A 57671-nucleotide genomic window follows, 5' to 3' on the forward strand; every position below is an offset into this window, starting at 1 on the left:
CATCCTGGGGCTGGAGTAGGTCCCAAGGGTTGGGCTGTTCGCCCATTAAAGCGGCACGCGAGCTGGGTTCAGAACGTCGTGAGACAGTTCGGTCTCTATCCGCTATGAGCGCTTAGAGCATTGCAGGGAGCTGACCCTAGTACGAGAGGACCGGGTTGGACGAACCGCTGGTGGAGGAGTTGTGGGGCGTCCTGCAGGCTCCGTAGCTATGTTCGGAAGCAAGAACCGCTGAAAGCATCTAAGTGGGAAATGCGCCCTAAGATGAGTGCTCTCACCGCTATAGGCGGGTAAGACTCCCGGAAGATTACCGGGGCAAGCGGCCAGGACTGGACGCGTGGCGACACGTGCAGGTTACTGGTGCGCAGAGTCGAGGGCTTCCCTGCCCACTGTTCTGCGGTGGGCCTGGCAGTGATCAGCAATCAGAATGTATGATTTGGTACGACGCGGCGTGGAGCAGTGGCAGCTCGTCGGGCTCATAACCCGAAGGTCGCAGGTTCGAATCCTGCCGCCGCTACCAATCTGTGTGTGGCTTGCGCGTTGGAACCACCCCGTCCCATCCCGAACCGGGTCGTGAAACATCGCAGCGCCGATCCTACTGGCGGGGCACCCGCTGGGAACCTAGGTCCATGCACAGTACAACTAACCAAGCGCCCGCCCCACAACGTGGGGCGGGCGCTTGGTGTTTCTAACGATGATCCTTCACCCACGCGCATGCGCTCGCATCGGCGACCGTTACTGCTGGAGCGGCTGCCCAGTGTAGGGGTCGTAGCGTGGCACCTCGGCGGCCGGCTCCTGCGGCATGATCACCCAGAGGATGAGGTAGAGCGGCAGGATCGCGCCGTGGGTGATGAAGAAGAGCAGCACGAAGACCAGGCGGGCGATGGTGGCGTCTACGCCAAAGTATTGGGCTAGGCCGGCGGCCACGCCGGCGAACATCTTGTTGCTGCGCGAGCGCTGGAGCTTGGTGTTCATTGGGCTGTGTCCTTGTATCTACAGCGGGCCTCGGTCGCCCGCGTTGTTGTCCGTGCTGCCCACTATGACGCTGGATGATGGCCAGGTGTTGCATGAGTGATGTGTACTAAACTCACCTAATGTAGTATACTGGGCCTGCTTCGGCATTAGCACCTACACCGACCTGCCGGCCGCCCAGGTTGATGCGGCAATCCAGTTTATACAAGCGCAGTACCGGTCGCTGACGGGACAGGAGCTGCCCGCCGTGGAGCAGGCCGAACTGGAGGGACTCGATGGATGATCGCTCGGCTGCGCTGATCCACGATCTTGGGCGGCGCCTCTTCCAGGCCAGGGTGGCGGCCAGATTGACCGTGCGCGAGGTGGCCCAAGCGATCGGGATCGACCACTCGATGATCGTGCGCTACGAGAACGCGCAGTCCATCCCGCCGCTAAATCGGCTGATCGCGCTGGCCGACCTCTATCGCAACACCCCGGCGGCCCTGCTCGCTAGCACTGATGCCGCCGCACCGCTGATCGCCGCGATCGACCAGGCCGACGCGCGAACGCTCGCGCTGCTAGCGCAGGCCATGAGCGCTGCGCATGACGGATAGCGCTGTGATAAGCGCGAGGCGGATGATTATTGTAACCATTGCACGTAGCGAAAATACCCGCCCTGCAGCCTCCCCGTGCATCCTAACGCCAAGACATGAGCAGTAGGTATCGAATCCGCCGCATGAAAACCTTGACAGCCCCGCCCCGCCAAGCTACTATAGTCGCTATAGAAACAGATGATCGCCGGGGGTGTCCCCGACGATCATCATGAGGTATCGCTCGTATCTGATCGATCCGCGCCCCCCAGGGCGCTCGCCTAACTGGAATATCGCGCGCAGACGGATTGCTTCCGAACGCCGAGGACATGCACTAGGCCCCCGACCCCACAAGCCTGCAAGCAAGTGGTCGAGAGCCATTACAAGTCCAACGCGTTTGACGAAGCCAGCTTTTCGCTGTCTCCATTCTGACTATATCCTAGCAGCCGTGCTCAATTCTGTCAAGAGTTTTTTGAGCAGTGGAGAGAAGGTTTTTATCCTTTTTCTCTCCTCGGCCGCGTGACAGGGCCACTATGACTACTCCAGTCCAGCTCACCGGCATCCCGCCGCTCCACCTGGCCAGCCGCGCCAAGCAGGAGTACGCCGGCGCATGCCCCTTCTGCGGCGGCGACCACCGCAGCGACCGCTTCCGGGTCTGGCCCGCTCAGAACCGCTACTGGTGCCGCCAGTGCAACGCCAGCGGCTGGCTCGACGCCCTCGCCGGCGACCGGCCCCAGCCCAGCCTGCCGCCGCAGCCCAAACGAGCGCCGCAGCGGGCCACCCCGTCGGCCAACCCGGCCCACGTCGCCCGCTACCGCGAGCTGTACGCCGCCGTAGCGCTCTGGGCGTATACCAAGCTCTGGGAAGCGCACAACCCCGAGCCGCTGGACTACCTGCGCCAGCGTGGCCTCGCCGACACGACGATCGGCGCCGCCCTGCTCGGCATCACCCTGCGCGACCCCGATGCCCTGCCCGACTTTCTGCGCCGCGAGCACCCCGAGCTGCTGGCCTACGCCGAGGCTGCCGGCGTACTCACCCGCTCCAACGGCGTCCTCCAGGCCCACCCCAACCTGCGCGGAGCCATCCTGCTGCCCTACATGGCCGATGGCCAGATCGTCGACCTGCGCACCCGATCCTTCCCCGGCAAAGGCTACCGCTCGCTGCCCGGCGGCTACAGCGAGCGCGGAGCCACCGCACCCTTCGGATGGGACAGCCTCGACGGCAGCGACACCGTGATCATCACCGAGGGCGAGCTGAAGGCCCTGGCGGTCAACCAGGCCTACCGCGCCGACCACCTCAGCGCGCCGGCCATCGCCCACCCCGGCCTGAGCTACTGGCGGCCCGAGTGGGGCGCTCAGCTGCGGGCGCGCGGCGTCACCACCGTCATCTTGGCCTACGACAGCCAGCCCCGACCGACCAAGGACGGCCACACCCAGCTGGCCCCCGAGGAGATCTATAGTATCCGCCACGGCCTGCGCATGGCCGAGGACGGCCTGCAGGTGCGCGTGCTGCGCCTGCCCCTGGCCGCCGACGCCGACAAGGCCGACCTGGACGCCTTCCTGCTCACCCACCGCCCGATCGAGCTGGAGCGGCTGCTCAGCGCCGCGCCCAGCCTCGCCGACTACCACGCCAGCCTGCCGCGCACCCTGCTGCGCACCGCCAAGCTGCCCGAGGCCTGCGCCTACCCGCGCCACCGCGCCCGACCGCGCCCGATCGCCGCAGCGCCGATGCTAGACGCCCCGGCGGCCACCACCCTCGCCGAGGCCCGCGACTCCATCCCCCAGCAGGTCCACGACCACGCCGCCGCCGGCAGCGGCTTCCTGGTGCTCGCCCACCCGCCCGGCGTCGGCAAGGGCCACGGCACCACCGCTGGCCTGAAGCTATGGCTACGCGAAGACCCCGAGGCCGGGCGGATCGGCTGGACCGCCCCACGCAAGGATCAGCTGCACGACCAGCAGGGGCTAAACCTCATCGCCCTGCACGGGCGCAACCCCGGCAACTGCCAGCGGCACCGCGAGGCCAGTACCCTCAGCGCCAAAGGCTATGGGGTGCATGAGACCCTCTGCCTGCGCCGCTGCCCCTTTGTCAGCCACTGCGCCTACCTGCGCCAGTTTAGAGAGGAAAATGACCACTTCGCCCCTCAACCGATGCTCCAGGCCCTCGGCTGGTGGGAGCAGAACGGCATCATGGTGCTCGACGAGTTCGACCCGGCCCAGCTCACCCGCATCGTCACCCTCGACAGCCGCGACCTGGCCGCCATGAGCGCTGGGGCGAATGAGTCGAGCGCCCAGGCCATCCTGCGCTGGCTGAGCGGCCTGCTGATCGACAGCGGCGGGCGTGCCCTGCGCGGCAGCACCCTGCTCAGCGCGCTCGATGCCGCCGCCAGCCGCGAGGGCCAGCCGTTCGCCGCCACCCTCCGGCGCGCCATCGCCGCCCTGCCCCCCGCAGAAGACCAGGCCATGCTCCCCGGGCTGCCCACCGGCGCGACCCTGGCCGACTACCAGGCGCTGCCGCCGGCCCACCTGCCGACCCTGCTGAACCAGCTGGATCACGAGGCCCGCATCCTGCTGATGGGACGCACCTTCACCAGCCGGCTAGAGCTACGGGACGGCACGCTGACCATGCTGCTCCGCCACGAGCAGCTGATCGCCCAGCTGGCCCGCCCCGAGCAGCCCAAGGTGCTGCTCGACGCCACCCTCACCCCCGGCCTGCTGGAAGCGATCTTCCCCCACACCCCGATCCAGACCGTCCAGCCGCACATCCCCATCCCCGGCACCGTGCGCCAGGTGATCCGCAGCGACTGGGCCAAGACCACGCTGCGCGGCGACCGCACGACGGCCTGGCACGACGCGGTGGCCGCCCAGATCCGCCCCGGCCGGCGCACGCTGGTGGTCTGCACCCTGGACTGTGAGGACGAGCTGCGCCAGGCGCTGCAGGCGCGCGGGCACACCGGCGTGGAGCTCGGCCACTTCGGCGGGCTGCGCGGCTCCAACCAGTACGCCGGGGCCGACGTGATCGTCGCCCAGGCCTACCACCCCAACCTGGAGGGCATCCTGCGCGAGGGCCGGGCGCTCTTCGCAGATGACCGAACCCCGCTCGATGAGCGCATGATCATCGCCGAGCGCACCCTGCGGGCGACCGACGGCACCAGCTGGGCGGTGGAGGTGACGACCTTTGCTGACCCCCGCCTGGCCGCCCTGCTAGAGCGGCGGCGCGAGGCCGAGCTGACCCAGTGCGCGCTGCGCGGGCGGCCCTTCGACCACCCAGAGAGCCAGATCACGCTCATGTTCAGCATGCCACTGCCCGGCCTGCCGCCAACCACCATCAGCGCCCCAGAGCCAGGGCCGACCAGCGGCGGCGGGCGACGGCAGGCCAGCATCCAGCAGCTGATCGCCGCCGGACAGCAGCTGATCGCCGCCGGACAACAGCGGATCACCGTCGACCAGCTGGCCAAGGCAGCTGAGGTCAGCGTCGTCACCGTGCGCGTTCACTGGCAGACGGTGGCGGACGCGCTCGATATGCAAACCACGCAGGAGACCATGACCACGCCGGGAAGACGCAGCTACCAGCGGGCCGTGCTGACCATATCGGGTACACCAGATTCCGCAGCACCAACCGGAAAAAGCACAGATCAGGCAGATAATAAGGATCTTATTACGAGCCTGATCTGTGCTCCTGAGCCAGTATCAGCGATGATTGCCACTGATAGCGCTAGCGATGGTGCTGTGTCCATGCGTGAATCTGGCGCATCTGTGAGCGATCCTGGTCATCGTCGCTCTGATGATCGCTACTTTCCGCCGCCAGCCCAGGGAGGTGGGCCTCCCCCCCTCCCACTGCTGCTGCTCTCAGGAGCCGACGCACCGCTCGGGTCGGGCGTCGGGGTCGCCCGCATCCACGGCGGCCCCCCGCCGCCCTGCTCAGTACCGCGCGGATTTGCCACATTCGGAGCCGTCGCCTCAAGCGAGCGAATATACGTGACGATAGCGCCGATCTCCACGCTGGTCAGCCGGTCGCCGAAGGCCGGCATGGCCGAGCCGGGGCGCTGGCCGCCCTGGACAATCGCCAGCGTGATCGCCGCGTCATCTTTGCGGCTGAGGAACTGCTGGCTGTTGATCGCCGGCCCGATCCCGCCGGAGCCCGCCTCGCCGTGGCATGAGGTGCAGGTGGAGGTGAATAGTCGCTCGCCGAGGGCTAGCACCGCCTGCGCGTCGCCCAGGTCGATCTGCACGGGCACGGGCGCGGTAAGGGCGACCCCCGCCGCTGAGATCTCGTCCCAGTGCTGGAGAAATGCTACGACCGAGGTGATCTGGTCTGGGTCGAGGGTCTTGCCCCAGGGGGCCATCATCGTGCCGGGCACGCCCTCGGTGATCGTGCGCGCCAGGGTTTCGGCATCCTTAGCCCTCAGTTCGGGCGTGTTCAGGGCCACGCCGAGGGATGATCCACCGCCGCTCACGCCGTGGCAGGCGGTGCAGTTCTCGGCGAAGATAGTGAATCCGGCGCTCCATGTGGCCCCTTCGGGGCCGAGGGCGTTGATGACATCGATCTGGCCTGGCTCGACCGCCGGGGCCGCCAGGGTGGCCGGGATCAGCCCGCGCTGCGCGGCGAGCTCACGCACCTGCGGCCAGTCCACGTAGCGCACCAGGGCCACCAGCTGGTCGATCTGGTAGTCGTTGAGCATGCCGCCTTCATCGCTGTGCCAGCCGACCATCGCCGTACCGTAGCGCCCGCGGGCGATCGTCTTAAAGAGCGTGTCGTAGTCCATCGTGCGCAGCCCATCGCTCGCGAGGGGCGGGGTCGCGCCGATGCCCTCACCCGCCGCGCCGTGGCATGTGGCGCAGTACTCCACATAGATCGCCGACGCGTCGCCCAGCGCGTCGGTGCGCAGATCCTCTTGGGCCAGGGCCATGCGCTGACCCTCGCGGGATCCGTAGATCGCCAGGGCGATGATCATCACGAGCAGGGCGACAAACCCCGCCCCAAGGTAGCGTCTCATAATCGGTGCCCCCAACGGAATTGCAGATTGCAGATTGCTTCAAATCTGCAATCTGCAATTAAACATAGACCAGCTGCTCGGGCGCGAAGCTGTCGCGCTGCTGGGCCTTTGCGGTGTCCACCATCAGCGCGCCGTCGCTCACCGTGATCGGGTAGGTGTCGAGGGCACGCGGGGCCGGCGGGTTCTGCACATCGCCGATCAGGTCGAAGTGCGACCCGTGACAGGGGCAGGCGAACTGCCCGTCGGCGGCGTGCCAGCTGACCGCGCAGCCCAGGTGGGTGCAGCGACGTGAGACGGCCAGGAAGCCGCCGTCGGCCGCGCGGGCCAGGAAGAAGCGCCCGTCGGGGAACTCCGTCACCGAGCCGGGCGGGAAGCTCTCGGCCGGGCCGACCGCGACCACCCCGCCGAACTCACCATCGACCCGGCGCGGGGCGAGGAACTGGAGGGCCATGCCTCCCGTCTGCAGCAGGCCGATGAGCCCGAGCGCGCCCGCCCCCAGCGCTAGGAAGTCACGCCGGCTGACTGCCTCATTCTGCTTCGGTTGTGGTGTATTTTTCGCCAAAGCCTACCTCACCTCTTTGCCAACACAGATTGCAGATTGCAGATTGCCGGAGTCCGGCAATCTGCAATCTACAATCTACAATCTGCAATCAGAACGGCCACACCAGCGCCATGTTCGGCCCGCGGAACCAGATCCCCACCGCCGTGAGCACGACGAGCGCGACCATCACAAAGCTGAACAGGCCGACGAGCGCCTCGCTGTGGCGGGCGCGCAGCCCGCGCCGCAGCCCCGCGTAGATCCCCGCGAGCCCGCCCAGGGTGAGCAGCAGCGGCAGCAGCCCGTTCGATATCAGGGTCGAGGTGGGCGCCAGCAGGGCCGGCAGATCTAGCCAGAGCTCGTCGACCAGCACCAGCAGCGGCGTCAGCACGATGGCGAGAGCGGCACCAAGCAACCCGGCCATACGACCGGTGGGCGAGCGGAAGTAGACCCCCTCATCGGACGAGTCGCGGTCCCAGAGGGGCAGGACGGCCAGGCCGAGCAGGCCGATCGCAGCCAGGGCCAGGGCGGCGAGCGGGTGCATGTGCAGCAGCAGCTCCTGCACGCCGAGAAAGTACCAGGCTGCCTTGGCCGGGTTCGGCGGGTGCGCCGCGTTGGCCAGCGCCTCCAGCGGCGCAGGCACGGCCATGGCAAAGATCAGCAGCCCGGCCAGCGTGATCAGCGCCACGCCCAGCTCGGCGGTGACAAGGTGCGGGATAGTGGTCAGCCTGACCACCTGCTCGCTCTGGGGCGGGATGGTCACGCCACCGTCCTTGCGGACGCGCCAGAAGTGGTAGGAGAGGCCAAAGATCAGCACCACTGGCAGCAGGGCGACGTGTAGGGCGTAGAAGTTGCGCAGGGCGGACTGGCCCACCTCCGGGCCGCCGAGCAGAAAGTCGCTGACCATTTGGCCCACCAGGGGCACGTAGGTCAGCAGGCCGGTGCCGACGGTGATTGCCCAGAAGGCCAGCTGGTCCCAGGGCAGCAGGTAGCCGGTGAAGTTAAAGGTCAGCACCAGCACGAGCATGCCCAGGCCGACCACCCAGTTCATACGGCGCTCGCCGCGGAACCCGCCGGCGGCGAAGACCCGGACCATGTGCAGCACGACGGTGATCATGAGCAGGTTGCCGGCCCAGTGGTGGATGCCGCGCAGCAGCGACCCGAAGGGGATGACTGTCTCCATGGCCTGCACGGCCGGGTAGGCCCGCTCGATGCTGGCGTCGTAGCGGAACATCAGCAGCACGCCGGTGATGATCAGCAGCACCGACAGCAGCGCCGAGATGCCGCCAAGCCCCCAGGTGCGGCTGAAGCGCAGGGCGGGCGCCGGGACGCGGGTGGGGTGCAGGTGCAGGACGATGTTGTTGGCCACCGCCCGCATGCGGCTACGATCCTCGGGCGGCGGGGCGCTGCGGTAGCGCAGGCGGTCGATCATCGCGTTGAGCCAGGACATCGGGGGTTCCTTGATTGCAGATTGCAGATTGCAGATTGTAGATTGTAGGCAGCGAACAAATCTGCAATCTGCAATCTACAATCTGCAATGGGTTCAGGAGCAGCGCTGGAAGGCCGTCAGGTGCTTGTCGAGTGAGGCCGCCTGAAGCTGCTCGTACACTCGCACGATGTCGGCGCGGTCGGTGCTGACGAAGAGCCGCGTGTACAGGTCGGCGTTGACGATCTCGGCGTCCACGCCGGCCGCGCAGGCCTCGCTGACGCTGGTGAAGCTGGGTGCCTGCCCGACCCAGGGGTTCTCTGCGGGCAGCGGCAGTCCGTAGACGTTGAACAGCGTCTCCAGGCTGCTGATGTGGCCTGCCTCGGACTCGATGATGCTGGCGAAGGGCCGCACATCGCCGAAGTCGCTGATCACCTGGTCGTACACGGCCCAGGCGTGGTACTCGTCGTTGAGCGCGAGCAGCAGGCCGTTAATCTCGTCCGCGCTGAGCGGGCCGCTGTACTGGCTCATGTCTGTCTCACAGATCAGGCAGGGCGTCTCGGGCAGGTTGGATGGTGCGATCACCACTGGGGCCGTTGGCGGGCCGCCCTGGCCCTGGTTACCCTGGCCCTGGTTACCCTGGCCCTGGTTACCCTGGCCCTGGTTACCCTGGCCCTGGTTACCCTGGCCCTGGGTGCCCTGGCCCTGGGTGCCCTGGCCCTGCGCGCTCTGGTTTGTGTTGCCCTGGGTGCCCTGGCCCTGGGTGCCTTGGCCCTGCGCGCTCTGGTTTGTGTTGCCCTGGGTGCCCTGGCCCTGGGTGCCTTGGCCCTGCGCGCTCTGGTTTGTGTTGCCCTGGGTGCCCTGGCTCTGGGTGCCTTGGCCCTGGGTGCCCTGGCCCATGCCCGCCCCAGCGGGGGCGCTCTGCTGGCTGGCGGCGGCTACCGGGGCTACTGGTGCTGCGCTCGTCGTCGTGCTGGCGGGGGCGGCGCAGGCACTAAGGGCCAGGCCCAGCGCCAGAGAAGAAATAATTATTGCGCGTCGCATAGCGATCTCCTTAATGGGTCTTCGTGTGTCGTGAGTGATTGTCCACTCTCACAGTACCAGCCGATGGTGGAGATCCTATGGAGCCCCGGTGGAGGTGTGCGCCAGCTCGCCCGCGCCACGCTCGCGGCGAATAACCTGTAACCTGTCCACCGTGGCCAGCATCACATAGCTAGCGCATAGCATCAGCATGCGCATGTTGTGTTGGCACAAGGAGGTGTCCATGGCTCGAGTCGTGATCATCGGCGCAGGGTTCGCCGGTCATACCGCTGCCCTCTACCTGGGATCGAAGATCGGGCGAGAGCACACGGTCACCGTTGTCAATCGCTACGACTACTTCGGCTTCGTGCCCTCGTGGGTCTGGGTTGGTGTTGGGACGATGGCCCCGGGGAAGACCACTATTCCGCTCAGGCCGGTGTATGACCGGATGCATGTTGGCTTTGTCCACGGCTCTGTCACCGAGGTACACCCGGACGACCGCTATGTGATGGTGAGCCGCCAGAGCGGCGGCGGCCCCGAGCGGCTCGACTATGACTACCTGCTGATCGCCACTGGCCCGAAGCTGAACTTTGCCGCTACGCCGGGGCTCGGCCCGTCTGCGGGCCACACCACCTCGATCTGCACCCTCGACCACGCTATTGAAGCCCGCGATCGCTACCTAGAGCACGTGCGCCGGCTGGAGAAGGGCGAGCGGCAGCGCTTTGTGATCGGCACCGGCCACCCCGGCGCCACCTGCCAGGGTGCCGCCCTGGAGTACATCTCCAATATTCACAAGGATCTGGTCAAGCGTCGTCTGCGCGACCGGGTCGATCTGGTGTACCTCTCGAACGAGCCCGCCCTCGGCGACTTCGGCGTGGGCGGGCTGCGCGCTCGCTTCAAGGGGAAGCTCACCACGAGCGAGGAGTTTATCGGCGCGGTCTACAAGGAGTACGGGATCACGTCGCTCGTCCAGCGCGGCGTGCATAAGGTCGACGATACGCAGATCCACTGGGAGGACTACGCCGGCAACTATGGCGAGACCAGCTACGACTTCGCCATGCTCATCCCGCAATTCACGGGCCAGTCGATCAAGTACATCGGCAAGGGTGGCGAGGATGTCGCCGACAAGGTCGTCACTCCGGCCGGGCTGGTGAAGGTGGATGCGATCTATGGGCTGGACTACCCGACCCTACGGGGCAACCCAGAGGCCTGGCCCGCCACCTATCAGAACCCGAGCTACCCGAGCATCTTCGCGGCGGGGATCGCCTTCGCGCCGCCCGGGCCAATCTCGACCCCCCACGTCACCAAGAATGGCACCTCGATCAGCGCCGCCCCGCCGCGCACCGGCATGATCGCTGGCGTGATCGGTCGCATCACCGCCTTCAACATCGCCGACCTGGTGACGAGCGGGGCGATGCATCACCGCGAGCGCATGACTGAGATGTTCGCCGCATGTGTGGCCTCAATGGGCGACTCGCTCTGGGACGGCGAGGCGGCGACGATCTTCATGCACCCGGTGGTCCCCGACTATCGCCGATTCCCCCACAGTGACGGGCGCGACCCCTCCATCACCCATATGGAGCTGGGCACGAGCGGCGCATGGATGAAGCGCATGGTCCACGAGACCTTCATGCACAAGTTTAGGGCTCGCCCAGGCTGGACGATTATCCCCGAGTAGCGAGAAAGAGGCGCACCAATGCAGATCACTGAGAAAGATCGTTTCTGGATGGGATTCAAGCCCTTCCAGCTCTGGCGGTTCATCGTGCTCAACCTGAAGATCCTCAAGGCGGTGAACCACAGCAAGCGGGCATGATGCCGCGGGCGGGGGCGCAGATAGAGCCTGGGTGCGATAGGGGCAAATCCCTGGTCGTGCCCAGGCTCTATTTTGGTTGAAATAGTCGATTTACCCAAGAGACAACCAAAATACTGTGTAACTCCTGTCAGATATGGTGCATCTGATGTGCGAAGGGTTTAAGTGACCATTGCACAGAGGAGAGACACTGTATGCTCGGCTTTGCGACACGCTGGTTTGGACTGCGCCAGAATCTGGGGACGCGCTACAACCCGCTCTATTTTCTCGCCGCCCTCGGCAACGGTGGCATGGCCGTCGCCTTCTTCATCTGGCTCAACTTCCTGATTCCGCACCCGAAGACGCCGATCATTACCTTTGATGGGATCGCCGCCTTTATGAGCGGTAGCTCAGCGCTCGCGCAATCGCTCACCATCGTCGCTATGGCGATGATCATCTTCTTTGCCGTGCGACACATCCGGCTCCTGCTCTGGAATCTCCGCGAGTACAGCCACTACAAGCAGACATCTGCCTACCTCTCGCTGCGCGAGACCAACGCGGCCATTGGCCTGATGAGCCTGCCGCTGACTCTGGGGATGACGGTCAATGTGATCTTCGTCCTGGGCGCCGTCTTCGTGCCTGGTCTGTGGAGCATCGTCGAGTACCTCTTCCCGATCTCGCTCACCGCACTCTTCGGCGTTGGCGCCCTGGCCATGTATACCTTTCTCAATATTTTCGGGCGCGCCCTGGCCACCGGCCACTTTGACTGCACGCGCAACAACAACCTCAGCCAGCTGCTGGCCGTGATGACCTTCACCATGGTTGCGGTGGGCCTGGCCGCGCCGGCGGCGATGAGCACGGTGCGGGCCACCATCGCGGTGAGCATCCTCGGCGCGCTGTTCTTCCTCGGCGCTGCGGCGCTGATGGGGATGGTTCTCCTCGTGCTTGGCTTCCGGGGCATGCTCGAGCACGGCCTGTCCGTCGAGGCCGGGTCGAGCCTCTGGACGCTGATCCCGATCCTGACGCTTGCCGGCATCGCCATGGTGCGGATCACCCACGGGCTGCATAGCGGCTTCGAGGCTCACACCGAGCCGGCCAGCATGTTCATGCTGACTGGCGGTATCGTCAGCCTCCAGCTGCTGATCGGCCTAATCGGCTACGCCGTGCTGCGCCAGGTGGGCTACTTTCGCACCTACCTCTGGGGCAAGGGTCGCAGCTCCGGCAGCTTCGCCCTGATCTGTCCGGCAGTGGCCCTGTTCGTCTTCGGGATGTTCTTCGTCCACCTCGGCCTGGTGCAGACGGGCCTGATCGCCAAGTTCTCTCTGGGCTATTTCCTCGCGATCGCACCCTTCGCGGCGGTGCAGCTGCTCGGGATCGTGGCGATGACCCACCTGGAGAGCAAGCTGCTGCGCCCGGCGCACCCCGCCACCGCGCACCAGGAGGATCACGCCCACGAGGAGGCCACCGCCAGCGCAGATATCGCCACCGCGTAGGGACAACCATGTCGTAGAGACGGCGAAGGGACGCAGCACGCTGCGTCCCTTCGCCGTCCCTACGGCACCATCAGCGGCGGCAGGTAGCCGCCCAGCTCAAGCCAGAGCCGGTAGCGGGCCAGGGCGATCAGGAAGGTGATCGCGAGGATCAGGCCGATGGCCGCCGGGTGAGCCAGCTGGCTCATGCGGGTGACTCGCCCGCCCAGGCCGAGGGCCAGGCTAGGGATGAGCATCATTACGACGGCGAGGTTGCCGACCACCCCGACTGTCACCAGCAGGGCCAGGGGCACGGAGAGGAGTGGCGTATCGAGCGCCAGCGCCCCCACGATCAGCGCATCGATGGCCAGCACCACCCCCAGATCGCGCCAGCCGCCCAGCGCCCGCGTGTCATCCTCCACATCGCGGCGCAGGGCCGTGTTCAGCACCAGCAGCACCACTAGAGCCAGCCCGACCCCCGCTCCCATCCCAGTGAGCAGTCGCAGGTCGTTGCGCGGCTCGTAGGCGTGGGACAGCCCCATCTCGGCCAGGGTTGAGTTCAGCCCATCGGCGGCCATCAGCAGGAACATGCCCAGGATGGACAGGCTGACCCGCAGCGGCGGCAGGCGGCCCGCGCGCCAGCGCCCGCGCGCCGCCACCACCCCCAGAGTCGCCAGGTAGCTCAGGTACATGCCGCTGTCTCGCGCGCAGAGCGGCAGCTGGAACCCGCCCGCGACCAGGTTATGGGTCTGGGCGCAGATGCCGTGCAGGGCGAGGTAGAGGGCGCGCTCAAGCGAGACACCCGGCATCAGGGCTGCCCCCAGGGCCAGCCCGATGCCCATACCGAGCAGCGCCGCCGTCCAGCGACGCTCGGCGGGCGTGGCCATGTCGCCCCGGCGGCTGAGTGGCATTTCCATGTGTCTCCTCCGCCTTTCGTATGTCACTGAGATAGGTTGAGCGCAACCAGGAGTTGCAGACATGCATCACCCTCAGTGATGCGCGGTGATAGGATAGGGCAATTCTAAAGATTGTGGAGGACGTCATGTGCCTTGGAGTTCCCGGCGAAATTGTGGAAATCATGCCCAATCCCCTCGGCATGACAATGGGGAAGGCCAGCTTCGGCGGCATCATCAAGGAGGTCTGCCTCGCCTACACTCCCGAGGTGCAGGTCGGCGACTATGTGATCGTCCATGTGGGCTTTGCCATCAGCAAGGTGGATGAGGAAGAGGCACAGAAGACCTTCGCGTACCTGAGGGAGATGGGCGAGCTCGCCGAGCTTGAGGTTACGCAGCCGGAGTAGCACTGACCGAATATTCTCAGACGTCGATCCGCTTACGCTCGTCGCTCCAGTCGCACGCCGTCAGCAGGCCCCAGCCGGTCAGGACGTCCCTGGCTCGGGATAGCACGGCGGGCAGCGTGGCGGCCACGGTCGGGCTCAGCTCCAGGCCGAGGGTCATGTCGGCGGGCTGGACACCGATCAGGTGTAGGTTTGGCGGCAGTCTGCCGCGCATGTTGGCCAGGCCGAGCACCTCCTGGAAGGTGATCTGGTGCTGCGAGAGCTTTACCCCGGCGTAGAGCGGGATCTCGTCGCGGCGCAGCTCGATCAGCGTGCCCGGCGCGCGTCGGCCGTCGGCCGCGTCGAGGATGAGCAGGTGCTCGCACTCCTCGACCATGCTTAGCAGGCCCAGGCCGATCGTGCCGCCGTCGAGCGCCTCGACGCCCGCGGCGGGGCCGAGGTGCGCCTCCAGGGCGCGCACCGCATGGACGCCTAACCCCTCGTCGCGGTTCAGGATGTTGCCCAGCCCGAGGACGATGCTACGGCTCATATCATACGTTTCCTGGAGGGGCGCAGCAGCAGCTACCTATAACTTATGCCACTCGCACTCATCTGGTGCTGCTGCCTGCGCCCTTACGTACATCATACCCCACACACGCTCAACCCCACCGCGACATCGCCCAGATCCTCGCCGCCGGCGTCGGTCAGGTGGATGGCGCAGGCCATGCACGGGTCGAAGGAGTGGATGGTGCGCAGGATCTCCAGCGGCCACTCGGGCTTCGCCATCGGCGTGCCGATCAGCGAGGACTCGTAGGCCCCCAGCTGGCCCTGCGGGTCGCGCGGGGTGGCGTTCCAGGTGGTCGGCACGACCATCTGGTAGTTGGCGGTCTTGCCGTTCTCGATCACGATCCAGTGGCCCAGCGCGCCGCGCGGCGCTTCCATGAAGCCGAAGCCCTTGGCGCTCGCCGGCCAGCTGATCGGCTCCCACTTCTCGCTGTTGAATGTCTTGGTGTCGCCGGCCTTGATCCGCGTCACCAGGTCGTCGTAGGTCGTGCGCAGGGCGTCGCTGAAGACCTTGGTCTCGATCGCGCGGGCGGCGGTGCGGCCCAGGGTCGAGATCAGCGCCGAGGCCGGCGCGTCCAGCGTCTTTAGGGTCAGGTCAACGAGCTCCTTGGTCTGGGCGTGGCCGGTGGCGTACATCGCCAGGACACGGGCCAGCGGGCCGACCTCCATAGGCGTGTTGTTCCAGCGCGGGGCCTTCAGCCACGAGTACTTGCCCTCGACGTTGAGCTGCTCGTAGGGCGCCTCGGGGCCGGTGAAGTTGAAGGTCGTCTCGCCCTGCCATGGGTGTAGGCCGATCTGGTCGCCGCCCTGGTACTGGTACCAGGAGTGGGCGATAAACTCCTGCATCATGCTGGCGTCGTTGGGGTCGGGCTCGATCAGGTTGTTCAGGTCGCCGCCGAGGATGGCCACCCGCGGCACCATGAGCGTTTTCAGGTCGCGGATATCTCCCGATGGGAACTCGCCCCAGGTTAGGAAGTTGCCCAGCCCGCCGCCGATCCCGGCGTAGTCCTTGTAGAAGGGCGCGATCGCCAGCACGTCAGGCAGGTAGACCTGGTCGACAAAGGCCTGGATCTCTTTGATCGAGTCGTCGATGATCGAGAGCCGCTCGGCGTTCAGCGCGGTGTCGCTGTCCAGGTCGATCGGCATGGGCACGCCGCCGACGACGAAGTTCGGGTGCGGGTTCTTGCCGCCGAAGATGATATGGATCTTCGTGGCGCGGGCCTGCCAGTCGAGCGCCTCAAGGTAGTGGGCCACCGCCATCAGGTTCACCTCGGGCGGCAGCTTGTAGGCCGGGTGGCCCCAGTAGGCGTTGGCGAAGATCGAGAGCTGGCCGCTGTCCACCACGGCCTGGATCTTCTTCTGCACATCGGCGAAGTAGCCCGGCGAGCTGTTCGGCCAGGGCGAGATCTTCTGCTGGAGCGCCGAGGTGGCCGCCGGGTCGGCCTTCAGGCAGCTCACCACGTCCACCCAGTCGAGGGCGTGCAGGTGGTAGAAGTGCATCACGTGGTCGTGGACGTACTGCTGGGCGATCATCAGGTTGCGGATGAGGTTGGCCGCCGGCGGGATGACGATGCCGAGGGCGTCCTCGACCGAGCGGATCGATGCGAAGGCGTGGACGGTGGTGCAGACGCCGCAGACGCGCTGGGCGAAGACCCAGGCCTCGCGCGGGTCGCGCCCGTTGATGATCGTCTCGAGCCCGCGCACCATTGTGCCCGACGAGTAGGCGTCGCGCACCATTCCGTCCTCGCCCAGCTCCACCTCGATCCGCAGGTGGCCCTCGATGCGGGTGATCGGGTCGATAACAATTCGTTTGGCCATAGTAGTCTCTTCTCGTTGGGGCGCAGCAGCGCCGCGCTGCTGCGCCCTTACGCCATGATCTCGCTACTCCTCAACCAGCGCCTCGGCGACCAGATGCGACAGGCCGACGGCCTTGACCGGCGAGCCGAAGTGCTGCAGGCTCTCGGTGAACTGGAGCCGACAGTTGGCGCAGGTCATCGCCACCCTGGTCGCGCCGACCTCCTCCATCTGGCGGATCTTCAGCTCGAAGACCTTGTAGCGCAGCGGGTCGGCCTCTTTGATCGCGATCACGCCGCCGCCGCCGCCGCAGCAGACGCTCTCTTCGCGGCAGCGGTCTAGCTCCTTGAAGGATGTGGGGGCCAGCAGCTTGAGGATGTTGCGCGGCTCCTCGATATGGCCGCCGCGGCGCTGGATCTTGCAGGCGTCGTGGAAGGTGATCGTGCCGCCTTCGTCGAAGGCGCCCGGTCGCAGCGTGATCCGCTTCGCCTTGATCAGCTCGTCGATCACCGCCACAATATGTGTCACCTCGCAGGGCATCTCGACCATGTTGGGGGCCGTCCAGCGCAGCAGGTCGTAGGCGTGGCCGCACTCGGTGACGACCAGGCGCTTTACGCCCAGCTCCTTCGCCGAGTCGAGCAGACGAGCCATGAACAGCTTCACCCGGTCGGGGTTGCCCTCGAAGACGCCGAAGTTCACCACCTCGCGGCCGGGCGTGCTGATCGTCCACTTCTCGCCGGCGGCGTTGAGGATCTTGGCGATGGCGACGATGTTCTCGGGGAACTTCATCAGCTCGATGCTGGTGAAGGCCACCATCGTATCGGATCCCTTCACGTCGATCGGGATCTCGACCTCCCACTCGTCGGCGATCCACTCGATCCGGTCAACCCATGCGTCATCGGTCACACCCAGCGGGCTGCCGATCTCCTCCTGCTTGCGCACGGCCTCGACCAGGTCGGCGGGGATGATCTCGGCCTCGGCCATCGCCTCGCGCACATCGTGGATGAGCGGCCCGAGCTGGATGCCCATTGGGCAGACCATCGCGCACTTATTGCAGAGCGTGCATGCCTCGTAGACGATCGGGCTCCAGTGGCTGATATCCTCATCCGTCACTGGCTTATCGAGGCCGAGCATCAGCTTGGCCCGGCCAGTTAGGGTGAAGCGCTGCTCGTAGGCCCGGCGCAGCAGCTCAACCTTCCAGACCGGGGCGAACTCGGGGTTGCCGGTGGCCTCGTAGAAGTGGCATGCCTCGGCGCAGATGCCGCAGCGAGTGCAGGCATCGAGCTGGCTGGCAACCCACGAGCCGGTGGTGTGGATAAAGCTATCTATGGCGGCGCGCGCCGGCGCCGGGGCAATTGTTGTAGTCATAGGGCACCCATCTTCTTCGATAAGGGGACAGGGAACAGCGGATAGGGCACAGGCCGGAATAAGGACACAAACCCTGTTTGAACGAGAGCTAACACCTATCCGCTGTCCCCTGTCCCCTGTCCCCTCGCATCACGGCATCACCGCTCGCTTGCCGGCCTGCGCACCGTGGTAGGTGCGCGAGAAGAAGTAGAACATGAAGTGGCTGATCCGGCTGAACGGGATCCAGATCAGCATCAGGTTGATCGACATCATGTGCATGATGTAGAGGTTCTCGTAGGGCAGCGCGACGATGCCCAGCAGCCGGTGGTGGGTCAGCCCGTAGCCGGTGACCATCGGCAGGAAGACGATCAGCAGATTCAGCCACTCGGAGGGGCCGGAGATCAGGCGTAGCACCGGGTTGGCCAGCCGGTTCACGAAGAGCGCGATCATGGCCACGATCGCCGCCGCCGAGAGAAAGTCGACGATCGGCAGCGCCAGGGTAGGCCAGCCGAAGCCGAGCAGGCTCTTCCAGACCAGCATATGCGCCGTGCCCAGGAAGATCACTACGAACAGCCCGAAGTGGAACATCCCGCCGGCCAGGTAGGTCGTCTGGTTGCCCCTGAAGGTCTTCTTCACCCAGGGGATGAAGGGGAAGATCAGCAGCCCCTTGGCGTAGGTGACCGCCACGCCGCGCAGCTTGCTGCCCTTGTTCGGGACGCGGTCGCGCTTCCAGCCGAGCAGCAGCACGCTCACCAGGCGGTAGGCCATGCCGACGATAAAGATCATCAGCGCGGTGTAGAACAGCGGGCCGCGCGCGAAGACGAGCGTCGCATCGGTGGAACCCATCGTCAACTCCTCTTCTCATCCGACAACCATACGGCGCAGGCCGCATAACACCGGATCAAGAACGAATCAGTGTCCTCACCCACTCAGTGACTCAGTGGTTTCCTCATCGGTGTCGGCGTGCCGCTTCTGGAGGCGGTTCACACCAGCGTTTGCCACGCCGATGACCGCGCCCGCGGCCAGGGCGACCCCGGCGGCGGTGAGGGTGGGCCGGCCGATCGGAGCCGACTGGCCCTGGTAGAAGCCGCCGTTATCCCAGAAGTTTGGCTCGGAGCAGCCGAGGCATGGGTGGCCGGACTGGATGGGGAAGGAGAGTCCGCCGCCCCACTTGATGCCCGCGCAGGCATTGTAGGTGGTCGGTCCCTTGCAGCCGAGCTTGTAGAGGCACCAGCCCTTGCGCGCGCCCTCATCGTCGAAGCTGTTGGCGAACTTGCCCGCCTCGTAGAAGGGCCGGCGCAGGCAGCGGTCGTGCACCGTCGTTCCGTAGAAGGTGATCGGTCGGTTGAGGTCGTCCAGCTCGGGCAGCTTGCCAAAGACGAGGAAGTTCACTAGGGTGCCGGTGAAGGCCTCGGGGATGGCCGGGCAGCCGGGGATGTGGGCAACCGGCTTGTCAGTGATCAGCTGGTAGGCTGGGACGGCGCCGGTGGGGTTGGGCTGGGCCATGGGGATGCCGCCGAAGGCCGCGCAGTTGCCGGTGGCGATCACCGCCGCCGCGCCAGCCGCCGCCTCCTGGAGCAGATCCACTGCGGTGCGCCCGCCGATCGTGCAGTAGTTGCCGTTGGCCCCGGTGGGCACGCTGCCCTCCACCACAAGCAGATACTGGCCGGCGTAGGTCTCCATCATCATGCGCTTGTTCTCATCGGCCTGCACGCCTGAGGCGGCCGAGAGCGTCTCGTGGTAGTCGATCGTGATCTTGTTTAGGACGAGGTCGGTCAGGGTGGGCGAGAGCGAGCGGGTCAGCGCCTCGGTGCAGCCAGTGCAGTCCTGGAAGTTGAGCCACATCACGGGGACGCGCGGCTTACTGGCCAGCGCCTCGGCGACCAGGCGGGTGGGGCTTGTGGGGCGGGTGAGGCCGGCGGCCAGCAGCGGCGACGCCTCGCTTATGCCCAACGTCACCGCCAGCGCGCCGCAGATCTTGAGGAACTGACGCCGCGAGACCCCTTCGCGCTGGAGGTATTGATAGATCGTCTCATCGGCCATGGTGGCCTCCTGAAAAGCACAGGGATCCTGGCCGCCTCACGCTGGGGCAGCCCTTCCTTCCCTCGCTAACTGTCGGCAAGCGTCGCTTGCCGACGGCTAGCAATTAATATTCTCGGCGTCGAGCTTGGCCTGGTAGGCGGCCACGCCGGCGGCACCAGTCACCAGATTATCCTTCTCGGCATCCCAGTTGCTCGGCTGGAGCTCGACGATCCAGCCCTCGCCGTAGGGGTCAGAGACTGGCAGGTTCGGGTCGGCGGCAAGCTTATCGTTTGCCCGCAGGAGCACGCCCGTCGCGGGGGCGGGCACCGGGCCGACGTACTTGCTGCTCTCGACCGTGGCGGCGCTTTTGCCGGCTTTAATCTCCTGGCCGATATTCTTGGCCTTGACGGTGACGGCGGTGAGCTTCCCGCCGGCCAGCTTGCCGGCCACCTGCGTCATCCCGACGCGGATCACGCCGCCGTCCATCGGCTTGGCCCAGACGTGCTTGTCAAGGTTGTAGTAGAGATCCTCAGGGATGTTGCAGCCGCGGATCGTAGGCATATCACAGACTCCTCATCATCACTGAGGCACTGAGCCACTGAGATTTTCCATATTTCAGTGCTTCAGCGCCTCAGTGCCTCAGTGCTTTAGAACGAGATCAGCTTATCCGACTCGGACACCACCTCGAACCCGGCGGCGGCGCTGATCAGATTGCAGCCGGGGATGAGGTCATCGGCGCTCATGCGGTGCATCTCCATCGAGGGGGCGCAGGCGCCAAGCTTCACACCGGCCTGAGTCGCTAGCTGGATAAATGAGGCGACCGACTGACCATCGGGGCCCATGGGGAAGGTGTCCTCGGCCACGCCCTTCTTGAGCAGCAGCGTGCCCATGCCTGTGCAGTACACCGTCACGTCATAGTCCTGTCCGGCGGCCAGAGTGGCCATATAGAAGGGGGTCGCGCAGCGCTCGGGGGCGTTCGGGCCAGATGTCATCACAATTACGAAGCTGTTGCCGTCGCTCATGGGGTCACTCCTCTAATATTTTTCCAGTATGGTCATCTCAGCGATGCGCCGCAGCCTGCCGAGCAGGGTGGCGCGCTCGTGGGCGATAGTCTCGAAGGTGCCGGCCACTCGCGCCAGCCAGCTGGTGATCTGCGCGCGCGCGCGCGGGCTCAGGCTTGGAATGCTGGCGGCGGCCTCGGCGAGGGCTCCCGGGTCGAGGCCATACGAATCGCTCAGCTGGCGCAGCTGAGCGGCTGTATGCGTAGATTCGGGCTGGCCGGCGTGGAACTGGCCGGCGATCAGCAGGGCTACCGTCACGCCCTCAACCCGGATAGGGGCGTGGGCATAGCTTAGCCCAGCGTGACATGTGGAGATCGTGCCGGGCGCTGCCTGCGCTAGAGGGCAGCAAGACTCCTGACACGCCAGCTTGCCCTGGGGGCTTGTCTGGATGAGGGCGCAGAATGCGCAGCTGCCGCTGGGGGTCGTGAGCGGTGTGCCATCCGGGGCGATCGTGATCGCGCCGAGCCCCGCCACCTCGGCGAAGACATCCTGGATGGGCTGGATACAGTGCAGGGGCAGCACATCGGCGGGGCGCAGAGGCAGCTGTGGCTCGGGCGAGCTGGATCCGCTGAGGATGGTACTGACGCTCGCGCGGGAGAAGCGCCACTGCTGGCCCACCTTCACCCCGGTTATCCGGCCGTCCTTGAGCATCCGGTAGACCGTCGTGCGGTCGACCTTCAGGATGTCCTGGACCTCGCGTGCAGTCAATAGGTCATTCATCAGCATTGATAGATGCAATAAGAAATCATAGGTTGCTATAGCGATATCGTCGCATGGGCAGCCTGATAAAACAAGCGTAGAGCGCGCAACTAGAGAGTGAACGAGCCGCTACCAATGTATACCACGAGGCACAAAAAAGCTTCCCCCGCCGCATTGCGGTCTGCATGCGGCTCAGAGTTGCACCTCTCTATAACATTTCGCGTACGCACGTACGCACGTACGCACGTACGCACGTACGCGCGTACGTGCGTACTTAGGTTTTTGCCATGGCAAGTTTTTGAAAATCTGAATATAATGATCCCCCGCAATACCGATAGGGGCACAACTCTATGATCATCACCTGCGCATCGTTTAAGGGTGGCGTTGGGAAGACCACCAGCGCCATTCATGTTGCGACGTACCTCCAGTCGCTCGCCCCCACGATGCTGGTCGATGGCGACCCCAACCGGAGCGCGTCAAGCTGGGCGCGCCATGGGCTGCTCCCCTTCGCCGTGATCGATGAGCGGCAGGCCACCCGCCACGCACGGAGCTATGAGCACATCGTGATCGACACGAAGGCCAGGCCAGATGAGGAAGATCTCAAAGCGTTGGCAGATGGCTGTGACCTGCTAGTCATCCCGACCACACCCGACGCGCTGGCCCTGGATGCGCTGATGCTTACGGTGAAGGCGCTGCGCGTGCTCGGGGCCGACCGCTATCGCGTGCTGATCACGATGGTCCCGCCCAAGCCGAGCCGCGATGGTGAAGATGCACGGGCGCTGCTGGGAGAGGCGGGGCTACCGATCTTTGCGCAAAGCATCCGGCGCCTGGTCGCCTTCCAAAAGGCGGCACTCCAGGGCGTGCCCGTCTCCCAGGTGAGTGACCCTCGCGCGGCGGAGGCGTGGGGCGATTATGAGCGTGTAGGCCAGGAGGTTATGGGATGACAAGCAGACGTCAAAATAAATTCGCTGACCTGATCAGCGCTGTGCGCGATGGCGAAGAGACGCCGGTCGTTGATGCGCCGGCCGTGCCGCCCCAGATAGTCACGGAACCTACTCCCCAGGAAAAAGCAGGCATTGATCCGCCCCACCGCGGGCGCCCGCTGACGGGCAAACGGAGCAACCCTGACTTTGAGCAGGTGACGGCGTACATCCGTCGCGACACTAATATCCAGATAAAGATTGCGCTGCTTCAGGAAGGCAACACCCGCGACTTCAGCGACCTGGTGGAGGATCTGCTTCAGGCGTGGCTCCTCAATCGACAATAGCGTGGGTACGACTTAGGTTTTCACGTACGCAGCATGGCGCGTACGCAGCATGGCGCGTACGCAGCATGGCACGTATGCAGCATGGCGCGTACGCAGCATGGCGCGTACGCAGCATGGCGCGTACGCAGCATGGCGCGTACGCAGCATGGCGCGTACGCAGCATGGCGCGTACGCAGCATGGCACCATGGCGCCATGCTGCGTACGCGCCATGCCGCCCCATGTTCTGAAAGAGAAGATCACAGAGGTCGCGAGCAGAAGGTGCCGCAAGGCTTGCAGAAGAAGATGATATGGAGCAAGGATAGCCGCGTGTGGGGACGTATAATACTTCGGGTAATAGCCATTATTCGACCTCTATCACCCCTCCAGACGATAAACGTCTCCCAGCCCCCAGATCATCCCCCACCCCCTCCAGGTCCATCTCCGTCTCCACCGCTGCGGCCGCCGGGGCCAGGCTGGCCTCCACCGCCTCGACGGCGTCCACCACCAGCTGCGGGCTGTCGCGCCGGTTGTCCACCTTGGCCGTGATCTTCAGCACCGCGTCGTTCTGGAGCAGGTCGCCGCACTTGGCCAGGCTCTTGGGGAAGACCACGATCTCGATCGTGCTGGTCGTGTCCTCCAGCACGCCCACCAGCATGGCGTCGCCCTTCTTGGTGGTGATCCGGCGCACCCCGCCCAGCAGGCCGATGAAGGTCAGCGACTTGCCGATATGCTCCTCGGTGATGTCGCCCAGCAGCGTCACCCCGCGCATATCGACGCCCTCCAGCGACTTGGACACCGGGTCCTCGGAGACGTTCAGGCCGAGCAGCTCCTTCTCCCAGAGCAGCTCCTCCTTGTTCTCGGCCGGGGTGGGCTGGATGATCGGCATGGGGATGCGCGAGACGTTGACGCTAGAGGGACCGCCGACGCTCTCGCCGAACATGTCGAACAGGCTGCCCTGGCCGACCTCCTTGGCCTTCTGGGCCTCGATCCCGGCGGCGAGCGCCTGGTCGAGGATGGCCAGCTTCTGGCGGCGGGTGCCGGGCAGCGCGTCGAGGGCGCCGGCCTTGATCAGGCTCTCGACGACACGCTTGTTCAGGGCGTTGCGGTCGACCCGCGCGCACAGATCCTCCAGCGAGCTGAAGTCGCCGCCCTCCTCGCGGGCCGCGATGATCGCCTCGACCGGCCCCTCGCCCACGTTCTTGATCGCCGCCATGCCGAAGCGGATGGCCCGGTTGAACTTCACGCCGGGGGGGAGGGGCGCCCCCTTGTGGTCGCCCCCGATCGGCTCAATATCGAAGCCCTTCGTCGAGCGGTTCACGCAGGGGCTGAGCACCGCCACGCCCAGGCGCCGGCTCTCCAGCGCGCTCTTGGCCACGTCCTCCGTCACCCCGCCCGAGCCGGTCAGCACGGCGGCCATATACTCGACCGGGTAATTCACCTTGAGCCAGGCCGTCTGGTAGCTGAGCAGCCCGTAGAGCGTGGCGTGGGGCCGGTTGAAGGAGTAGCCGGCGAAGGGCAGGATCAGCTCCCAGAGCTCATCGGCGACCGCCTGGCTGATGCCCTTCTTGCGGCAGCCCTCCTTGAAGATCGCCCCGTTCTCGGCCATCAGCTGCTTGTTCTTCTTGCTGATCGCCTTGATCACGATGTAGGCCTGGCCCAGGGTGTAGTCGGCCACCGTCTGGAGCAGCTGCATGATCTGCTCCTGGTAGACGATCACGCCGTAGGTGTCCTCCAGGATGGGCTTGAGGATGGGGTGCAGGTAGTGGATGCCGCCGGGGTTGTTCTTGCCCTGGATGTAGCTCGGGATCTGCTCAAGCGGGCCGGGCCGGTAGAGCGCCACCATGGCGTAGAGGTCGTCCACGCGGGTCGGCTTGAGCTGCACGAGGTAGCGGGTCATGCCCGCCGACTCCAGCTGGAAGACGTTCTTCGTCTCGCCGCGGCCGAGCGCCTGGAAGGTCTTCACATCATCGGTGGGGATGTCGGTCAGCTCCATCTTCTTGCCGGTGGTGCGCTCGATGTAGCGCATGGCCTCGGCCACCGCCGAGAGGTTGGTCAGGCCGAGGATGTCCATCTTCAGCAGACCCATCTTGGCCAGGGTCGGCCCCTCGAACGAGGCCATGACGCCGTGCTCGTCCTTGGTGGTGTGCTGGAGCGGCACCATCTCCTCAAGCGGCGTGCGCGACACCACCACGCCGCAGGCGTGGGTGCCGACGTTGCGCATGCGCCCCTCGACCTTCTGGGCCCAGTCGATCACCTCGGCCAGGTGCGGCTGCGTCTCGTGGATCTGCTTGAGCTCGGGCACCTTCTCCAGGGCCTGGGCGATCGTGGTGCCCACCGGCAGCGAGGGGATCAGCTTGGCGACCCGGTCCACCTCGGAGAGCTCGACGCCGAGCACGCGGCCCATATCGCGCAGGGCGGCCTTGGCCCCCAGGGTGCCGTAGGTGATGATCTGGGCGACGTTCTCGCGGCCGTACTTCCCGGCGATATAGTCGAGGATCTCGCCGCGCCGCGAGTCGGCGAAGTCGGTGTCGATATCGGGCATCTCCAGGCGCTCGCGCGAGAGGAAGCGCTCGAAGAGCAGCTTGTTCGCCACCGGGTCCACGTCGGTGATGCCCAGGCAGTAGAGCACCAGCGAGGCCCCGGCCGAGCCTCTGGGCAGGCAGGGGATGCCGCGCGAGCGCGCGTACTTCACATAGTCCCAGACGATCAGCATATAGTCGGGGAATCCGGTGGCGTTGATTACGTCAAGCTCGTCATCAAGCCGGGCGATGTAGTTGGCCGGCGGGTTGCCGGCGAACTTCTTCATCAGCCCCTCCTCGCAGACCAGGCGCAGGTAGGATGAGGCGTCGTGGCCGGCGGGGATCTCGAACTGCGGCAGCTGGACGCGGCCGAACTCCAGCTTGAGGTTGCACATGTCGGCGATGCGCCGGGTGTTCTCCATCGGCGCGGTGCCATAGCGCTGGAACTTCTGCCACATCTCCTCGCCAGACATGATGTGGTAGCTGTCGTCCATCATGTAGCCCTTGCCGCAGAACTCCTTGTAGGTCAGGTTCATGCCCATCGACATCACCATGTGCTGCGTCTGCATATCCTCGCGGCGCACAAAGTGGGTGTCGTTGGTGACGACCATGGGGATGCCGAGATCCTGGCCGATCCGCATCAGCTCGTCGTTGATGCCCTCAAGTTCGGGGGTGTTCTCGTGGAGCTGTAGCTCAAGGAAGTAGTTGTCGGGGCCGAGCAGGTCGCGGTAGTAGGCCGCGTGCTCGACGGCCTGCTTGCGCTGCTGGGCCGTCAGGCTCTGGATAACCTCGCCGGCGATGCATGCCGAGGTGACGACCAGGCCCTCGTGGTGCTGCTCCAGCAGCGCGCGGTCGATGCGCGGGCGGGCGAAGACGCCCTTGCCCATGCCGTCGAGGTGCGCGCGGCTGGTCAGCTTCACCAGGTTGCGGTAGCCGACCTCGTTCTTGGCCAGCAGCAGCAGGTGGTAGTAGTTCTTGCCGCCGCGGGTCATCGCGTCAGTGCGCGAGCCGGGGGCCATGTAGGCCTCCATGCCGATGATCGGCTTGATCCCGGCCTTCTTCGCGGCGTCGTAGAACTCCATCGCCCCGTACATCACGCCGTGGTCGGTCAGGGCGATGCTGTCCATCCCCAGCTCGCCGGCCCGCGCCGCGATCGCCTTCGTCGCCGCGTACCCGTCCAGCAGGCTGTACTCCGAGTGGACGTGTAGATGGGTGAAGTCTTTCATAAATGCTTTACACCATGATCGACATCATCAGGCGACAGCCTGATGAAAAGAGCGCGTTATCCACAATACAGATGTCAGAACTTGCGCATCGGGAAGCGATAGATCTACATAACGTGGGGTGAGGTGTGGGCTATCAGAGCCTGCCGAACATTATAGCACAGCCGGGCGGCTATCGGTAGGTGTAAAGCGTACAGATTTCCGCCTACGATGGATTCTCGTAGAAACGCCCCCCTGTGGATAACCGGTTGAATATGTGCAAAACGCATGAATGTACTATACCCCAGGCCTCGTTGTTGCAATACCACGCGCGTGCCCGGCCCGTAAACGGGCGGGCTCTTGTTCGACGAAGGCCGCCTGCGCGGCCTCAGGCAGGCCGCGCAGGCGGCCTTCGCAGACGGGAGCCCGCGGCTTCAGCTGCCGGGCGACGCCGCACCGGCTGATGTTCGCGGTATTGCCTCGTTGTTGTTGAGAATGGGCGCTGAATCTGCCCTTCCCCAACCGGGACATGTAACTTCATGTGCTAGAATCTAGCCCGGTCAACCCATCGTCAAAGGAGACCCGTATGTCCGAGTACCGTACCGAGAAAGACTCGCTGGGCGAGGTCCAGGTGCCCGCCGGCGCGCTCTACGGCGCGCAGACCCAGCGCGCCGTGATCAACTTCCCCGTCAGCGGGATGAAGCCCTACCCCGCCTTCGTCTGGTCGCAGGCCGTGATCAAGCGGGCCGCCGCCGAGGTCAACCGCGACCTGGGGCTGCTCGACGCCAAGCTGGCCGGGGCGATCATGGCCGCCGCCGACGAGGTGATCGCCGGCAAGCACGCCGACCAGTTTGTGGTCGACCCGTTCCAGGCCGGGGCCGGCACCTCGCACAACATGAACGTCAACGAGGTGATCGCCAACCGGGCCAGCCAGATCCTCGGCTTCGCGATCGACGACCCCAAGAAGCCGGTCAGCCCGAACGACCATGTCAACATGGCCCAGAGCACCAACGACACCATCCCCACCGCCATCCGCCTGGGATGCCTCTGGCGCCTGCCCGAGCTGCTGGCCGCCGTGGACGACCTGGCCGACGCCCTGGAGGCCAAGGCCAGCGAGTTCGACGATGTGGTCAAGTCGGGCCGCACCCACCTCCAGGACGCGGTGCCGGTGCGGCTGGGCCAGGAGTTCGGGGCCTACGCCGCCGCCGTGCGCAACGACATGGAGCGGCTCGAGGCGGCCGCCGGCCGCCTGCGCCGGCTCGGCATCGGCGGCACCGCCACCGGCTCGGGCCTGAACGCCCACCCCGAGTACCACCAGCGCATGGTCGATAAGCTCAGCGAGCTGACCGGCCACGAGCTGCGCTCCTCGGGCAACCTCTTCGAGAGCATGCAGAACATGGGCGACGCCGCCGACTTCTCGGCCAGCATGCGCGCCCTCTGCATCACCCTGGTGCGCGTGGCCAACGACTTCCGCATGCTCAGCTCCGGCCCCACCACCGGCCTCGACGAGATCCGCCTGCCCGCCGTGCAGCCCGGCTCCAGCATCATGCCCGGCAAGGTCAACCCGGTGATGGCCGAGATGCTGAACATGGCCTGCTTCCACGCCCAGGGCAACGACTTTACCGTCGCCCTGGCCACCCAGGCCGGCCAGCTTGAGCTGAACGTGATGATGCCGATCATCGCCCACAACCTGTTCGAGATGATGCACGTGCTGATCGGCGCGATCAACGCCTTCACCACCAAGTGTGTCGTCGGCGTGACGGCCAACCGCGAGAAGGCCTTCGGCTGGCTGGCCAAGAACCCCATCCTGGTCACGGCGCTCAACCCGGTGATCGGCTACCTCAACGGCGCCGCCGTGGCCAAGGAGTCGCTGGCCACCGGCAAGAGCATCCGCGAGGTCGTCGTCGAGAAGGGCCTGCTGGAGGGCGACAAGGTCGACGAGCTGCTCGACGTGCGCGCCATGACCGAGGGCGGGATCATGGCCGGCGGCGGCGGCGGGGGATAGGCCTCTCTGACATTGTAAGGGCGCAGCAGCCAGATCGGGTCACGCGCAAAGCGCGTGACCCGATCTGGCTGCTGCGCCCTACGAGGTGTATCTATGCGCCTAGCCATCCTGGCCGACATCCACGGCAACCTGCCCGCCTTCGAGGCCGCCCTGGCCCACGCCCGCGCCCAGGCCCCCGACCAGATCGTGATCGCCGGCGACATCGTCAACGGCTCGCCCGACTCGGCGGCCTGCTGGCGGCTGGCCCGCTCGCTGGGCGTGCCCATGCTGCAGGGCAACCACGAGCGCTACGTCTACAACTACGGCACGCCGCACGCCCAGCCCAGCCTCGACCCCGAGCAGTTCGCGCCGGTGCGCTGGTCGCACGACCAGCTGAGCGCCGCCGAGCGGGCCGAGCTCGCCGCCCTGCCCGGCCACCTGCGCCTGGCCGAGGCCCCCGACCTGCTGATCGTCCACGCCTCGCAGCGCAGCGACCGCGAGTCGATCCATAACTTTGTGACCGACGCGCAGCTCGCCGAGATGTTCCCCGCGCCCGACGCATCGCTGATCGTGCGCGGCCACAACCACGCCGGCGCGGTGCGGCCCTGGGGCGAGCGCCTGCTCGTCACCGCCGGCGCGGTCGGCCTGCCGCTCAACAATGTCACCACCGCCCAGTATCTCATCCTCGACCGGGCGCAGGGCCGCTGGAGGATCACCCACCACTCGGTGCCCTACGACCTGGAGGCGGCCCTGCAGCGATTCCACAGCACCGGCTACCTGGCCGCCGCCGGGGTGATGGGCCGGCTGCTCTACCGCGAGCTGGCCACCGCCAGCTTCTACATGGTGCCCTTCCTTGAGGCCTACAGCCGCTGGCGCGAGGTGGCCCCGCTCTCGCTTGAGCAGGCCCTGGAGCGGTTTCTGTCCCTCTAACCCATGCCATCCATAGCGCGCCGCTGATCCGGGTTGCCGTAGATGCTGAGGTAGATGTCCAGCTGCTCGCTCAGATCATCGAGGCTGTGGCTCCCCTTACAGGTGACTCGGCGGGCCGAGTCCTGGAGCTGGGCCAGGTCGGCGCTGCTCATATCCGCGGGCATCAGCAAGACGACCGGGCACGCGCACGACCCGGGGCGCTCGCGCAGCGTGTTGATCAGCCGGAGCCCGTCGATATCCGGCAGCAGCAGGTCAAGCACAATCGCGGCCGGCTGGCGGCTGGTGACTGCGGTCAGCGCCTCGCAGCCGCTCCGCGCGACGACGCCGCGCCAGCCGCTCGCCTCCACGTCGCCCAGGACCAGGTCGCTGGACGCGGGGTCGTCCTCGATAATCAGGACATAGTCGGCCACAGATCGGGGCGCGGGCAGCCGGCGCAGGCTCTGCGGGGGGCGGCGCTCCCCGGCCGGCCCGACGATATGGTCGGCGGCCCCGAGGGCCACCCCACACTGCTGCTTCCCATCGACACTGATCATCACGATCGGGATGTGGGCCAGATCGGGCTGCGATCGCAGGTCGGCCAGCGCCTGCCAGCCGTCGGGGCTGCGCATCAGCACATTGAGCAAGATCAGCTCCGGAAGCACATCGCGGGCCAGTTCGACGCCCTCGTCCGCGCCGACGGCCTGGACGATACAGGCCCGCTCGGGGCTGATGATCTGGGTGAGCAAACTGCCCGCCTCCTGACTCTCGTCGATCAGCAGCACAATATTCTCGCTGACGACCGGCAGATCCGCGTCGGGGTTAGCGCCCGCCCCGTTTGGCACAATCGGCGCGTGGTCTCCCGGCAGGGTCGGCTCGCTGGGGGCGATCAGCGGCAGCCGCATCGTGAAGACCGACCCGACGCCGAATCTGCTCTCGACCGTGATGTCGCCGCCCAGCAGCTGGCAGAGCCGCTGGCTGAGCGCCAGGCCGAGGCCCGTGCCGCCATACCTCCGGTTCAGCGAGTCGTCGATCTGCGAGAAGGTCTTGAAGAGCTTCGACATCTGCTCGGCGGCGATGCCGATCCCGCTGTCGGCAACCGCGAACACCACCCAATTCGCTCCGTCAACCTGCTCCTGCGTTACGGTGAGCCGGATCGTCCCCGCCTCAGTGAATTTGGTGGCGTTGCTGAGCAGGTTCAGCAGCGACTGGCGCACCTTGAGCGGGTCGGTGTACATCATCATCATGCGCGCGGGGCAGCTGACTTCGAGCGTGTTGTGGCTCTGGGAGATCAGCGGCCGGATCGTCGAGATGACATCCTCGATGAGGTAGGGCACATCGACGCGCTCGGCGGCGATAGTGAAGCTCCCCGCCTCGATCCGCGAGAGGTCGAGCACATCGTTGATCAGGCTGAGCAGGTGCCGCCCGGCGTTGTAGATGTGGTGCAGGTCGTTGACAACGGAGCTATAGTCGCCCATCTCGACCAGATGCTCCATCATCTGGCTGTAGCCGATGATCGCGGTGAGCGGGGTGCGCAGCTCGTGGCTCATCGTCGCCAGGAACTGGGTCTTGGCGCGGTTCGCCGCCTCGGCCTCATCGCGGGCCTGCATCAGCACGACCTCTGTCTGGCGCAGCTGCGCGATCAGGCTTGAGAGCTCCTCAGCCTCTTTGAGCCGCCGCACCCCACACTCCTCGGCGAGCTTACGGTAGTATGCGGCCTCTTTGCGCGCCTGCTGGAGCTGCTCGTTGAGGGCTGTGGTGTCGTTTGCGCCCATAATCATCACGCCTCTGCTAGGATCAGCAGGACGCCGGTCCAGTCGAGGCCGCGGCTGCGCCCAATCAGGGGTGCCACCTCGACGCCCGAGTAGAAGCCGAGCAGCGGCACCTGGTGCTGGTTCATCACGGCCTGAATCTCGGCGGCCTCTTCGGTGAGCGTATTTGACATCGCGGCGCAGCGGCCCGCGCAGTCGATGTAGAGCGCGAAGCGCGGGGTATGGCCGGCGGCCTGGATCTTCGCCATCAGCGCGGTTGCATTCCGTCGCGCCGATGTGATCATCATGCCGCCATCGCGCAGCAGAAACTGAAACTCCGTCCCCGCCTCAAGGTCGGGCTCGAAGAGCACGATCCCGCCCCCGGGCGCCTCGCCGACAATCAGCCGGGCGACGTACTGGTCCTCCTGAAAGTCGCTGAAGCGGTCGCCGTGGTTGACCCCGATCGTTAGGCGGCGCACCGGCAGCTGCTCGCGCCAGCTGGTGCCGCCATACATCTCGTCGACCACCGCCGCGGCGGGCCGCCCATTGATCTCCATGATCACCGGGCCGTCCATCCGTGTGATCTGGTGGTAGACGCCGTCCATCAGCGAGCAGCCGTGGGTAATCGTCATGTAGGGCGCGATCGTGCCGCCCAGCAGCATCCCGACGACGGCCTGCTGCTGGACGCCCGACCCGTCGAACTGGATCGTCGCGCTAAAGTCCATGTCGCCGAGCAGCCCGGCGCCGATGATCGGGATGTCGAGCGGCAGGGCCGACTCGATGCCGGCGATCAGCGGCGGCGAGGCGTTCATAGCTGGCGGCGAGGCGGGGGTCGCCGGGGTCTTGATCGAGTCGTAGAACATCAGCAGCAGCTTGGCGGCCATGCTGCCGGCCAGTTGCTCGCCCAGGCGGCTCCCGGCCTCGTACTCGCTGCGGTCGATCCCGGAAGCTGTGGCGTAGCGAAACTCGCCGCTGTCCATCTGGAGGATCGCGACGCCGGCCGGCATGCCGTCATAGGAGATCTGGTCATTCGTGATGATCCCGATCGCCGAGCCGCCGATGATCGGCGCGTCGGCCCCGACAGCGCTGCGCAGCCCGCTATAGAAGGCCGTGGCGTCGGTGTCGCGCTGGACGAACGCCAGCACCAGATCCGCCGCGCTGATACCGCCGCGCCGCAGCGCGTCACCGCCTACCTGCCGGCCCAACTCGTACGCGTCTCTGGAGTTTCCATAGGCAATGCCAGCTCGCATAGCTACTATCCCTTCTGCGATGGTGTGTGGCGAGAATGCCGGGCTAGCGTGTTAAGGCCAGTATATACCTCCGGCGTGTCAGAATCTATATATGGCCCCCGGTGCCATCTGTCAATCATGTTTCGGGCACGTTTCGTGTAGCCGTCGACGCGACTGGTCGTTGGTAAATAGGCGCTCTCAGGAGCCCGTTAAGACCGACTGGCTCGCGTCGATGAGCACTGGCGCGCCAACCACGCGGTTGCGACCGGCCTGCTTCGCCTGGTACATCGCCTGATCGGCCGCCTCGACCAGATCTGTGGTGCTCTGGGACTCGCCGGGCTGGCACCTGACTCCCAGGCTCATCGTCACCTGGATGGGCTTCGCGCTGGTCGAGACCTCAAACTGCGCGGCCTCGACCGCAGCTCGGATCCGCTCGGCGATCACGTTCGCCTGGGCCGGACCCGTCTCGGGCAGCACAATCGCGAACTCCTCGCCGCCGAAGCGCCCGGCGAAGTCGGACTCGCGGATCATTTCGCCAATGATTCGCCCCATCCCCGCGATCACAATATCGCCCGCGACATGGCCATAGGTGTTGTTCACGTTGCGCAGATAGTCCAGATCGGCCATGATCAGCCCAAGCGGCCGCCGGAAGCGCTGTGCGCGGGCAAACTCCTCCTCGAATCGGCGGTTGAAGTAGCGCGGGTTGAGCAGCCCGGTCTTCTCGTCCGTCTGCGCCTCTTGCTCCAGGATGGGGACTTTCAGCGCGCGGTAGATCAGCACCAGCGGCGAGAGGGCGGGGAGGATCAGCCAGGGGTTCAGCTCCCAGAGGATGGCGATGGCGTAGCCCTGGAGCAGCAGGATCATATCGCTGATCATATTCTCGGCGCCGAGCATGCCGGTCTCGCGCAAGGTTCGCCCCCGCGCCAAGACCAGCGCGTAGCCGAGGAGCGCGTGGTTGATTATGACGAATACCAGCGCGGCGACCGCGCCAATCAGCACTGGGGCGAGCCCGCTCAGCGGCTGCAAGCTCATCGTCATATGCGCGTAGATCCAGCGGGCCGCCGAGCCGGCGATGATGTCCGTCGCAATATTGAACGGCTGGATGTACCAGTCACGCAGCCGATGGCCATCATTCATGCGCTCTTTCGCCCACTCAATCGTCTGATAGACGACCACCAGGATCACAAACTGCCATGGCTCAAGCAGTAGCAAGCCTGCGAAGACGAAGATGGGCGTGGCAAAATAGGCGACGTGGTTGGGTGCCTCGGCGACATACAGCTGTGCCAGCGAGGCGAGAACCGTAAGGCTGATAAAGGTCAGCCATTGAATATCCGCATATGAGCCTGTGAGCACCGCCTGCGCCGTGCAGATGATGCCTATAAGAAAGATAGTCCAAATATAGGCCCATGTGTGTTTGGACATAGCTAGACTCTCGTTCTCATGCCTACCACCTACATCCTTGTAGCGGCCTGCTCGCTGCGCCAATGGTGTTGGCACCATAGGAAAGTTGAAACAGCGAAGGGGGTAGGCGGCATTGCCGAACCCTACCCCCTCAATATACACCGTTAATCGTACAGAGCTATTTCGTCTTTGTGCGGGGCGGCGTCATGATCTGCGCCGACGTCGACCACTTGGCCGTCGACCACTTGGCCGTTGACCACTTGGCCGTCGACCACTTGGCCGTCGACCACGTGGTCGATGTCCAGGTGGTGGGTGAGCTGCCGTCATTATTGAGCTGGCTGATCGCGGTGCCGGTGTTTGCGCTCTGAGTCGTCGTGGCATCCACCGCCCGCTGGATGTTGATCTCGCCGGCCCCGCTTTGCGCTGCGCTCCCGATGGGCTTGGCGGTCGCCATCAGGCGGTACTTGACCTGATCCGGGGTCAGATTCGGCTCATCCTGCAGCAGCAGCGCCACCGCGCCCGCGACGATCGGCGCCGCCACCGAGGTGCCCGACATGGTGAAGTTACGTGTGCCGTTCAGCCCCGCAGTGACGTTCGCCGGGTAGGTTTGCGCCAAACTATTGTTCGGCACCGGCATCGGGGCGGTGATGCTCACGCCGGGGGCGACCAGATCAGGCTTTGCGAACCCGTCGATCGTCGGCCCGTAGCTCGACCAGGTCGGGATCGTATCGTCGTTTGGGCTGGACGTAGCCTTGTCATCAGCTGCGCCGACAGTGATCACAAACGGGTCGTTGGCGGGCGCGGCGACCGAGCCCGCGCCGCCATTGCCGGCGGCCACGACGACGACGATCCCGTTGAACCAGAGCTGCTCGACGGCCGCGTCGAGCACGCTGACGTGATACGACTCGACGACGCTATCGGTGAGCGAGATGTTGACGACCCGGATGTTATACTTCGCCCGGTTATCGTAGATCCACTGCATGCCGGCGACCATCGACGAGGTTGTCGCCGTGCCCTGGTTGAGGTCGTCGCTGACCTTAACGTTGATCAGGTTGGCGCGCGGCGCGATGCCGACGTAGGCATAATTCGAGGTGGAGCCATTGCCCGCGATGATCTGGGCGACCTGGTTGCCGTGGCCGTACATATCATAGGGCGTCTGGTTCCAGCCATCGTTGTAGCTGACGCTCGCAACAATGCGATCCTTCCAGGTCACATTGTCATAGAGATCCTGCTGCGGGTTGATGCCGCTATCGAGCACCGCGACGCCGATGCCCTGGCCGCGCAGCGGCGTGGCGCGATTCCAGAGCCGGTCGGCGCTGATCGTCTGCGGATAGGCGGCGGCAAGCCTGACGGGATCGATGCAGCCCTGCCCGGTACACGCCTGCTTGATCACCGGCGTGTCCAGCGAGATCCAGCGGATGCCATCAGCATTCGCAAGATGACGAATCACACCGGCCTGAAGCTTGGCCGAGAAGCCGTTGATGATCGGCAGATCGCGGACAATCGTGCCGCCCAGATTGGCCAGCAAGGCCTCGATCGACTGATCGTGGGTCTGCTTCTGGACAACCACGCTGATAACCGTGGAGGGCTGCTCAGCGGCGAGTTGGAGCAGCTGGGGGGCGGCGCGAGGTGTGAGGGCGGGGACACGCGGCGTGTCCAAGGCCAGCAGTGCGCCGCAGAGTGCGATCAGCGCGAGAGCTACAAAGAACCGATACCATTGAGTGGAACGTCGTGGTGGGTAAGGCATGGCGTTCATTTGACACCCCCTGTGTGGATGAGGCTCAGCCTGGCCGAGGTTACGGCGTTAAGGATGAGCAGGTTAGGTGGATGCTGAGGTCGCTGAAATAGGCAGCATAACACGCGCCCTACTCTATTGTACGCATCTTTAATAAACCAAAGCATACCTTGATAGGCAGGTTTAATGCAAAGATACTGCCCTCTCCTCACAGATGAATAAATTGTTATTTTCGCCTAAAGGTTCCTGCTAACGGCTGAGTCCCTGTGCCGATCTACACAGCCTCCAGACATCCCTACTGCCCGAGCAGCTGGCGCAGCAGATCGTCCTCGTCACCCTCGGGCGCGGCGGGCAGCGGCGCGGCGGGCGGCTCCGCGCGCGCGGCGCGGCGCTGGTAGTCCACCCCGGCGGCGAAACGCTCGTGGGCGGTGCGCTTGGGTCGGTAGCCGCGCCGGGTGCCGCGCCGCTGGTAGGAGCGCCAGTCGGCCACGGCGAAGGCCACCAGGACGCCCATCGTCACCAGCAGGGCGATGATCATCAGGGCCGGCAGCCACCCGCCCAGTCCGCCGGTGAACTGGGCCAGGGGCGCCATCAGCTCGGAGGGGACGGCCGCCCCGCCGACGGTGGCCCGCTGGAGGGCCTGCTGGCCGGACTCGGCCGTGGGCGCGGCGGCCGGCGCGGCCAGCCCGCAGACGACGTCGATGCCGGGGTACTCGCGGCCGAGCAGGCCGAGCTGCACCTGGCCAGCCACCCCCGGCGCCAGCTCGAACCGGGCCCGCTCGAAGTACTGCGCTGTCCGCGGCGCGCCCGCGTCGTCGGACTCCTCGATCGGCCCACTGATTGGGTAGCCAAACACCGGTAGCCCCCCATTCGTTTCATAGAAGACGCGGAAGCGCGGGTCGGCAAAGGTGTCGGGCGCGGCCAGGTCGGTGCGGCGGGTCAGCGGCGCGTCGGGGTAGCGCCGGGCGAACACCTCCGCGCCCACCTGGGTGCCGGCCACCCGGAAGGGCCAGTCGGCCTCGGGGTGCAGCTCAAGCCGCTGGCGCTCGGTGTAGAGCACCTGCGTCGGCGTCGCGCAGTCGCCGGCCAGCTCCTCGCGGGCCGGGCCGAGCGGCAGCCCCAGCACGGCCAGGGCGCCGCCGCCCAGGCTGCGATAGTGCTGGGCGAAGTCGCCGGCGATCGGCGTGTCCGGCGCCTCGGCGAAGGTCAGGCTCGGGCAGACCGAGACCCGCCCGCCGGGGGGCGGGTCGGCCGGCAGCTGGCGCAGGCCCTCGGGGTCGCGCATCATCTGGCGCACGTGGGCGATCACCGCCGGCTCTGCGCCGGGCGGGATGGGCGCGGGGCGGGTGTCGCCGTCCACGTGGATCGTCGGCAGGTAGCGGTAGCCCGTCACCCGCACGGCGCCGTCGGCGGCGCGGGAGAGACCCACGTAGAAGATCACCGAGGTGGCGCTGAAGGACTGGGCCTGGAATGCGCCCTGGGAGGCCAGGAAGTTGGCCAGCGAGTAGATCACCAGGGCCTTGCGCCCGCCCACATCGAGGATATCGACCGGCTGGAGCGTGTGGGGCTGCGCGCCGAGGATCACATCTGCGCCGGCCTCGGCCAGCTGGCGGGCCATATCGACCTGGCTCGGCTCCGGGTAGAACACGTACTCCTGGCCCCAGTGGGCCGCCACGACCACCAGGTCGGTCTCGCGCCGCGCCAGGGCCACGGCGTCGAGGATCTCCTGGCGCAGCGCGCCGCCCTGGCCGATGTCGTCGCTGGTGAGCAGCCGGTTCACCTGGCCGCTCGGGTCGGGGATGCCGTTGGTGCCCCAGGTGGCCGAGATGAAGCCGATGGTGATGCTGGCGCCGCCCCGGCTGAGCGTGATCGGCAGGTAGGGCGGACGATCCTCGGCGTCGCTGCGCACCGCGCCGTGCTGCTGGATGCCGCTCTCGGCGAGGACGCTCAGGGTCGCGTCGAGCCCCTCTGGCCCCTTGTCGAGGATGTGGTTGTTGGCCGTGGAGACTAGGCCGACCCCGGCGTTCTTCAGGGCCGCAGCGAGGGCCGGGCTGTAGTTGAAGCTAGGGTAGCCGCTGATGCCCGCCCCGGCCAGCATGGCCCCGTCGAAGTTCGTGTAGGCCAGGTCGGCGGCCTGGAGGAAGGGCCGCACCCCATCGAAGAGCACATCGTAGCCCTGGGCCTCGCCCACGGCCTGGATGTTCTCGTGCGGGAAGGTGTCGCCCGTCGCGGCGAGGGTGAACTCCGCCCCGTCGCCGGCGCCGCACATGTTGGCCGCCGGCAGCGGCCCCTCCAGCCCGCCCGCGCCCTGGGCGGCGGCGGGCGCGGGCCACGCGGCGATAAGCGCGGATATGGCGAGGGTCGCGACGATCATCCGGCGCAGCATAGGCAGTCCTTTGGATCACGAAGGACACGAAATGGGACGGAAGACACGAACGCGAACGGGCGCACAGTATAGCACTTTCGTGCTATATTACCATATAGTCGCATAATACGTGTACAATACCGCACAACAAAGCATTCAACATTCAACATTCAAATGCTCACCCAGCGCAACCTAGCCCTGGCCCTGCTCGTGGCAATCGCCGCCGCCCTCCTCGCCGTGCAGGTGGGTCAGGCCAGGCCCGCCGTGCTCTCGCGCTGGGGCGAGGCCGTGGCCGACCAGGCGTCGGCCGGGCTGGCCGGGAAGGCCGATCTGCTGGCGGGCATGGCACTGCCGGCGCCGGCCCGCCCCGCCGTGGCCGGGCTGGATGCCTTCAACGGGGGGAGCGCCCTGCGGGACTCCGCCGCCGACGGGGCCGTGCAGTCCTTCCGCCGCGCCCTGCCCGGCGGCGGCACCCTGGACTATGTGGTGGTGCGTCTGGTCGCGGGCGTCCACGTCGGGGTGATCAGCGCCGACGGGGCCACCCCGGACAGCGATGCGGCCGGCGACACGGTCTGGGCCGATGGCGGGCGACACCTGCAGCCCGTGGCCGAGATGGCCGCCGCGCCCTACGCCGCCCGCGAGGGGATGGAGCTCGTCTTCGCGATGGCCTTCGGCTTTCATGGCGACTCCCGAACCTCTGATGAGGGCAGCGTCGTGGTCGACGGGGTGGTCCACCGGGTCAACGCCGGGCGCTCGACCGTCTGCGTCACCCCCGACCGACGCGCCGTCATCGGCAGGTTCAACGCGTCCGACCTGGCTGGCTGCGCCCAGGCCGCCGGGGCCGGCCCGATCATCCTCTGGCAGAGCCGCGTCGCCAGCCTCGCCGCCGACCGACCCAGCGACGACATGCTCCCCTTCAACCCGCTCGGCGAGGACTTCAGCCAGATCGACTGGCGCAAGAAGATCTACGCCGGCCGCTACCCCAAGACGGCCATCGGCGTCGGCGAGCTCCCCGGCGGCGGGCACTTCCTGGTGCTCGCCACCGCCGAGGGCGCCCTCGGCGAGGAGATCGCCCGCGCCCTGCGCGAGATGGGCTGCTCTGACGCCCTCGGCGGCGACGATGACACCTCCACCCAGGCGGTCTGGCGCGGCCGGCCGGTCTGGGAGCGCCCCGGCCGCCCCGTCCCCGACGCCGTCGCCGTGTACGTCACGGCCCCGTAGGGGACGCCGGGCCATTCACCAGCTGACGAGCGAGCGCCTTCACCGCGCCCTGGTCCGCGAAGGTGGCGTAGGGGTCGTCGGCAAGAACCCCCTCGCTGACCATGGTCTCGTCCAGGGCGTAGCGCTCCACCGCGTCGGGCGAGACCCCGCGGAAGGCCCAGGCCAGCCCGAGCATCTGCTCCGGGCTCATGTCGGTCTGGATGTCGTCGCGCAGCGCGGCGGTCAGGTCTGAGATCATCTGCACCTGGGTCAGGATGTCGCGCTGGCGCACCTGGTCGAGGATGGACAGCAGCACCTGCTGCTGGCGGCGGTTGCGGGCGTAGGTGCTGTCCATGTGGCGGATGCGGGCGTAGATCAGGGCGGTCTCCCCGTCCATATGCTGCGGCCCAGGCGCGAACGAGGCCACCATATAGCCGTAGTCCATCGTCGGGTAGGCCGGGTCGTAGAGGGCCTCGGGCACGTCAATGTCCACCCCGCCGATCGCGTCGACGGCGGCGGTGAAGGCGTGGAAGTCGGTGCGCAGCACGTAGGTGATCGGGATGCCCAGGTACTCGCCCACGGTGCGCCGGGCCAGCTCCACGCCGCCGCCCAGGGCCGGGTAGAGGTCGCCGTACACCGTCGCCGCGTTGATGCGGGCCTGGCCGTAGCCGGGGATGGGCACGATCAGGTCGCGCGGCAGCGAGAGCATCGCCACCCGCTGCCGCTCCGGGTCGAGGTGGAGCACCACCACCGCGTCGGAGCGGGTCGTCCAGCTCTCGCCGGGCCGGCGGTCGCTGCCGAGCAGCAGGATGTTCAGCGCGCGGCCCGACACGGGGGCGACCGGCGCGGTGGGCATCAGGGTGGGCAGGCGCGGGGGCGCGCCCCCAACGACGCTCGGCAGCATGATCGGCGTCGGGCTCGGCACAAAGCCCACCGGCGCGCCGGCGATGGTCGGCGCGGCCGAGGGCGCGGGCGGCGGCGGCTCGGCGCCGGTGGCGGCGGTCGGGCCGGCGGCGGTACCGGTAGAGCCGCCCTGCCGGGGCATCTCCACGGCACCGGGCGTCGCCACAGCTGCGACGGCGGGCACGCGCAGGGCCGGGGTGGATGTCGGCCCCGTCGGCGCGGTGATCTGCATCGCGGCCACGTTCTGGCGGATGGTGTAGGCGGCGTAGGCCACCCGCCCGAAGGAGACGCCCACCAGCAGCGCCAGCAGCGCCAGCAGCGCCAGCAGCACGGCGCGCAGCCCAGGCCGCCGCAGGGTCGGCCTGGGCGCGGGCGACGGCCCAGCGAGCGCCGCCGGCGGCGCGCCGAGCAGATCGCCGAGCAGGGCCATATTCTCCCGCTCGATAGCGGCCCGGCACGGCGCGCAGCCCGTCAGATGAAAGCCCAATGCCACCTGCTGCTGGCTCTTCGCCCCTGGTCGCACCCCGGCCTTGATCAGCCGCCGTGCCTCGTCACAGCCTATCGACATAGATGGTACCCCCGGTGAGGTTGCGGAGACACCTGCAAAGAAGCAGGGCCGCGATCAGCGCATCAGGGCCGCCGCGACAGACCTGATGAGCGTCAGGACACTATACCATTCTCGCTCTGAATCTGGTATGATAGCTGCGGTTCTTTCCATGTTGTACCGTCCACACACCCCTTCTTCCGCCCCCATCGCAGTGTCTCCATCTGTATACGTGTGTGCAAAGGAGCAGAGTCTATGCGTCCATTTCGGTGGCTGCCTGTGCTGCTGGCCTCCGTTCTGCTGCTCGGGGTCGCGCCGGCCCTGGCCCAGGACTCGAAGACAACAACGAAGAATAATATTGTCACGGTTCAGCCGACCAGACGGGATGAGGATCTCCCGACCGTCCTCGGCGAGGAGGATGTCGCCAAGATCGACCGTCTCCAGAGCGACCTCGTCGTCACCGTGCCCTCAAGCCCGGTCAGCCCCGACGACCAAGTCGTCTTCGTCACCTCCGGCGACCAGCTGGGCTTCCTGAACATTAACGACGGGAGCACGGTCGAGCTGCCGGCCGATGACCTTGGCCCCTTCCTGCCGCTGCCGCTGCTCGGCATCTCACAGTTCACATGGCTCGACAACGAGACCCTCGGCACCCTGGCGCTGAACTTCGCCGCCACCACCCAAGACGAGACGCTGGTGCTGCTCGGGATCAACCGCGACACCCTTGAGCTCAGCGGCGACTATGTGACCATCCCCCAGGATCTCGGCATCGTCTCGGTCTCGCCCGACCTGATGCACTTCCTGGTGGTGCTCGTCCCGCCCGACGCGATGAGCTCCGGCGGCACCGCCGCGATGCTGAAGACGACGAAGGTGCAGATCGGCATGCCCCAGGTCGAGGTGGCCAGCCGCGCCGAGACGCCGCGACTGCCGCGGACCCTCCAGGCCCGCGCCGCCCAGGCCCGCACCCAGTTCGCCGGCCTGCTCGACCGCTTCAAGCTGATGCAGGACACGCCCCCGCTCGACACCAGCGTCACGGTGACAGAGAAGACCCTCGATATCCTCACCTACAACGCGCAGACCGGCGAGCGCAGCTATGTGACCACGGTGCCCGAGGCGACCGGCCTCTTCGGCGAGGCCTGGACGCCCGACTCCTCGCGCCTGGCGATCTCCTTCTACTCGCTGCGCCAGCCGGACGACCCGCGCCCGGTGTACGACGGAGCCCTGATCTCGGAGATCTTCTACCGCGACTCGACCGGGAACATCCCCCCGGCCGAGAACCCGCTGCTCCAGAACAACAACACCTACACGATCGATGTGAACAGCCACGAGGTGAAGATCCTGCGCGCGGCCGGGCCCGGCGCCCCGCCCATGCTCGCGGCCGAGGCCTGGTCGCCCGACGGCGCCACCCTGCTGGTGAAGGCCTTGTACCCGGCCAAGCTGAAGGGCCGCAGCTACCCGATCTACACGCCGCAGTTTAGCGAGCGGGCCTCCTACCGCTTCTACAACAGCGACATGCAGATGACCGGCGAGCTGAACACGAACATCCTCTCCTCCGGCTCTTTCAGCGAGGGCACGGCCCTCTTCGTCTCGCCGGACGAGGTGATCTTCCGCGGCGTCGTGGGCAGCGACCGCCACCCCTACTACTACAACCGCGTCTCCGGCGAGCTGCGCAACCTCGGTGATCGCGCCGGCCTGTTTGGGGCCTTCGTCAGCACCCACAGCTCGCGCCAGATCGTGCTGGTCTACCAGTCCTTCACCAGCCCGCCCGATGTCTACCGGCTCGGCTGGGACGGCAAGGGCTTCTCGCGGCTCACATGGATGAATGAGGAGCTGCGCCAGTACGCCAACCTGCGCCAGGACCCGGTCAGCTTCAAGCTGCGGAGCGGGGTGACGCGCGTCGGCACGCTCATCCAGCCAGCCGACGCGACCTTCCCGCCAAAGAATAAGCCGCTGATCGTCTGGCAGGAGGGCGGCCCTGGGCCGGCGATGTTCAACTCCTGGGCCACCAATGTCGAGAACCCCTACAGCCTGCTGCCCACCTTCGGCTTCCCGGTGCTGGTGGTGCCGCTGGCCGGCCGGCCCGGCTACACCCCGGCCAGCTTCAACTCCCTGGTCGATAATAGTAACTTCGGCCAGATCGACATCGACGAGCAGGCCGAGATCGTCGGCCAGATGGTCGCCCGCGGCTGGACGAACAAGGCCAAGGTCGGCATCGTCGGCTGCTCCTACGCCGGCTACTTCACCTGGCAGAGCGTCATCCGCCACCCCGACACCTACGCGGCCGCCAACCCGCAGTGCTCGCTGGTGGACCTGATCACCGAGTGGACCCGCGGCTACGACGCCCTGGCCCCCTACATGGAGGGCCTGCCGCCCTACAACAACAACGCCGAGTACCGCAACGACTCGCCGGCCTACAACGTGGCCAAGGTCAAGGCCGCGGTGCTCTCCTTCCAGGGCAGCGAGGACTTCCTGCCGGTGGTGCAGGGCGAGAACATGCACCTCCAGCTCTACAACGCCGGCAAGAATGCGAAGATGCTCAAGTTCATGGGCGAGGGCCACGGCCTGCAGGACCCGAAGAACCAGCTCTACGCCGCCCAGCAGCAGCTCGACTGGTTCAGGACCTACCTGAAGCCATAATCATCACTGAGGGGCTGAGGCACTGAGGCACTGAGCAAGCGGGGCGGGGCGACATTGTCGCCCCGCCCCGCTCTCGTCTCGGCGTCGATGACCAAGCCTCAGCGCATCAGTAGCTCAGCGCCTCAGTAGCTCAACGCCTCAGCGTCTCAGTGCCTCAGTGATGCTTTCTCCGCTCGGCGCGGTAGGTGCCGATGAAGACCACGGCCAGCAGCGGGATGAGGTAGGGCCAGATCTCGCGCTCGTCCTGGAGCTGCCGCCACACCGCGCGCAGCTGCACTAGCAGCGGGTAGCGCGCGAGCTGGGTCTCGACAATATTTGCGGCCTGCCGCTTCCAGATCGGATCCTGCGGATCCGGCTCGTCAGGCTCATTCCGGCGGCTGAACATAGAGTCTCCTTAATTGCGTCGCGCCTACGGGCGGGCATCGTAAGTATATGCTGCTGCAAGTACCACAGTACTATATGCGGGTTTGCACATGAGTCATATAGTACATGATAACGTCCACTTTACACAACCTCCCAGAAAGGAGACTCCTATGCGGCGGACGTTACGCCACCTACATCCTATCGCCGCAGCCGTTCATCGTTGGCTGGCCGCTCTGCGCTCTGCGCTCTACACAGTCGCGACGGGCCAGGGCCTTGTCGAGTACGGCCTGATCCTGGTGCTGATCATGGTCGTCTGCGTCGCGATCATCGGAATGGTCGGCCAGACGATCAGCCAGGTCTGGTACGACAGGCTGATCAACGGGTTCCCCCACTAGCTCTTATTCACCTCTTATTCCACCGCGCGGGCGGCCCTATGGGCCGCCCGCGCGGTTTTCGTCCCGCCCGGTGAGGGCGTGGGGCGGTGAAACCGCCCCACGCTGGCTTTATGTTGGGGTTGGGCGGCTTCGCCGCCCAACCCCAACATAAAGAAAGAATCCCTACCAGGGGCGGCGCGGGGCGGCGCGCAGGGTGCGCTCGGCGCGGTAGGTGACGAGGCCGGGCGGCCCGCCCACCACCTTGCGCACCAGCGCCCGCCGGCAGATGTCGATCTCGACCGCCGCCTCGCCGCCGGCCTGGCTGAAGTGGGCGGCCAGCCCCGCCGCCTCGGCCAGGGTCTGCTCGGGCACCTCGCGCCCGCCGCTGCGCACGATCACGTGGGCGCCGTGGATGGTGCGCGCGTGCAGCCAGATGTCGTCCGGCCGCCCGATGCGGAAGGTGACCTCCTCGTTCTGGCGGGCGCTGCGGCCCACGGCGATGCCAAAGCCGTCGCTTGAGACCAGCTGGATGGGGCGGGCCTTGCTGGCCTTGCGCCGCCGCTTGGCCGTGGCTGGGTCGGGGTGCTCGCGCAGGTAGCCCAGCTCCTCGGCCTCCAGGGCGATCTGCTCGATCTGGTCGTAGTCGTCGCCGCCGATCATCAGCAGGGCGGCCAGCTCCTCGACGCCGGCGACGCGGGCCGCGACGGCGGCCAGGCGCTCGGGCAGGCCGGCCAGGGCGCTCTTGGACTTGTCGTAGGCCTTGAATCGCTCCTGGGCCTGCTCGACCGGGCTGCGCCGCGGGTCGAGGGCGATGCTGCGCCCCTCCACCGTCAGCTCGGCCTGTCCGGGGCGCAGCTCGTGCATGAAGGCGAAGATCATCTCGCCCTCCCAGCGCAGCGCCTCCAGCTCGCCGGCCTTGCGCAGCTCGCCGCCGATCTGGTCGCGCTGGCGGGCCAGTCGCTCACGGGCCGCGCCGAGCTGCTGGGCCAGCGCGTCGCGGCGCTGGGTGTGGCCGGTCAGCTCCTCGCGGGCGGCGTAGAAGGCCTCCAGGGCCGCGCTGACGCTCTCCTGCGGGCGCACGTCGGGCAGGTGGCCCAGCAGGTAGGGCGCGTAGGCCGCAGGGCCGCCGGGGCCGGCCGCCAGCGACGGCTGCCATGGCGCGGTGAACAGCTCGCGCAGGCGGGCGGCCAGGCTGTACCAGGGCAGCGCCGCGTCCATGCGCGCCGTCGGCTGCCCCAGGGCGCGGAAGATCGCCTCGCGGGCCACCTGCGGCGAGACGCCCCGGTAGCTCGCCACGATCGCCTTGCCCAGGTCGCCCGAGAACAGCTCGGCCATCGCCGCCAGCCCCTCGCCCGTCGCCCGCGTCGGGTCGCGCTTCTCCTGGGCCGGCGGCAGCTCGTACACCTGGCGCGGCATGATCACCCGGTGGCTCATGCGCGGCGTCACCCGCTTCACGCTCTCCAGCACCAGGTTGTTGTCGTCCACCAGGATGATGTTGCTGCGCCGATCCATCGGCTCGATGATCAGGTCGCAGCGCAAGTAGGAGGCAGGAGGCAGGAGGGAGGAGGCAGGATCGACCTCCGAGAGATCCGCAACCCCATCGTCATCCTCAAAAATCTCCAATTCCTCGTCCAGATCCTCATCGCCATCTGCCATCTGCTCCCCGCCATCTGCCACCTGCCTCCCGCCACCTGCCGCCTGCCACCTGCTCTTGTTGCGAGTCTCCGCCCGTTTGGCTATACTAAGCAGAAGGATGCGCTCCAGGGCCGGCTGCTCCACGCCCACCACCTGGCCGCCGAGCAGATACTTGCGCATCAGCAGGAGCAGCGGGGTGTCCTGCTCAACCCCGCGGGTGAGCCGTGCGCGCACCAGGTGGACGCGGGCGAGCTGCGGGTGGGCCGAGGCGAGCAGCTGGTGGCGCTGCCCGCGGCTGTAGATCTCCAGGCCGATGCTGAGCGGCCCCGTCTGGAGCACCCGCTGGATGCGCCCGCCGAGGATCGTCTCGCGCAGCTCGTCGGCCACCGCCGCGATGGTCAGTGCGTCGAAGTACATGGCTACCCGTAAGGGCACCCCAATGTGGGCGCCCCCTACCATACTAAGGATCCTATGTCGAGGTCGCTCAATCCGCTGCTAGAGGGAAAGCCGCCCACGCCGCTGCTCGTCGTCATCTCGGGGCCGTCGGGCGTGGGCAAAGACTCGGTGCTGATGCGCATGCGCGAGCTGGGGTTCCCGTTCCACTTTGTGGTCACGGCCAACAGCCGGCCCAAGCGCCCCGGCGAGATCGACGGGTTCGACTACCACTTCGTGAGCGCCGAGCGCTTCGAGCAGATGATCCGCGACGACGAGCTGCTGGAGTGGGCCGATGTCTACGGACAGTATAAGGGCATCCCGAAGTTTGAGGTGCGCCAGGCCATGGAGAGCGGGCGCGACGTGATCCTGCGGATCAATGTGGACGGCGCCGCGACGGTGAAGCAGATCGCGCCCGAGGCGGTGTTCATCTTCCTGGCCCCGGCCTCGCTCGATGAGCTCAGGCGCCGCCTGACCCTGCGCCGCACCGAGAGCCCCGACGAGATCGAGGGCCGCCTGGCGCTCGCCGCCGAGGAGCTGGAGCAGGCCCGCCACTTCGACTACGTCGTGGTCAACCACGAGTCGCGGCTTGAGGAGGCGGCCGGGCAGATCCGCGCGATCATCACCGCCGAGAAGCTGCGGGTCTACCCGCGCCAGGTGCGGCTGTAATACCATTTCAGATTGCAGATTTTGGATTGCAGATTGCCGCGCTTGGTATAACCTGTATGTATTCGTGCGTGGCGGCTTCGCCGCCACGCACGAATACATACAGATCATGAAACGAAAGAGGCACCCCATGTCAATACAAGATCGGCTCGTCGCCGACATGAAAGACGCCATGCGCGCGGGCGACAAGGCCCGCGTCGTTGTGATCCGCACCACCCGCGCCGCCCTCCAGTCCGCCCAGCTAGAGGCGGCCAAGCAGCGCTACGACGCCGCCGCCCGCGCGATCGAGGCCCAGCACGCCCACGACGCCGAGGCCCGCGACGCCGCCCTGTCCGCGATCTCGGCCGACGCCCACGTCGCCCTCGACCAGGCGGCCGCCGAGGCGGTGATCGCCAAGGAGATCAAGCGCCGGCGCGACGCCGCCGAGATCTACCACAAGGCATCCCGCGAGGACCTGGCCGGCCAGGAGGAGGCCGAGGCGGCCATCCTGGAGGCCTACCTGCCCAGGCAGATGAGCGTCGAGGAGCTGCGCCCCGCCGTGGCAGATCTGATCGCCGAGCTCGGCCTCAGCGGCCCCTCCAGCATGGGCAAGCTCATGCCCGCCCTCATGGAGCGATTCAAGGGCCGCGCCGAGGGCCGCCTGCTCAGCCAGGTGGCACGTGAGTTGCTCGCAGGCAGCTAGGGGGCACTGCACCCGCGTGTGACCTCGCGCCGGCCGCGGAGCCGCACGCCTATCGCTCTCGTGGACACACCCCACGGCAGCGTATAACGAATGAACTCAACGCTGCGCCGCTGGCTCGCCAGCCTCCCATCTGTGCGTCCGCTCCGCCCGATCGTCGCCCTCTCCCGGCGCGCGCCGCTGGCGCTTGGCCTGGAGGGGCTCCTGCTTATGGTCGGGATCTGGGCCGCGCTCACCCTGAGCCTCCCCGGCGAGTACGGCCGCCTTGAGGTCGGGCAGCCCAGCCCGCAGAGCATCGTCGCCACCCACGACGCCACCTATGTCAGCGATGTGCTCACCGCCGAGCGCCAGGCCCAGGCCGAGAATAGCCCCGAGAACCTGGTCTACCTCTACGACCCGCAGATCCCGATCAAGCAGCGCACCGCCCTGAACGCGCTGCTCGACACGATCGGCAGCGTGCGCAGCGACCCCTCGCTCAGCCGGCTCGACCGGCTCGCCAAGCTCGCCGCCCTGCCGAACGCCTCGGTGAAGCTCACCGAGGAGCGCGCCGACCTCATCCTCACCCTCGACGACGATGGCTGGAATCTGCTGCGCCAGGAGATCAACAACCTCTACAACCGCGCCCTGAACCGCTACGACTACGCGATCGATGAGCAGGCCCTGATCGACCTCAACGAGCGCTGGCTCAGCTACTGGCTCGCCACCACCAGCCTCTCGCCCACCCAGCGCGACCTGGCCCTCTTCTTCACCCAGTCCTTCCTCCTGGTCAACCGCACCCTCGATGAGCAGGCCACCGCCGCCCGCCGCCAGAGCGCCCACGACAAGGTGCCGCCCCAGCAGGTGCGCGTCCTCGCCGGCGAGAGCATCGTGCGCGTCGGCGAGATCGTCCGCCCCGAGACGATCGAGAAGCTTCAGCAGACCGGCGCGATGCCGCTGGCCCTGAGCTGGCTGGGCATCGCCGGGCGCGGCCTGATCGCCGCCCTGCTGGCCGCCGGCTTTATTGGCTATAGCATGGCCTTCCAGCGCGACCTGGCCGTCCGCCCGCGATCGCTCCTTGTGGTCGTCTGCCTGATCGACTCGGCCCTGATCGCCACCCGGATCATCCTGCCCCTCGCCGGCGAGAACGCCTACCTCTGGCCGCTGGCCAGCCTGGCGATCATCCTCGCCGTGGTCTTCAACGGTCGCCTCGGGCTGGCCGTCTCGGCCCTGCTCTGCCTCACCCTCGGCGTCATGCAGGATAACGCCCTGCCCCTGGCGATCACGCTGCTCGCCAGCTGCACCGTGGCGATCTTCATCGTCCGCAACGCCGAGCACATGATCTCGTTTGTGCTCGCCGGCGTCGGCGTCGGCGTGACGGTGGCGGTCGCCCAGGTGGCCTTCTGGCTGATGGACCAGCCGACGATCCGGCCGGGCGACCTGAGCGCGCTGGCGATCAGCATATCGCTCTTCGCCGCCATGAACGGCGCCCTCTCCACCATCCTCTCGCTCGGCGTGTTCAACCTGGTGAGCCGCGCCGCCGGCCAGGTGACGCCGCTCCAGCTTATGGAGCTGGCCCACCCCTCGCGCCCGCTGCTGCGCAAGCTCATCCGCGAGGCCCCCGGCACCTACTACCACAGCGTGGCCGTCGGCAACCTGGCCGAGGCCGCCGCCGAGGCGATCAGCGCCGACGCCCTGCTGCTGCGCGTGGCCGCCTACTACCACGATATCGGCAAGACCATCCGGCCCTACTTCTTCACCGATAACCAGATGGGCCGCGAGAATGTCCACAACGACCTGGACCCGCAGACGAGCGCCCAGATCATCGTCGACCACGTCCGCGAGGGCGTGAAGATGGCGAAGGCCGCCGGCCTGCCCCAGCAGATCATCGACTTCATCGCCACCCACCACGGCACCGGGCTCATCCGCCACTTCTACCAGCAGGCACTCCAGCTCCAGGACACGGTCGACCAGCGCGACTTCCGCTACCCCGGCCCGCGCCCGCAGACCCGCGAGCAGGGCATCCTCATGCTGGCCGACTCGGTGGAGGCCACGGTGCGCTCCAAGGCCCAGAACGGCAAGCTCCTCGCCTCCGGGTCCCACGGCGACACGCCCGCCGGCGGCGCGAGCAACGGCGCCCAGGCCCTCGACGAGCTCGTCCAGTCGATCATCAACGCCCGCGTCCGCGAGGGCGAGCTCGATGAGTCGCCCCTGACGATGCGCGAGCTCTCGCTGATCAAGCAGGCTTTTGTGACCAGCCTGCAGAGCATCTACCACCCGCGGGTGGACTACGCGCCGCCGGTGATGCGGTAGTTCAGAGGGGACAGGGGACAGGGGACAGGGGACAGGATTCGCACCATTTGCACTCACATAACCGCTAGATTTAGATGCTGAACTGTCCCCTGTCCCCTGTCCCCTGTCCCCTACAAAGGAGCATATGGACGCCGACGAGTACCAGCGCCTAGCCCTGCGCACCGAGGCCCCCGGCCGCCCGCGCCGCGAACGCCTGCTCAACGCCGCCCTCGGCCTCTGCGGCGAGGCCGGCGAGTTCGCCGACACCCTGAAGAAGGCCGAGTTTCACGGCCACACGCTCGATGAGGCCGAGCTGCGCAAGGAGCTCGGCGACGTGCTCTGGTACGCCGCCCTCGCATGCGACGCCCTCGGCGTGGGCTTGGGCGAGGTGATGGGTCAGAATATCGAGAAGCTGCGCCGCCGCTACCCCGACGGGTTCTCCAGCGAGCGGAGCCAGAATCGAAAGGCTGAGGGCTGAGGGCTGAGGGCTGAAGCTCAGCCTTCAGCCCTCAGCCCTCAGCCATAGGATTATGGAACGCACCGCCACGATCAGCCGCACCACCGGCGAGACCGCGATCAGCCTGAGCCTGCGCATCGACGGCGCGGGCCGGGCCGATGTCCACACCGGCGTCGGATTCCTCGACCACATGCTGACCCTCTGGGCGAAGCATGGCATGTTCGACCTGGAGGTGCGGGCGCAGGGCGACCTGCACATCGACGAGCACCACACCGCCGAGGATACCTGCATCTGCCTCGGCCAGGCTATCGACGCGGCCCTCGGCGAGCGCCGCGGGATCGTCCGCACCGCCCACAGCTTCGTCCCGATGGACGAGGCGCTGGCCCTGGTGGCGGTGGATCTCGGCGGCCGGCCCTACTGCGTGGTTCAGGCCGACTTCGTGACCCCGCGGGTCGGCCAGCTCGGCACCGACCTGATCTTCCACCTGCTGGAGAGCGTGGCCACGCACGGGCGGCTGAACCTGCACGCCCAGGTGCTCTACGGCCGCAACGACCACCACAAGGTCGAGGCGATCTTTAAGGCCTTCGGCCGCGCCTTCGACGCCGCGACCCGCCTCGACCCCCGCCTCGACGGGGCGGTGCCGAGTACGAAAGGGGTGCTGTGATGGTGTTCGCCCTCGTGGTGGCCCTGAGCTTCGGGCCGGCCCTGCTCTACGCGTCGGTCGTCTACTGGCTCGACCGCTTCGAGAAGGAGCCGCTGCGCCTGCTCATCGGCGCCTTCCTCTGGGGCGCGATCATCGCCACCGTCGGCGCGATCATCGCCACCAACGTGCTCCAGATCAGCCTGGAGATCATCACCAGGAACCCGGCCCTGGCCGAGCTCACCGGCACCACCCTGATCGCGCCGCTCGTCGAGGAGAGCCTGAAGGGCGCGGCGGTGCTGCTGATCTTCCTGATCTTCCCCCACGAGTTCGACTCGGTGCTCGACGGGATCGTCTACGCGGCGATCACCGCCCTCGGCTTCGCCGCCACCGAGAATGTGCTCTACCTCTACTTCCAGGGCTACGCCACCGATGGCGCATCCGGCCTGGCGGTGCTGTTTGTGCTGCGGGTGCTGCTGGGCGGCTGGGGCCACGCCGTCTACACCTCGTTCATCGGGATCGGCCTGGCCGTCGCGCGGCTGCGGCGCGGCTGGGCGATCAAGATCATCGCGCCGGTGCTCGGCTGGTGCGTCGCCGTCTTCCTGCACGCCCTGCACAACACTATGGCCACCATCCTCGGGTCGAGCCTCGGGCTCGGCGGCCTGCTGGCCACCCTGCTGGTCGACTGGACGGGCTGGGCGATGGCGCTCGGCCTGGTGATCTGGGCGATCTTCCGCGAGCGGCGCTGGATGCTCACCTACCTGCGCGAGGAGGTTGAGCTGGGGGTGATCAGCGCAGAGCAGTACCGCACGGCCTGCTCGATCCGCGCGCAGCTCACGGCCCGCGCCCGCAGCCGGGCCTCCCGCCTGTTCTACGCCGCCTGCGCCGAGCTGGCCCAGAAGAAGCATCATCTGGCCACCCTCGGCGAGGAGCGCGGCAACACCGCCCGCGTGATGGCGCTGCGGGCCGGCCTGGCCAGCCAGTCGGCGCTGGTGTAAAAAACCTCAAGGTGTTGCAAAAACGCGCCAGCGAAGCTGGCGCGTTTTTGCAACACCTTGAGGGATTCTAGGGGCGCAGCGAACCGCTCACGCGGCCAGTTCACCCCTTGTGTGGGCCGCCATCAGCCGGCGCGTCTTCTGACAGACCCGCTCGTAGAGGTTGGCGGCGAGGCGCTGCTCGATCAGCGCGCGCCGGCGCTCGGCCTCACAGTGCTCGCTCCACTCGATCGCGGCGGACAGGCGGTCGCCCGCCTCGCGCAGCTGCGCCAGGCTCTCCTCGGCGAACGGCGGCCGCGGGCGGAGCAGGGCCAGCGACGCCTCCAGCCGGCGCATGTCGGACAGCAGATTGCCGGCCGTCAGCGCGCTGGCCGGCTGCGAGGGGGCAACCAGCTGGAGATAGAGGGCGTCGTTGCCGAAGTAGCTGGAGATCTGTTGCTGAATGGCGATGTAGGCGCGCTGGCCGATCACCTCGGCGCGCCAGCGCTGCGAGAGCGCCTGCCGCCACTCGGCCAGGGACTGCTCGCCGAGCGCGTCCTGCTCCTCAAGGGCGCTGCGGAGTGCCCGGTGCCTGGCCAGCTCTTCATCGGCGAAGGGAAGCTCAGATCGCCGCATCTCAAGCATCGTGATGAGCTGCGCTACAGCGTCGTGGCTGGTGGTTTCGCGGGGGGGCTGAGTCACGACAGGTCCTTTCGACGTAGATATCAGGTTGCGCCTGTCTTTACCATAGTACGTATCGTGCCCTGTCGCGTCCATAGTACTTCTGTAGCGATCTGCGGGGTGACTTACGACGGCCTGTCGTAGGCCTCATGTGCTACAATACCTGTTGCATCCTGCGCTCCTTTCGTATCGTCATAGCCGTCGGCAGATATGCAGCTTCGAAGGAGGTTCCCGATGGGTTTTCTCGATCAGATCAGCAAGACCCTCACCCAGGGTGTGGATCGGGCAAAGTTTGAGGCCGATAAGTTTCAGAAGACGACGCGACTCCAGGGCGAGGTGAACGAGTTCCGCCGCCAGGTTGACATGAAGCTGATGGAGCTTGGCCAGCGGGCCTACGACCTCCAGCGCGCGGGGCAGATCAGCGCGCCCTCGATCACCGAGCTTGCCGCTGCCGTCGACCAGCTGCGCTCGACGCTGGTGATGAAGGAGGAGGAGCTGAAGGTGTCGCAGAACGATGTGTTTGAGGAGCCGATGACGCCGGCGGGGGTCGCGCCCTCGCAGCAGGTGCCGATCGCGTACGATACGCCGCCCGCCGCGCCGCCCGCCGCGCCGCCCGCCGCCGGCCTGAAGGCATGCGCGAGCTGCGGGTTCCAGATGCCGGCCACCGCGATGTTCTGCCCCAGCTGCGGCACGCGCACCGCCTAGCGCGCTCAGCGCGGGAGACGGTGTCACCCTGGAGACGCACGACGACCGAGCACAGCGCGCTGTGCTCGGTTGTCGTGCGTCAAAACCCAGACGCTAGGTACGCGCTGGCCTCGGGGCGGCCAGCAGATCGCTGCCCATCACCTCTTGCGGCGTGCGCGCCGTACGCACCCCGGCCATATTGATGCCGAGCTGAGTCATCGTCGCCGCCACCGAGGCGGAGATCCCGGTGACCGTCACCTCACAGCCGAGCAGACGCACCGCCTGGATGGCCCGCAGGAGCGACTGCGCCACAGCGGTGTCAACCGTCTGCACCCCAGCGATATCGAGAATAACCAGGTGCGCGCCCTGGGTGCTGACATCATTCAGCAGACGCCGTGTGAGATCCCCTGCACGCCTACTGTCGAGATGGCCGACGATCGGGGCGAGCAGCACCCCGTCGGCGAGCGAGACGGCCGGCGTCTCCAGCGTATTCACCAGGTCGAACAGCTGGCGCTGCTGCGCGTTCTGCGCCTCTAGCTCCTGCGCCTTCTGGGAAAGCTCGTGGGCCTGGGCCTCGCTGCGCGAGAGAGCCTGGCGGGCAAGATCTGCGCTCTCCTCAGCCTCCAGCTGCGCGGTATTCGTGACCATGCGGGCGAGCAGCATGCCGCCGACGGACATGGCGTAGAGCAGGATCGCCACCGGCTCAGCGTAGATACCCTGGCCGCCGGCGCGTATGATCAGCATCACCAGCAGCCCCAGCGCGCTGCCCACCACCCAGAGCGGGCCGGCGACGATCAGGGCCAGCACCGGCGGCAGAAATGCGGCCGTGTTGAACTGGTCGGTGAGAAAGACGCCGTCGGTCGTCAGCCCGATCAGCACGGTGATCACGATGAGCGTAGCGTAGCGCGCTTGCCCCCAGCCGCGCCAGTAGGCGATCAGCAGACCGATCAGCACCGGCAGCCCCACGATCATGCCAATAATCGTGAGCAGCGTGTCGGGCACAACGAGCTGATACAGGAGCGCGAGGAGTGTGCCGACGATCAGGATGCCAAGCAATGCGAGCACGACTTGTCGCTGTGAGACCTTCATAACTCCTCGCCGTTGCCGTTGGCAGGGTATCAGCCCCCGCGCGCGCCGGCCTATCCCCAGGATCTGCCCGCGCTCCCAGATATGCCACTCCGCATCGATCTCCGCGTAGCGCCCGCTCTTATAACGTTATTTTAGCATAATCATAGTGTATAACCACGGCGTACACAGCCGAGCATCGCGCTCAGGTAGAGGGCGCGGGCGATCCGGCGCGGGCGATAGAGCTCCTTGCCGATCCAGCACTCGCCGGGGGGGTCGATAAAAGGGTGGTAGTTGATCTGGAGCCAGCGGCTGGCGCGCAGCAGTGCAGGCTTAGCGCTATCATCGAGAAGGTTGTGTCGATCCATGTCGAGCAGCGCGATCGTGATGTAGGCGGTCTCCTCGTCGCTTGCTGCGTGTACCCCCCAGCTGCCATCGGAGTGCTGATGATCCAAAAGTGCGGGAAGGGCCATATGCGCCTCCTCGTAACGTCCGGCCGCCAGCAGCGCGCTGATCGTATGCCCGGTGATGTAGGTCCACGAGGTGTGCCACTTATCGCCCATCCAGATGCCATCGGCCGTGCGCTGGTCGCAGAGATAGTTCAGGAGCGGGTGCGGGTCGCCGCCAAGGATGGCCAGGGCGTGAGCGGCGTGGGCCGTGGCCGAGAGCGAGTGCTGCAGCTCCTGGCGGTAGGTCAGGCAGCGGCCACCGACGATATAGCGCTGCAGGACGGCGCTGTCGGGGCAGTAGCCGCCTGCCCTCGTAATGGCGAGGCTCATCGCCGTAATGTCGCCATCGGCGGTGAACCAGTCGCTGATGCCCTGGCCCTCGGGGCGCAGGCTGCGCCAGAGGTCGGCGATCTGTTCGCTAAGCGGGGTGTGCAGGGCGGGCTCGTCGAACAGGCCGCCCAGAAACAGGCCAAATAGGCTGACGACCTGTTCGTTGCGCGGGTAGGGCCACACGACGGGGACGATCCCTGGGATACTCAGGCCCGTTGCCGCTTCCGCACGCACCAAAAAGGCATGGGCGGCAGCGCGCTGTGGGGCGAGGTGGGGATCATCGGTGGCGGCGGCGATCCAGGCGGCGGTGGCGGCCGGGCTGTGGCCCACCCCGCCCGATTCGTCGAGCATTCCTATGTCGGGCTTTGTGCCCCACGCCTCCCAGGAATGGCTCGCCGTGGTGCCGCCCTGGGGGTTCAGCTGGGCAATCAGCTTGGCGCGGCGCGCGCCAATGTTGCGGAGTGGCGTGTAGACGGATGCTGACGATATCTCAAGGCCAACGCTGGCAGCCTCCTGAAGAAGCTTTGGCAGGATCATCTCGGTGGCGATGGGGATATCATTCGGGACCTCGCCGCTCCAGTGGTGCGCCTGAAGGCGAATGAAGGCCAGCCCGTGCTGGATCGCGTTGCGGGCGTCGCGCCGCGTGCAGTGGGTGTTGAGGGCCAAGATGGCCGCCAGCGTCGGCACATCGCGGGCCATGGGCATCGCCGGCGAGCCCCATCCCCCATCTGCGTGCTGCTGGGAGAGCAGCCAGTCGATGGCCGGCCAGACCCCCTCTTCCGGAGGGCTATGACGGATGACCTGGGCGGTGTCGTAGATCGCCGGGCTGGTCAGCCCGCCATCTGCCCCCAGATCTGCGATCAGGTAACGAAGATCGGTGAGGATGATCTCGGTCAAGGCATCCATTGTCACCTCCAGCGTCATTGTGATGTGAGCTGAGCCTGGCTGTCAGACGGGCGAATAATAGAAGAAGCTGCCTGCAGTAATGTGCAGGCAGCTCTGCGATGAGTTCTGGCATCGTGGCCTTGGTCGTGTAGGCGGCGGAGCCAGACGATATGACTATATTCTATAGTACTATAATTAGTAGTACTATGTTATTACGATTTTTTAACCCTCGGGTATACAAACTGTTCCTCTCACGCGGCTAGCGCCTGGCCACCGTAGCGAGCAGCGCATCGTAGCGCGGGGCGAGGGCGGGCCATGCGTAGGGCACGGCCAGGGCCCGCCAGGTGTCGCGGCCGGCGCCGGCGCGGGCCAGGGCGGCCGCGAGCAGGTCGGCCATACCGCCCGCGTCGTCGTAGAGGTGATCGGCGTGAAGCGGCGCGGGGATGAGGTCGGGGTAGTTCAGCCGGCGCGGCAGGATGGGCGCGCAGCCGCAGAACATGGCCTCCACCACGCCGATGCCGAAGAACTCCTGGATGGCGGTGCTGACCAGCACATCGGCGCGGCGCAGGAGCCGGGCGTAGGCCTGGCGGCTCGCGGCGTAGCCCCAGTGAATGCTGCGGGCGGCCCAGCGCGCGCGGGCCTCGGCGAAGGCGGGCGCGTTCGGGTCGATATGCTCGCCGGCGACGATCAGGCGGAAGTCGGCCCCGCGCCGCTCCAGCGCATCCAGCCCGGCGAAGAACGCCTCGGGCTGCTTGTCGTACTCCCAGCGCGAGCTCCAGAGGATCACCGGCGGCCCGCCGTCGCCCTCCGGCGGCCCCTCCAGCCCGGCCAGATCCACCCCCGGCGGCAACACATGGGCCTTCGCGGCGACCTCGGCCACCGTCTGGAGCTCCTGGTAGTCGTGGTAGCGGCCGAGCAGATCGGGCAGGGCCGCCAGGAAGGCGCGCCGGTGGAATGCCGAGTTGAAGATCACCGCGTCGGCGGCCAGGGCCGAGGTGTAGTTGACCCAGGCGAGGCTAAGGTCGCGCTTGCGGCCCGGCGGCAGCGGGTAGGTGAGCTGGTTCTCGTGGAAGTAGATGGCGGCGGGCACGCCGGCGAGCTGATCCGCCGTGAGGGCGCGGAAGGTGGCCAGGTCGAGCATATCGCTGGCGACGATCAGGTCGGGCCGCGCGCCGAGCTCGCGGGCGAGGCGGGCCAGGCTCACCGCGCCGCCGCGCATGCGCCAGCGCCAGCCGCCGTCGATCGGCAGGCTGAGCAGCGTCACCTGATGCAGGCTGTGGGCGGCGTAGCCGGCGGACACCGCCGCGTGCGAGCCGCCGTGGAATGGGTCGAGCCAGAGGATGTGCATGGCGTTAGGGTACAGGGCACAGCGTACAGGGTACAGCGAGGAGCGCATCGGCATTTGCCAGAACCGCGCTGCGATTGTACCATCCCTACACAGATTGCAGATTGCAGATTGCAGATTGCAGAATAAGCCGAAGGAGGCCTCGATGACCGTAGGTACACAGGCGTACCAGCACATCCTGGTGGAGCGCGAGGGCCGGCTGGCCCTCGTGACGATGAACCGGCCGCAGCGGCGCAACGCCCTCTCGCTTGAGCACATGCAGGAGCTGCTGGCCTGCTTCAGGGCGATCGGCGCGGACCTGGGCGTGGGCGCGGTGATCCTCAGCGGCAACGGCCCGGCCTTCTGCGCCGGCCACGACCTGAGCGAGATGACGGGGCAGGAGCCCGAGTTCTACAGCCAGCTGTTCGGGGTCTGCACCGAGCTGATGGAGACGATCCAGTCCATCCCGCAGCCGGTGATCGCCCAGGTACACGGCGTGGCCACGGCGGCGGGCTGCCAGCTGGTCGCCACCTGCGACATGGTGGTCGCCGCGGGGAGCGCGCGATTCGCCACGCCGGGGGTGAAGATCGGGCTGTTCTGCTCGACGCC

Annotated in this window: 46 protein-coding genes, 1 tRNA gene and 2 rRNA genes (1 of these 49 running past the window's edge); 22 read left to right on the plus strand and 27 right to left on the minus strand. The window is 66.8% G+C overall.

What is annotated here, in order from left to right; translation table 11 throughout:
* The 3 genes from K2Z83_RS19340 to rrf form a co-directional block, all read left to right on the plus strand.
* Window positions 1–383 (plus strand): 23S ribosomal RNA (locus K2Z83_RS19340); the annotation flags it as partial.
* Window positions 384–442: 59 nt separating this feature from the next.
* Window positions 443–517, plus strand: a tRNA-Met gene (locus K2Z83_RS19345).
* Window positions 518–519: 2 nt separating this feature from the next.
* Window positions 520–635 (plus strand): 5S ribosomal RNA (rrf, locus tag K2Z83_RS19350).
* A 97-nt stretch (window positions 636–732) separates the two neighbouring features.
* Here rrf and K2Z83_RS19355 read toward each other — a convergent pair.
* A complete protein-coding gene (locus K2Z83_RS19355; RefSeq protein ID WP_220596833.1) occupies window positions 733–972 on the minus strand; it encodes a PspC domain-containing protein in 240 nt (79 codons plus the stop codon).
* A 272-nt stretch (window positions 973–1244) separates the two neighbouring features.
* Here K2Z83_RS19355 and K2Z83_RS19360 point away from each other — a divergent pair, with 272 nt between their 5' ends.
* Window positions 1245–1562 (plus strand): helix-turn-helix domain-containing protein, encoded by a 318-nt coding sequence (locus K2Z83_RS19360; protein ID WP_220596834.1) that lies wholly within the window; start codon window positions 1245–1247, stop codon window positions 1560–1562.
* 3763 nt (window positions 1563–5325) lie between these two features.
* On the opposite strand, the gene K2Z83_RS30050 is transcribed toward K2Z83_RS19360, so the two are convergent.
* From K2Z83_RS30050 to K2Z83_RS19385, 4 genes are all read right to left on the minus strand, one after another.
* Complete coding sequence (locus K2Z83_RS30050; protein ID WP_370650221.1) at window positions 5326–6531, minus strand: cytochrome c; 1206 nt, start codon at window positions 6529–6531, stop codon at window positions 5326–5328.
* A 58-nt stretch (window positions 6532–6589) separates the two neighbouring features.
* Window positions 6590–7093, minus strand: a complete 504-nt coding sequence (locus tag K2Z83_RS19375) for a ubiquinol-cytochrome c reductase iron-sulfur subunit (RefSeq protein ID WP_220596835.1) — start codon at window positions 7091–7093, stop codon at window positions 6590–6592.
* 88 nt (window positions 7094–7181) lie between these two features.
* Window positions 7182–8519, minus strand: a complete 1338-nt coding sequence (locus K2Z83_RS19380; RefSeq protein WP_220596836.1) for a cytochrome b N-terminal domain-containing protein — start codon at window positions 8517–8519, stop codon at window positions 7182–7184.
* Between the two features lie 93 nt (window positions 8520–8612).
* A complete protein-coding gene (locus tag K2Z83_RS19385) occupies window positions 8613–9539 on the minus strand; it encodes a DUF2202 domain-containing protein (RefSeq protein WP_220596837.1) in 927 nt (308 codons plus the stop codon).
* 220 nt (window positions 9540–9759) lie between these two features.
* Between K2Z83_RS19385 and K2Z83_RS19390 the strand changes: the two genes are divergently transcribed.
* A complete protein-coding gene (locus K2Z83_RS19390; RefSeq protein WP_220596838.1) occupies window positions 9760–11193 on the plus strand; it encodes an NAD(P)/FAD-dependent oxidoreductase in 1434 nt (477 codons plus the stop codon).
* A 326-nt stretch (window positions 11194–11519) separates the two neighbouring features.
* Window positions 11520–12797, plus strand: a complete 1278-nt coding sequence (locus K2Z83_RS19395; protein ID WP_255604278.1) for a hypothetical protein — start codon at window positions 11520–11522, stop codon at window positions 12795–12797.
* Between the two features lie 59 nt (window positions 12798–12856).
* Here K2Z83_RS19395 and K2Z83_RS19400 read toward each other — a convergent pair whose 3' ends face one another.
* On the minus strand, window positions 12857–13690 hold the full coding sequence (locus tag K2Z83_RS19400) for a DUF2085 domain-containing protein (RefSeq protein ID WP_220596839.1): 834 nt from the start codon (window positions 13688–13690) through the stop codon (window positions 12857–12859).
* A gap of 125 nt (window positions 13691–13815) precedes the next feature.
* Here K2Z83_RS19400 and K2Z83_RS19405 point away from each other — a divergent pair, with 125 nt between their 5' ends.
* A complete protein-coding gene (locus tag K2Z83_RS19405) occupies window positions 13816–14073 on the plus strand; it encodes a HypC/HybG/HupF family hydrogenase formation chaperone (protein ID WP_220596840.1) in 258 nt (85 codons plus the stop codon).
* Window positions 14074–14089: 16 nt separating this feature from the next.
* Here the strand turns inward: K2Z83_RS19405 and K2Z83_RS19410 are convergent, their stop codons facing one another.
* The 8 genes from K2Z83_RS19410 to K2Z83_RS19445 form a co-directional block, all read right to left on the minus strand.
* Window positions 14090–14599, minus strand: a complete 510-nt coding sequence (locus K2Z83_RS19410) for a HyaD/HybD family hydrogenase maturation endopeptidase (protein WP_220596841.1) — start codon at window positions 14597–14599, stop codon at window positions 14090–14092.
* Between the two features lie 92 nt (window positions 14600–14691).
* Window positions 14692–16431: a nickel-dependent hydrogenase large subunit gene (locus K2Z83_RS19415; RefSeq protein WP_220596842.1), complete on the minus strand. Its 1740-nt coding sequence runs from the start codon at window positions 16429–16431 to the stop codon at window positions 14692–14694.
* Between the two features lie 63 nt (window positions 16432–16494).
* Entirely contained in the window at window positions 16495–17775 is a 1281-nt protein-coding gene (locus K2Z83_RS19420) for a (Fe-S)-binding protein (RefSeq protein ID WP_220596843.1), read from the minus strand.
* Window positions 17776–17904: 129 nt separating this feature from the next.
* Window positions 17905–18600, minus strand: coding sequence for a hypothetical protein (locus tag K2Z83_RS19425; RefSeq protein WP_220596844.1), 696 nt, complete (start codon window positions 18598–18600; stop codon window positions 17905–17907).
* Window positions 18601–18675: 75 nt separating this feature from the next.
* Window positions 18676–19797 carry a hydrogenase small subunit gene (locus tag K2Z83_RS19430; protein ID WP_220596845.1) on the minus strand — a complete coding sequence of 374 codons (1122 nt, stop codon included), beginning with the start codon at window positions 19795–19797 and terminating at the stop codon, window positions 18676–18678.
* 96 nt (window positions 19798–19893) lie between these two features.
* Window positions 19894–20337 (minus strand): glycine cleavage system protein H, encoded by a 444-nt coding sequence (locus K2Z83_RS19435; RefSeq protein WP_220596846.1) that lies wholly within the window; start codon window positions 20335–20337, stop codon window positions 19894–19896.
* A gap of 86 nt (window positions 20338–20423) precedes the next feature.
* Window positions 20424–20798 carry a DsrE family protein gene (locus K2Z83_RS19440; protein WP_129682273.1) on the minus strand — a complete coding sequence of 125 codons (375 nt, stop codon included), beginning with the start codon at window positions 20796–20798 and terminating at the stop codon, window positions 20424–20426.
* A gap of 12 nt (window positions 20799–20810) precedes the next feature.
* Window positions 20811–21545: a PocR ligand-binding domain-containing protein gene (locus K2Z83_RS19445; protein ID WP_255604280.1), complete on the minus strand. Its 735-nt coding sequence runs from the start codon at window positions 21543–21545 to the stop codon at window positions 20811–20813.
* 341 nt (window positions 21546–21886) lie between these two features.
* Between K2Z83_RS19445 and K2Z83_RS19450 the strand changes: the two genes are divergently transcribed.
* Window positions 21887–22480, plus strand: coding sequence for a ParA family protein (locus K2Z83_RS19450; RefSeq protein WP_220596848.1), 594 nt, complete (start codon window positions 21887–21889; stop codon window positions 22478–22480).
* Window positions 22477–22803, plus strand: a complete 327-nt coding sequence (locus K2Z83_RS19455) for a hypothetical protein (protein WP_220596849.1) — start codon at window positions 22477–22479, stop codon at window positions 22801–22803. The genes K2Z83_RS19450 and K2Z83_RS19455 overlap by 4 nt, the downstream gene beginning before the upstream one ends.
* Before the next feature lie 341 nt (window positions 22804–23144).
* Here the strand turns inward: K2Z83_RS19455 and dnaE are convergent, their stop codons facing one another.
* Entirely contained in the window at window positions 23145–26528 is a 3384-nt protein-coding gene (gene dnaE / locus K2Z83_RS19460) for a DNA polymerase III subunit alpha (RefSeq protein WP_255604281.1), read from the minus strand.
* A 562-nt stretch (window positions 26529–27090) separates the two neighbouring features.
* On the opposite strand from dnaE, the gene K2Z83_RS19465 reads away from it, so the two are divergent.
* Together K2Z83_RS19465 and K2Z83_RS19470 are read left to right on the plus strand one after the other, a co-directional pair.
* On the plus strand, window positions 27091–28509 hold the full coding sequence (locus K2Z83_RS19465; RefSeq protein ID WP_220596850.1) for an aspartate ammonia-lyase: 1419 nt from the start codon (window positions 27091–27093) through the stop codon (window positions 28507–28509).
* Between the two features lie 93 nt (window positions 28510–28602).
* Window positions 28603–29418, plus strand: a complete 816-nt coding sequence (locus K2Z83_RS19470) for a metallophosphoesterase (protein ID WP_220596851.1) — start codon at window positions 28603–28605, stop codon at window positions 29416–29418.
* On the opposite strand, the gene K2Z83_RS19475 is transcribed toward K2Z83_RS19470, so the two are convergent.
* From K2Z83_RS19475 to K2Z83_RS19495, 5 genes are all read right to left on the minus strand, one after another.
* Window positions 29415–31169, minus strand: a complete 1755-nt coding sequence (locus K2Z83_RS19475; protein ID WP_220596852.1) for an ATP-binding protein — start codon at window positions 31167–31169, stop codon at window positions 29415–29417. The genes K2Z83_RS19470 and K2Z83_RS19475 overlap by 4 nt on opposite strands.
* A 5-nt stretch (window positions 31170–31174) precedes the next feature.
* The gene (locus K2Z83_RS19480) at window positions 31175–32395 is read right to left on the minus strand and encodes an FIST signal transduction protein (protein ID WP_220596853.1); all 1221 of its coding nucleotides are present in this window, start codon (window positions 32393–32395) and stop codon (window positions 31175–31177) included.
* A 177-nt stretch (window positions 32396–32572) separates the two neighbouring features.
* Window positions 32573–33796: a diguanylate cyclase gene (locus K2Z83_RS19485; protein WP_220596854.1), complete on the minus strand. Its 1224-nt coding sequence runs from the start codon at window positions 33794–33796 to the stop codon at window positions 32573–32575.
* A 157-nt stretch (window positions 33797–33953) separates the two neighbouring features.
* Window positions 33954–35435: a S8 family peptidase gene (locus tag K2Z83_RS19490; RefSeq protein WP_220596855.1), complete on the minus strand. Its 1482-nt coding sequence runs from the start codon at window positions 35433–35435 to the stop codon at window positions 33954–33956.
* Between the two features lie 370 nt (window positions 35436–35805).
* Window positions 35806–37896, minus strand: coding sequence for a CapA family protein (locus K2Z83_RS19495; RefSeq protein ID WP_220596856.1), 2091 nt, complete (start codon window positions 37894–37896; stop codon window positions 35806–35808).
* 153 nt (window positions 37897–38049) lie between these two features.
* Between K2Z83_RS19495 and K2Z83_RS19500 the strand changes: the two genes are divergently transcribed.
* The gene (locus tag K2Z83_RS19500) at window positions 38050–39096 is read left to right on the plus strand and encodes a phosphodiester glycosidase family protein (protein ID WP_220596857.1); all 1047 of its coding nucleotides are present in this window, start codon (window positions 38050–38052) and stop codon (window positions 39094–39096) included.
* On the opposite strand, the gene K2Z83_RS19505 is transcribed toward K2Z83_RS19500, so the two are convergent.
* Window positions 39083–40546 (minus strand): LCP family protein, encoded by a 1464-nt coding sequence (locus K2Z83_RS19505; RefSeq protein ID WP_220596858.1) that lies wholly within the window; start codon window positions 40544–40546, stop codon window positions 39083–39085. The genes K2Z83_RS19500 and K2Z83_RS19505 overlap by 14 nt on opposite strands.
* Window positions 40547–40777: 231 nt before the next feature.
* Here K2Z83_RS19505 and K2Z83_RS19510 point away from each other — a divergent pair, with 231 nt between their 5' ends.
* Entirely contained in the window at window positions 40778–43156 is a 2379-nt protein-coding gene (locus K2Z83_RS19510; protein ID WP_220596859.1) for a S9 family peptidase, read from the plus strand.
* A 154-nt stretch (window positions 43157–43310) separates the two neighbouring features.
* On the opposite strand, the gene K2Z83_RS19515 is transcribed toward K2Z83_RS19510, so the two are convergent.
* The gene (locus tag K2Z83_RS19515; protein ID WP_220596860.1) at window positions 43311–43541 is read right to left on the minus strand and encodes a hypothetical protein; all 231 of its coding nucleotides are present in this window, start codon (window positions 43539–43541) and stop codon (window positions 43311–43313) included.
* Between the two features lie 148 nt (window positions 43542–43689).
* On the opposite strand from K2Z83_RS19515, the gene K2Z83_RS19520 reads away from it, so the two are divergent.
* Window positions 43690–43914 (plus strand): Flp family type IVb pilin, encoded by a 225-nt coding sequence (locus tag K2Z83_RS19520; RefSeq protein WP_255604283.1) that lies wholly within the window; start codon window positions 43690–43692, stop codon window positions 43912–43914.
* Between the two features lie 162 nt (window positions 43915–44076).
* Here the strand turns inward: K2Z83_RS19520 and K2Z83_RS19525 are convergent, their stop codons facing one another.
* Window positions 44077–45945 (minus strand): NFACT family protein, encoded by a 1869-nt coding sequence (locus K2Z83_RS19525; protein WP_220596861.1) that lies wholly within the window; start codon window positions 45943–45945, stop codon window positions 44077–44079.
* Window positions 45946–45999: 54 nt separating this feature from the next.
* Between K2Z83_RS19525 and K2Z83_RS19530 the strand changes: the two genes are divergently transcribed.
* From K2Z83_RS19530 to K2Z83_RS19555, 6 genes are all read left to right on the plus strand, one after another.
* Entirely contained in the window at window positions 46000–46629 is a 630-nt protein-coding gene (locus K2Z83_RS19530) for a guanylate kinase (RefSeq protein WP_220596862.1), read from the plus strand.
* Window positions 46630–46756: 127 nt separating this feature from the next.
* Complete coding sequence (locus K2Z83_RS19535) at window positions 46757–47308, plus strand: GatB/YqeY domain-containing protein (protein ID WP_220596863.1); 552 nt, start codon at window positions 46757–46759, stop codon at window positions 47306–47308.
* A 90-nt stretch (window positions 47309–47398) separates the two neighbouring features.
* Window positions 47399–49594 (plus strand): HD family phosphohydrolase, encoded by a 2196-nt coding sequence (locus tag K2Z83_RS19540; protein ID WP_220596864.1) that lies wholly within the window; start codon window positions 47399–47401, stop codon window positions 49592–49594.
* A gap of 124 nt (window positions 49595–49718) precedes the next feature.
* Window positions 49719–50051 (plus strand): nucleoside triphosphate pyrophosphohydrolase family protein, encoded by a 333-nt coding sequence (locus K2Z83_RS19545; RefSeq protein ID WP_220596865.1) that lies wholly within the window; start codon window positions 49719–49721, stop codon window positions 50049–50051.
* Between the two features lie 52 nt (window positions 50052–50103).
* Window positions 50104–50694 (plus strand): imidazoleglycerol-phosphate dehydratase HisB, encoded by a 591-nt coding sequence (gene hisB / locus K2Z83_RS19550; protein ID WP_220596866.1) that lies wholly within the window; start codon window positions 50104–50106, stop codon window positions 50692–50694.
* Window positions 50694–51668 carry a PrsW family intramembrane metalloprotease gene (locus K2Z83_RS19555; RefSeq protein ID WP_220596867.1) on the plus strand — a complete coding sequence of 325 codons (975 nt, stop codon included), beginning with the start codon at window positions 50694–50696 and terminating at the stop codon, window positions 51666–51668. Before hisB ends, K2Z83_RS19555 begins: the two co-directional genes overlap by 1 nt.
* Before the next feature lie 87 nt (window positions 51669–51755).
* Here the strand turns inward: K2Z83_RS19555 and K2Z83_RS19560 are convergent, their stop codons facing one another.
* Window positions 51756–52346, minus strand: a complete 591-nt coding sequence (locus K2Z83_RS19560; RefSeq protein WP_220596868.1) for a hypothetical protein — start codon at window positions 52344–52346, stop codon at window positions 51756–51758.
* Window positions 52347–52559: 213 nt separating this feature from the next.
* On the opposite strand from K2Z83_RS19560, the gene K2Z83_RS19565 reads away from it, so the two are divergent.
* Window positions 52560–53030 (plus strand): zinc ribbon domain-containing protein, encoded by a 471-nt coding sequence (locus K2Z83_RS19565; protein ID WP_220596869.1) that lies wholly within the window; start codon window positions 52560–52562, stop codon window positions 53028–53030.
* Window positions 53031–53123: 93 nt separating this feature from the next.
* On the opposite strand, the gene K2Z83_RS19570 is transcribed toward K2Z83_RS19565, so the two are convergent.
* The 3 genes from K2Z83_RS19570 to K2Z83_RS19580 form a co-directional block, all read right to left on the minus strand.
* Window positions 53124–54098, minus strand: a complete 975-nt coding sequence (locus K2Z83_RS19570; protein WP_220596870.1) for an STAS domain-containing protein — start codon at window positions 54096–54098, stop codon at window positions 53124–53126.
* A 140-nt stretch (window positions 54099–54238) separates the two neighbouring features.
* Entirely contained in the window at window positions 54239–55759 is a 1521-nt protein-coding gene (locus tag K2Z83_RS19575) for a prenyltransferase/squalene oxidase repeat-containing protein (protein WP_220596871.1), read from the minus strand.
* 238 nt (window positions 55760–55997) lie between these two features.
* Window positions 55998–57086 carry a DUF3524 domain-containing protein gene (locus K2Z83_RS19580; RefSeq protein WP_220596872.1) on the minus strand — a complete coding sequence of 363 codons (1089 nt, stop codon included), beginning with the start codon at window positions 57084–57086 and terminating at the stop codon, window positions 55998–56000.
* A gap of 142 nt (window positions 57087–57228) precedes the next feature.
* On the opposite strand from K2Z83_RS19580, the gene K2Z83_RS19585 reads away from it, so the two are divergent.
* On the plus strand, window positions 57229–57671 hold the 5' portion of the coding sequence (locus tag K2Z83_RS19585; protein WP_220596873.1) for an enoyl-CoA hydratase. Its footprint extends 343 nt past the window's final position; the window shows 443 of its 786 coding nt (coding positions 1–443); it begins with the start codon at window positions 57229–57231; its stop codon lies beyond the right edge, outside the window.

The sequence above is a fragment of the Oscillochloris sp. ZM17-4 genome (assembly GCF_019599295.1).
GTDB lineage: Bacteria > Chloroflexota > Chloroflexia > Chloroflexales > Chloroflexaceae > Oscillochloris.

Coding starts and splice junctions, on each gene's coding strand:
- K2Z83_RS19450 (WP_220596848.1), top strand. CDS start 21,887: ATGATCATCACCTGCGCATCGTTTAAGGGTGGCGTTGGGAAGACCACC.
- K2Z83_RS30050 (WP_370650221.1), bottom strand. CDS start 6,531: ATGAGACGCTACCTTGGGGCGGGGTTTGTCGCCCTGCTCGTGATGATC.
- K2Z83_RS19580 (WP_220596872.1), bottom strand. CDS start 57,086: ATGCACATCCTCTGGCTCGACCCATTCCACGGCGGCTCGCACGCGGCG.
- K2Z83_RS19480 (WP_220596853.1), bottom strand. CDS start 32,395: ATGCGAGCTGGCATTGCCTATGGAAACTCCAGAGACGCGTACGAGTTG.
- K2Z83_RS19535 (WP_220596863.1), top strand. CDS start 46,757: ATGTCAATACAAGATCGGCTCGTCGCCGACATGAAAGACGCCATGCGC.
- K2Z83_RS19555 (WP_220596867.1), top strand. CDS start 50,694: ATGGTGTTCGCCCTCGTGGTGGCCCTGAGCTTCGGGCCGGCCCTGCTC.
- K2Z83_RS19440 (WP_129682273.1), bottom strand. CDS start 20,798: ATGAGCGACGGCAACAGCTTCGTAATTGTGATGACATCTGGCCCGAAC.
- K2Z83_RS19565 (WP_220596869.1), top strand. CDS start 52,560: ATGGGTTTTCTCGATCAGATCAGCAAGACCCTCACCCAGGGTGTGGAT.
- K2Z83_RS19515 (WP_220596860.1), bottom strand. CDS start 43,541: ATGTTCAGCCGCCGGAATGAGCCTGACGAGCCGGATCCGCAGGATCCG.
- K2Z83_RS19500 (WP_220596857.1), top strand. CDS start 38,050: ATGCTCACCCAGCGCAACCTAGCCCTGGCCCTGCTCGTGGCAATCGCC.
- K2Z83_RS19540 (WP_220596864.1), top strand. CDS start 47,399: ATGAACTCAACGCTGCGCCGCTGGCTCGCCAGCCTCCCATCTGTGCGT.
- K2Z83_RS19525 (WP_220596861.1), bottom strand. CDS start 45,945: ATGTACTTCGACGCACTGACCATCGCGGCGGTGGCCGACGAGCTGCGC.
- dnaE (WP_255604281.1), bottom strand. CDS start 26,528: ATGAAAGACTTCACCCATCTACACGTCCACTCGGAGTACAGCCTGCTG.
- K2Z83_RS19360 (WP_220596834.1), top strand. CDS start 1,245: ATGGATGATCGCTCGGCTGCGCTGATCCACGATCTTGGGCGGCGCCTC.
- K2Z83_RS19410 (WP_220596841.1), bottom strand. CDS start 14,599: ATGAGCCGTAGCATCGTCCTCGGGCTGGGCAACATCCTGAACCGCGAC.
- K2Z83_RS19415 (WP_220596842.1), bottom strand. CDS start 16,431: ATGGCCAAACGAATTGTTATCGACCCGATCACCCGCATCGAGGGCCAC.
- K2Z83_RS19465 (WP_220596850.1), top strand. CDS start 27,091: ATGTCCGAGTACCGTACCGAGAAAGACTCGCTGGGCGAGGTCCAGGTG.
- K2Z83_RS19400 (WP_220596839.1), bottom strand. CDS start 13,690: ATGGAAATGCCACTCAGCCGCCGGGGCGACATGGCCACGCCCGCCGAG.
- K2Z83_RS19420 (WP_220596843.1), bottom strand. CDS start 17,775: ATGACTACAACAATTGCCCCGGCGCCGGCGCGCGCCGCCATAGATAGC.
- K2Z83_RS19425 (WP_220596844.1), bottom strand. CDS start 18,600: ATGGGTTCCACCGATGCGACGCTCGTCTTCGCGCGCGGCCCGCTGTTC.
- K2Z83_RS19405 (WP_220596840.1), top strand. CDS start 13,816: ATGTGCCTTGGAGTTCCCGGCGAAATTGTGGAAATCATGCCCAATCCC.
- K2Z83_RS19495 (WP_220596856.1), bottom strand. CDS start 37,896: ATGCTGCGCCGGATGATCGTCGCGACCCTCGCCATATCCGCGCTTATC.
- K2Z83_RS19390 (WP_220596838.1), top strand. CDS start 9,760: ATGGCTCGAGTCGTGATCATCGGCGCAGGGTTCGCCGGTCATACCGCT.
- K2Z83_RS19395 (WP_255604278.1), top strand. CDS start 11,520: ATGCTCGGCTTTGCGACACGCTGGTTTGGACTGCGCCAGAATCTGGGG.
- K2Z83_RS19380 (WP_220596836.1), bottom strand. CDS start 8,519: ATGTCCTGGCTCAACGCGATGATCGACCGCCTGCGCTACCGCAGCGCC.
- K2Z83_RS19570 (WP_220596870.1), bottom strand. CDS start 54,098: ATGAAGGTCTCACAGCGACAAGTCGTGCTCGCATTGCTTGGCATCCTG.
- K2Z83_RS19575 (WP_220596871.1), bottom strand. CDS start 55,759: ATGGATGCCTTGACCGAGATCATCCTCACCGATCTTCGTTACCTGATC.
- K2Z83_RS19455 (WP_220596849.1), top strand. CDS start 22,477: ATGACAAGCAGACGTCAAAATAAATTCGCTGACCTGATCAGCGCTGTG.
- K2Z83_RS19385 (WP_220596837.1), bottom strand. CDS start 9,539: ATGCGACGCGCAATAATTATTTCTTCTCTGGCGCTGGGCCTGGCCCTT.
- hisB (WP_220596866.1), top strand. CDS start 50,104: ATGGAACGCACCGCCACGATCAGCCGCACCACCGGCGAGACCGCGATC.
- K2Z83_RS19355 (WP_220596833.1), bottom strand. CDS start 972: ATGAACACCAAGCTCCAGCGCTCGCGCAGCAACAAGATGTTCGCCGGC.
- K2Z83_RS19485 (WP_220596854.1), bottom strand. CDS start 33,796: ATGTCCAAACACACATGGGCCTATATTTGGACTATCTTTCTTATAGGC.
- K2Z83_RS19475 (WP_220596852.1), bottom strand. CDS start 31,169: ATGGGCGCAAACGACACCACAGCCCTCAACGAGCAGCTCCAGCAGGCG.
- K2Z83_RS19430 (WP_220596845.1), bottom strand. CDS start 19,797: ATGGCCGATGAGACGATCTATCAATACCTCCAGCGCGAAGGGGTCTCG.
- K2Z83_RS19545 (WP_220596865.1), top strand. CDS start 49,719: ATGGACGCCGACGAGTACCAGCGCCTAGCCCTGCGCACCGAGGCCCCC.
- K2Z83_RS19435 (WP_220596846.1), bottom strand. CDS start 20,337: ATGCCTACGATCCGCGGCTGCAACATCCCTGAGGATCTCTACTACAAC.
- K2Z83_RS19520 (WP_255604283.1), top strand. CDS start 43,690: ATGCGGCGGACGTTACGCCACCTACATCCTATCGCCGCAGCCGTTCAT.
- K2Z83_RS19470 (WP_220596851.1), top strand. CDS start 28,603: ATGCGCCTAGCCATCCTGGCCGACATCCACGGCAACCTGCCCGCCTTC.
- K2Z83_RS19505 (WP_220596858.1), bottom strand. CDS start 40,546: ATGTCGATAGGCTGTGACGAGGCACGGCGGCTGATCAAGGCCGGGGTG.
- K2Z83_RS19510 (WP_220596859.1), top strand. CDS start 40,778: ATGCGTCCATTTCGGTGGCTGCCTGTGCTGCTGGCCTCCGTTCTGCTG.
- K2Z83_RS19530 (WP_220596862.1), top strand. CDS start 46,000: ATGTCGAGGTCGCTCAATCCGCTGCTAGAGGGAAAGCCGCCCACGCCG.